Here is a 56,218-nt window from a genome sequence, read left to right as displayed (position 1 = left end):
CGTGTATGACGCGACCGACTTCGTGAACACCGCGATCAGGGAAGTGATCAAGACGCTCGTCGAAGCGCTCGTGATCGTCACGATCGTGATCTTCCTGTTTCTCGGCAGCTTCCGCGCGGTGATCGTGCCGTTGATCGCGATGCCGCTGTCGCTGATCGGCACGTTCTTCGTGATGCAGGCGCTCGGCTATTCGATCAATCTGCTGACGCTGCTCGCGCTGGTGCTCGCGATCGGGCTCGTCGTCGACGACGCGATCATCGTCGTCGAGAACGTCGACCGGCATATGAAGCACGAAGGCAAGACGCCGTTCGACGCCGCGCTGATCGCCGCGCGCGAACTCGGCGGCCCGATCGTCGCGATGACCGTCGTGCTGATCGCCGTATATGCGCCGATAGGCTTCCAGGGCGGGCTGACGGGGGCGCTCTTCACTGAGTTCGCGTTCACGCTCGCGGGTGCGGTGACGGTATCGGGCGTGATCGCCCTCACGTTGTCACCGATGATGTGTTCGCGCTTCTTTCGCGCGGAGCAGGAGTCCGGGCGTTTCGCGCGTTTCGTCGACCGTCAGTTCGAGCGCGTGCATCGCGGCTACGGCCGCCTGTTGCACGCGACGCTCGATACCTGGCCCGTGTTCGTGATCATGGGCGCGCTGCTGCTGTGCGGCACCGTGTATCTGTTCATGACCTCGAAGTCGGAACTCGCGCCGCAGGAAGATCAGGGCGTGGTTCTGTCGCAGATCATCGGGCCGCCGAACGCGACGATCCAGCAGATGCAGACCTACGCGGACCAGGTGTTCGACGCCTCGAAGTCGCTGCCCGAGTACTCGCAGATGTTCCAGCTGACGGGTTCGCCGACCATCAACCAGGGCATCGGCGGGGTGCTGTTCAAGACCTGGGATCAGCGCGGCAAGAATGCGACCGAGCTGCAACAGGAGTTGCAGCAGAAGTGGAATCAGATCGCGGGCGCACGCGTCGCGGCGTTCCAGTTTCCGCCGTTGCCGGGCTCGCAGGGCTTGCCGGTGCAGTTCGTGATCAGCACGACCGAGCCGTTCCAAAACCTCAACGAGGTGTCGCAAGCGGTGCTCGAAAAAGCGCGCGAGAGCGGGATGTTCTTCTTCGTCGATACCGATCTGAAAATCGACAAGCCGGAAGCGGTGCTCGTCGTCGATCGCGATAAGGTGGCCTCGCTCGGGCTGTCGCAAAGCGACGTCGGACAGGCGCTCGGTTCGGCGCTGGGTGGCGGCTACGTGAACTACTTCTCGATCGCGGGGCGTTCGTACAAGGTGATTCCGCAGGTGCTGCAGATCGATCGGCTCAATCCGTCGCAGGTGCTCGACTACTATCTGCGCACGCCGGACGGCAGCGTGATTCCGGCGTCGACGGTCGCGCATATCAAGCACAGCGTCGTGCCCGAATCGATCAATCACTTCCAGCAGCTGAACTCGGCGACGATCTCCGGCGTGACCGTGCCGGGCGTGTCGCAAGGCCAGGTGCTCGATTTTCTGCGCCAGGCGACCGCGCAGGTCGCGCCGGCCGGCTATTCGGCCGATTACTCGGGAGCATCGCGCCAGTTCGTGCAGGAGTCGGGCGGCTTCGTCATTACGCTGCTGCTTGCAACGATCATCGTGTTCCTCGCGCTCGCTGCGCAATTCGAGAGCTTCCGCGATCCGATCGTGATCCTGATCTCGGTACCGATGGCGCTGTTCGGCGCGCTGATCTTCATCAACATCGGCCTGACGACGCTGAACATCTACACGCAGGTCGGCCTCGTCACGCTGATGGGGCTCGTCAGCAAGCACGGCATTCTGATCGTGCAGTTCGCCAACGAATTGCAGCGCGCGGGCCGCGGCAAGCGCGAAGCGGTCGAGGAAGCCGCCGGCGTGCGGCTGCGTCCGATCCTGATGACGACCGCCGCGATGGTGCTCGGCGTGGTGCCGCTCGTGATCGCGTCGGGCGCGGGCGCGGCGGGCCGCAACGCGATGGGGCTCGTGATTTTCACGGGCATGTCGATCGGCACGCTGTTCACGCTGTTCGTGGTGCCGGCGATGTATATGTTTCTGGCCGCCGATCATCAGCGGCATGCTCAGGCGAAGGCCGGCGAGGCGGGTCAGGCGGGTCAAGGGGGTTAGCGACTGGTGGTTCGCGTACCCGGTGCGCGTTCATCACCTAGACTACGGTGCATTCGCTGCGCAACGCGGCGCAAGACCAACCAATCGGAGCCACGCACGATGAAAGCGATTCAGTTCAAATCTTTTGGCAGCCCCGAAGTGCTCGAATACGTCGATCTGCCGACGCCGCAAGCCGACGCGGAGCATGCGGTCGTGCGGGTGATGGCGGCCTCGGTCAATCCGAGCGACGTGAAGAACGTGGCCGGCCGTTTCGACCATACGGTGCTGCCGCGCATACCGGGGCGCGACTTCAGCGGCGTGGTCGTGGATGGCCCGGCCGCGTGGCGCGATGCCGAGGTGTGGGGCACCGGCGGCGACATCGGCTTCACGCGCGACGGCACGCACGCCGAGTACCTCAGCATTCCGGTCGCCGCGCTGTCGCGCAAGCCCGTCGCGTTGAGCCACGTCGAGGCGGCGGCGATCGGCGTGAACTTCGTGGTCGCATGGCTCGGCACCGTCGAATACGCAAGCTTGCAGGCCGGCGAGACCGTCGCGGTGCTTGGCCCGGGCGGCGGTGTCGGCGGCGCGGTCGCGCAGATCGCGAAGGCACGCGGCGCGCGCGTGATCGCCGTCGATCGCCGGCCGCTCGATCCGGCCACGCCTGCGGGTCGCCTGATCGACGCCTACGTGCCGTTCGACGAACACGCAGCCGAACGTGTGCGCGAGTTGACCGGCGGCGCGGGCGCGGAGGTCGTCTACGACACGGTCGGCGGTGTCGCGTTCGAGACCGCGCTGAGTCTCGCGAAACGGCGCGGCCGCGTGCTCGAAATCAGCGCGACTGGCAAGCGTCGGGTCGAGTTCGATCTGATCGATTTCTATCACAACGAGACGCAATTGCTCGGCGTCGACAGCGCCAAGCTCGGCGTCGCGCAATCGGCGCCGCTGATGACGGCGCTGGTCGAGGGCTTCGACAGCGGCAAGCTGAGCGGCCCGGCGATAGCACAGGAATTTCCGCTCGCCCGTGCGCGCGAAGCCTACGACGCGGTCGCCGCCGGTACGCGCGGTCGCGTCGTGATCCGCATGCAATAACTGGCCTCCGACACGGGTCTCCGCAACCGGCTGGCGGCGACGCTGCATTGAAGCCGCGGCCTCAGGCCGCCCGCAACACGCTAAGATTGAGGCCGCCGGGCGCCCGCGCCGCCCGGCGAGAACGATAAAAGCATTGCCTCGGAGAATCTGATGTCTGATGAATATGAAGTGCACGGTCCGCACGACCACGCCGTCGAACACGCCGGCCACGCCGGGCATCACGACGCCGATCCGTTCGCGAGCCGGATGGCCGTGATGACCGCGATCCTCGCGACGATCGGCGCGCTGTGCGCGTACCAGAGCGGCAACGCCGAAAACCTCGCGCTGTTCTTCAAGAACGAAGCCGCGATCAAGAAGACCGAAGCGTCGAACCAGTGGAGCTATTACCAGGCGAAGGGCGAGAAGGAAAACCTCGCCGAACTCGGCGCGGCGCTGTCGGCGCCCAATAGCGACGCGCACGCGAAATTCGTCGCCGACGTCGAGAAATACAAGAAGCAGAAGGAGCCGATCCGCGCGAACGCCGAAGCGATCGAAAAACAGGTCGTCGCCGCCGACACGCGCAGCGAAACGCTGCTGCATGGCCATCATCGCTGGGCTCAGGCGACGCTGCTGATTCAGGTCGCGATTGCGCTGTGCGCGATCACGCTGCTCACGCGCAAGAACTGGCTTCGTAATGTGTCGTACCTCGTCGCGGGAGCGGGCGTCCTGACCGCGGGCGCGGCGTTTTTCGGGCTGTGAGCGAGATGCATCGGTTGCCTTCTTCGAGCCAGTGCTTTTCAACAGGGAGTGTGTCGTGATCGATGGGGCCGCCGTGGTCGGCGTGTTTTCCGTGTATATCGCGGGCGTGGTGAGTCCGGGCCCGAACTTCGTCGCGGTCGCGCACAAGGCCGCTTCGGCGACGCGCATCGAAGCGCTCGCGATGGTCGCCGGCATCGTGCTCGTCAATCTGTTCTGGGCAAGCTGCGCGATTCTCGGCGTCGGCATCGTGTTCGCCGCGTTCCCGTGGCTCGCCCTCGTGGTCAGGATCTTGGGCGCCTGTTATCTGCTGTGGTTCGGCGGGCGGCTGATCTTCAACGCGTCGGCGGCAAGGCAGGCGGTGCTCGTCAAGGCACCGGCGGGCGGCTTCAGGCAGGCGTTCGCGCAGGGTTTCGCGACCAACATCGCGAATCCGAAGTCGATGGCGTTCTTTGCCGCGGTGTTTTCGTCGGCCGCGCCCGCGCATGTGAGCACCGGCACGTTTGCCGCGATGCTCGGCATGGTGTTCGTCGTCGCGAGCAGTTGGTATGGGTTCGTCGCGCTGGCGTTGTCGCACGCGCGGATCGCGTCGGCGTATCGGCGCGGCAAGAGATGGGTCGATCGCGTGTGCGGCGGGTTGATCGTTGCGTTGGGGGTACGGCAGCTGATTCGTTGAGGCGGCACTCAGAGGTGCCGAAACTCAATGCGCAAGCCCGCGCGCACGCTCCAGCAACAGCTCGCGCTCGCGCGTGTTGCGCGTCATCGCCGCGGCGCGCTCGAACTCCGCGCGCGCTTCGTCGATGCGTCCGAGCTTGACCAGCAGATCGCCGCGCACACTCGGCAACCAGTGATAATTCGCGAGCGCTGGACCAGCGGCGAGCGCATCGACGATTTCGAGTCCGGCCGCCGGCCCGAACGCCATCCCCACCGCGACCGCGCGATTCAACTCCACGACCGGCGACGGCGCGACCTGCGCCAACGCATCGTAGAGCGCGACGATCTGCGCCCAGTCGGTGTCCTCGGCGCGGCGCGCCCGCGCATGACAGGCGGCGAGCGCCGCCTGCAACGCATAGGGCCCGCTTGCGCCGCCAAGCGCGTGTGCGCTGTCCAACGCCGCGAGGCCGCGGCGAATCAGCAGCGGGTCCCAGCGGCTGCGATCCTGATCGAGCAGCAGCACCGGCCGCCCGTGCGCATCGGTGCGCGCATGGGTGCGCGACGCCTGGATCTCCATCAGCGCAACCAGACCGTAGACCTCGCTTTCGTCGGGCACGAGTCCGCTCAACACGCGCCCGAGCCGCAGCGCCTCCTCGCATAGCGCCGGGCGCATCCAGTCGTCGCCGGCGGTGGCCGAATACCCTTCGTTGAAAATGAGGTAGATCACCTGCAGCACCGACGCGAGCCGCGCCGCGCGCGCGTCCGCCTGAGGCACCTCGAACGGCACGCGCGCCGCCGACAGCGTGCGCTTCGCGCGCACGATCCGCTGCGCAATGGTCGGCTCCGGCACGAGATACGCGCGCGCGATTTCGTCGGTGGTGAGGCCGCCGAGCAGGCGCAGCGTCAGCGCGACGCGCGCATCGGTCGACAGCACCGGATGGCACGCGGTGAAGATGAGCCGCAGCAGATCGTCGCCGATGTCGTCGGCGCGCGCGGCATCGAGCGCATCGACGAAATCGGGCACCACGTGCGCTTCGATCGCGTCGAGATCGTGGCCGAGCTCCTCGCGCTTGCGCGCATGCAGCGCTTCCTGGCGCAGGCGATCGAGCGCGCGGTTTTTCGCGGCCGTCATCAGCCAGGCTCCGGGGTTGTCGGGCACGCCCGCGTCCGGCCAATGCTCGAGCGCGGCCACCAGCGCGTCCTGCGCGAGTTCCTCGGCGAGCCCCACGTCGCGCACGATCCGCGCGACGTGAGCGATGACCTTCGCGGATTCGATCCGCCAGACAGCGTCGATCGCACGATGGGTGGCCTGTATCGTCACGGCTTCAGCCTTCACCTCAGCGGTGATCTTCTTCGAGCTTGCGAAAGCGCTCGACTTCCGGCCCCGGCTCGAAGTCGTCGAGTTCGAAAAGCTGCCGCACTTCGATTTCGCCATCGGCGTGTTCACCGAACGGCGCGGGGAAACGCCGCGCCCATTCCATCGCCTCGTCGCGCGAGCGCACCTGGATCAACGTGTAGCCAGCAATCAGCTCCTTGGTCTCCGCGAACGGCCCATCTACGACGCTCCGTTTGCCGCCGCTATAGCGCACGCGCCAGCCTTTCGAGCTCGGCTGCAGGCCGGTTGCGTCGAGCAGCACGCCGGCCTTCGCGAGTTCTTCGTGGTAGGCGCCCATCGCGGCGATCAGCGACGGTTCGGGCATCTCGCCGGCTTCACTCGCGGCCGTGGCTTTTACGATGATCATGAATCGCATGTCGTTGCTCCTTGTTTTTTGTGGTTCGTCGTGAGTGGATTCGCGTGAATCGCTTGAAGGGGCCACGCTGGCTAGCCCCTTACTCACACGACGCGCAACGTACGGTCCGATCGACACCTGCGGCGGTCCCGGCATGCCAGGGAAAACACCAAAAGCGGACGACGTGAGAGCCACGCGTGGCTAGATGAAGCACGGCCCGAGCTTGCGCACTTCGACCGTGCACCACGCCGCCGCCGGACAGGTTTGCGCGATCGCCACGGCCTCTTCACGGCTGCCGCAGTTCAGCAGAAAGAAGCCGCCGATCATCTCCTTCGCCTCGGCGAACGGCCCGTCGACGAGCTTCGACTGGCCATTGCGGACCTGCACGCGCACGGCGTCCTTTTGCGAAGTCAGCGATTCGACCGCGAGCAGCTTGCCGCGCGCTTTCAGGTTCTGGGAGAACCGCACCATCTGGTCATAGAGGTCGCGACCGGCGGCTTCGCCGCGCTCCTCGCGTTGGTCCGTGGGTTCGACGATCAGCAGCATGTAGGACATGGTGTCTCCGACAGGGCTCGGTTGCATGCGCGGTTCGGCATCGCGACGACGTCAGCGACGCCTGGCCTCGGCGGCATAGCGGGTAGGCCGGCAGGTAGATAGGTGGCAATCAGGCGCAGCCAGTCTAGCAAGCGGGAATCTCAGCGGCAAACGCGCCCGACGGGACTTCTACGGACACTCGTAACGAGCCACGCGGCGCGCGGCAGCCGGCCGTGCGCGAAACGTCGATGCCGCTTTCAAGGATTCTGCGGAATCGATTTACGTCCGCGCTGAATGTGAAAAACGCCCCGATGTGGGGGCGTTGTGCTTGTTGCGGGCCGTTCAAACTGGCGCTTCCGCCAGCGCTCTCAGCCGCGCGGAGCGCATCAGACCTTCGATCATTTTCGCTTCCGCGCTCGCCAGCTCGGTCAGTGACGCGGCCGACAACTGTCCGTCGAAAATCGCGAGCGCCGCGCACAGACTTGCATAGTCGTCGTCTTCGAGCGACCAGCGGCCGGTCTCGCGCTCGCGCACATCGAGCCGCACCATCGCCGCATGCGCGCTTTCGATGTCCGCGCGCGCGTCGGCGCCCAGTCCGGCGCGCGTCAGTTCCTGCGACACCAGCAGATGCCGGCTCAGCGTTGTGTGCAGCGTGCGTGCGCCGTGGCCGCGGCGGAATGCATCGAGCGCGGCGTAGGACTGCAACAGCATGGTCTGCGTGACCGGCGCGTGTGCGGTGCGGCTCTGCGTCAGGGAACGCAACAACGGGGACATGGCCGTGCGGCCGGGCTTGCGAACTCGCGATTTGCTGGACATCGATTCAACCTCCTTCTTTCGGCAGCGCGCCCGGACTTCGGCACGCGACGGCGGCAAACGCCGCGCTCAAACGTCCGACGCATTTCGCGCCCGACAGTTCACGCTCTGCGACGCGCCGGTTCTTCGAACGTTTCGAAGAACGCACTGTCCCCATATCGGTTCGAAGCGGCCGGAAACAAGAAGCGATGTTGCGACGAAAAAAAGCCCTGTTCCGCGAAGAAACAGGGCCGACAGGATGGAACAGTCCAGCAGGCGCGTGGAGTGCCTGCAAACCTATAACCACCTAACCTGCAAAGCTATTGCCTACGTGTACTGCAACGGCAATTTCTACCGCTCGACAGCAAGTTTCAAACTGTCGATTCAATCCACTTCCAAATACCACTGCATGCGGGCCGGTCCTCGTTATTTCCTACCACTGGCCGCTACCCCTTCGCGCGCGTTCTCGATGCATTGCGCGCTTTGTATTGCGTCAACTGCGAACTGCGAACTGCGAACTGCGAACTGCAGACTACTTCATCAACGGTACGGTTCAAATCCGACACGAGGGGAAATCGCATCGATGGAGTTCGGTGATTTGTCGCTCCATGGAAAAGAGTGTAGGCGCGCACCCGCGAATGCAATTGCGCGAAGCGAGGGGCTTTGGCGGCTTAATTTGGCGAATCGATGTAACAGCGGAGTTTCCGGCCCGCCGCGCCATGCACGTCAACCGCGTGTAGAGAAATCGTCGATCGTCAGCAAGACCTTCTCACCGGGACGCGCGAGCATTTTTCGTTCAGCGATCGCGGTAATGCGTTGGCGCCCGTCCGCGAACGTCTTCAGAATGCGCGCCTCACCGGCGCCGCGTTGCAGCCAGAAGTGCTGTTCGAGCGCCTCGCATGTGACCGCGCATTCAAGGTCTCGTCCCCGTGACGAAAGCTGGAAAATCACCGCTCGTCCATCTGCCGAGACGCTGGGTACCGCCTCGATCATCGTCATAGCCCACCTCGCAACGTTGATTACGACGTTCGCCGTATGACGCGAACGTCCCCGGGAAAATCATCTGACGCTCACCGCATCGGGAGGCCCCGTTTTGTCTGTTCGTACGTTGGTGCAGATAGCGCGTCCGCGATGAAGGCAGACAGCAAAGCAAAGCGCATGCCATCCAACGCCGATAGCGACACAGGCCCTCGCGTCACCGGCAACGATGACCCGCATCGCAAAGTGGGAAGACCGCAACCTGGCCGTGGTAAAAAAGCGCAGCGGACGCGACAATCGACGACAATTCTTACTCGCGCCTCGCACGATCATCGCGTGCGCGATTGCGAGCCACTACCTTGCCGACATGTCCGCCCCACTGCCCGACCAACGATCCGGGTTGACCTTGCGCCCCGCGCAACCCGACGACGAACCCTTCCTGCTCGAACTGCGCAAGGCGACGATGACCGAACACCTGGCGCGCGCCGGCGAGCCGACCGACGAAGACGCCCATCGCGCGCGCCTGCGGCATCGCTACGACGCCGCGCAGGTGATCTGCATCGACGGCGCGCCCGCGGGCCTGTTGAAGGCGCATCGCAACGACGACGAATGGTTCGTCGCGCAGTTGCAGATCGCGCCGGCGCTACAAGGCCGCGGTATCGGCGAGCAGGTGCTGCGCACGATCCTGCGCGCCGCCGCGGCCGAAGCGCTGCCGGTCAGCTTGCAGGTGCTCAAGGGCAATCCCGCCAAACGGCTGTACGATCGTCTTGGCTTCGAGATCGTCGGCGAGGATCAGATACAGTTTCACATGCGCGTTGCAGCGCGCGCGCCGGCGGAAAACGAAGCAGAATGAATGTCGGATAAAGACTGATACGGAACGAGCCTGGCAATGAACTCTGATATGACCTTTCGCGATGCTTCAGCCATACAAAGCTGGCACGCGCACATCTATTTCGACGCGGCGAGCCGCGACGCCGCCTGGGCGTTTCGCGAGCAGATCGATGCGCATTGGGGCGACAAACTGCAGATCGGGCGCTTCCACGAACGGCCGGTCGGCCCGCATCCGATGTGGTCGTATCAGCTCGCGTTCGCGCACCAGCAGTTCGCCGACGTGGTCAGCTGGCTCACGCTCAATCACGGCTCGCTCGATGTCTTTCTGCATCCGAATACCGGCGACGCGTTGCGCGATCATCGCGACGCCGCCGTGTGGATCGGGCACTCGCACGAACTCGTGCTAAAGGCGCTGCTGTAGCAGCCGCGGACGATGCGCCGGCGTGCGTGCTCACATATTCGTGTACGCGCTGCACCAGCCGCGCGACGCGACCTGTTTGGCGCCGAACAGCGTGCAGCCGCCGTACTCATCCGACGCCTTGCCCTGGAACAGCGAGCAGTTCGCGCACGATTGCCCGGCCGCGAAGTTCGGGAACCTGGCCTTGTCGACCTTCGACGCATCTTCGGTATAGCCGACCTTCTGCGCCTGCGGATCGCTCTCGCTCAGCGCATTGGGAACGGTCGCGGCGAACGCGACGCGAGACAGCGCGAGCGACGAGCCGACGCCCGCGCTGACCAACAGGAAATGGCGGCGCGATGTTTTCATTTTCGTTTGCCTCTGGGTGGGGACTGAGGTCTGCGATCAATCGAGAAAACGCGTGAAGCGCTCGACCGGCTCGCGCTCGGGGCGCAGCGTATTGACTAGCGCATTGGGGTCGGCGAGTCCGAGCGACATGCCGCACACGAACTGCTCGTTCTCGGGCAGGCCGAGATGTTCGGCAATCAGCCGATGAAACCGCATGAACGCGGCCTGCGGACAGGTGTCGAGGCCGCGTCCGCGCGCGGCGGTCATGATCGCCTGCAGGAACATGCCGTAGTCGAGCCAGCTGCCGCGCTCGAGGCTGCGATCGATCGTGAACAGCAGGCCGACGGGTGCGTCGAAGAAACGGAAGTTGCGCGAGTGCTGTTCGTGCATGCGCGCCTTGTCGCCCTTCTCGATGCCGAGCAGGCCGTACATATCCCAGCCGATCTTGCGGCGCCGGTCGACGTACGGCGACTGCCATTGGCGCGGGTAGTACGCGTACTCCTCCTGGTACAGCTCGTCGCGCTGCGGATGGTCGTAGGCCGCGAGCAGATCGCGCGACAGACGCGCGAGCGATTCGCCCGTCAGCACGTACACCTTCCAGGGCTGCGTGTTGGTGCCCGACGGCGCGTAGCTGGCGGCTTCGAGAATGGCTTCGATGTCGGCGCGCTGCACCGGTGTCGGCAGAAAGGCGCGCACCGCGCGTCGCGTGGTCAGCGCGGTGTCGACGGGGTTCGCGGGAGAGGTCATCGGCGGACGGCGGCAAAGCCAGCGAAGTAGGTCTGCGACGATTCTAGCGCGTACCGCTCCGAGCCTGCCCGCCAGCGCGCGGGCTTCGTCCGGGACGTTGCGCTGCGCCTTACATCGTCCCCAACGCCACCGCCGCCGCAATCGAACCCGCCACGAGCACGAGCCCCACCGTCTTGCGCCTGTTCAACTCGGTCCACAACAGCACGCCCGTCAGCGACAGCAGGATCAGACTGCCCGCGAGCGTATCGATCAGCAGCACCCAGCCGACGCTCAAGCCCACGCCTTTGTGCATGTTCGTCAGCATCGCGAGAAAGGTATTCGCGCTGCGCTTGACCGTCACGGTGTTATTGCCGACCCAGTATTCGGCCGAGGTATTTTCTTTCGGCGACGCGAAATTCAGCTGCCAGTGCTCGGGCTGCACGACGCTGCGATCGCCCCACGCCACCGGATGCTCGGGTTCTTTCTGCACACGCCCCGGATTGCCGGCGATCTTCAGCTCCTGCTTGAGCCACTTCGCGAGTTCGCGCGGCGTTTCCGGTGCCGGTTGCGGCAGCGGCACCTGCATCACCGACACCTGCGGCTCGCCGGTCGACACGCGCAGCGGACCGCCGCGATGGTTCAGGAAAAAGCCCGTCGTGCCGAACAGCAGACCGAGCGCCGCGCCCCACAGTCCGACCCAGCCATGCACCTGGCGCAGCCACTTGATGAAAGTCGCGCGGCGCGAGCGCCGCTGGCGCGCTCTCAGTTCATCGCCGTCGAGCCGGCGCAGTTCGTGCGCGCCATGTTGGCCGGCCGCCGGCGGTTCAACGTCGAGGGTGTCGGATTCGCTCACGTTTCGCTCCAGGTACGCAGCAGATTGTGATAACAACCGACGAGGCTGCGTCGCGCAGCGTCGTCGGCATGGGTGGCGTTGAGCCGTTGAATCGCGGTGTCCATGTCGAACAGCAGCGCGCGATGCGTGTCGCTGCGCACGAGGCTTTGCACCCAGAAGAAGCTCGCCACGCGTGCGCCGCGCGTGACGGGCGTCACCTGATGCAGACTCGTCGCCGGATAAACGATCATGTCGCCGGCCGGCAGCTTTACCTGCTGCACGCCGTAGGTGTCTTCGATCACGAGTTCGCCGCCGTCGTATTCGTCGGGTGCGCTAAGAAACAGCGTCACCGACACGTCGGTGCGCAGCTTCACGCCGTTCGGCAGCACGCGCACCGCGCCGTCGACGTGGCTGCCGAACTGCATGCCGCCCTCGTAGCGGTTGAACAGAGGCGGATACACCTGGTTCGGCAGCACCGCGCTGATGAACAGCGGATTGCGCTCGATCGCCGCGACAATCACGTCGCCGAGTTCGCGCGCGATCGCTGAGTGCTCGGCGATCTGCTGATTGCGCTTGACCGGCGCGCCCTGATAGCCCGCGGTCGCGCGGCCATCCACCCACGCGTCGCCGGCTCGATCGAGCCGCTCGCGCACGAAGCGCAATTGTTCGGCGTCCAGTACCTTCGGAATGTGCAGCAGCATAGTGTGTCCTTCGAGTCGGCTTGCCGTTTGCAAAGCGGCAAGCCCAACGGATGAGCTCAGCGTGTCGCCAACGCTCCCTTCAGAAGCGGTAATCGAACGTCGCGAGCAGCGTGCGGCCGATGCCCGGCACGGAACGTCCGCCGTCCGACGGAATCAACGCGTCGTAGTAGTACTTGTTGGTCAGGTTCAGCAGGTTCAGGCGCACGTCGTACTTCTTCGCGTGATAGGCCGCGGTCGCGTCCCAACGCGTGTAGCCCGGCACCTTCACGAAGTTCGTATTCGATGCATAACGCGACGACATATAGATCGGGCCGCCGCCGATTTCCCAGTGCGGCGTGATCGCGTACGTGGTCCAGAACGTCAGCGTGTTGCGCGGCGTGTTGGCCGGCGTGTGACCCTGCGTGCCGTCGGCCGCTTTCAGGATCTTCGCGTCCATGTACGTGTAGCCGCCGAAAATCTGCCATTTGTCGGTGATGTGTCCGGTCACGCTGGCCTGGAAGCCATCGACGCGAATGTCGCCGGCCAACTCGTATTCGGTCGGCGAGACCTGGGTGCGCGCGTTGTCCTTCTCTTCGCGGAACAATGCCGAGGTCAGCGAGATGTTGCCGCCGAACAGATCCCACTTGCCGCCGACTTCATACGACTTCGTCGATTCAGGCGAGAGGTTCTGCGTGAGATTCGTGACCGTCAGGTTTTCGAGCGACGGGTTGAACGACGTCCCGTACGACACGTAGTACGACTGCCAGTCGGTCGGCTGATAGATGACGCCCGTGCGCACGCTCGTGAAGTAGTTGGTCTGGCTCGCGAAAGCTGGCGCGTTGACGGTGTTGTGAATCTCGGCCGAGAAGCGATCCCAGCGCACACCGCCGATCAGCTTCCAGTGCGGCGTCAGCGTGATCGTGTCGTTCAGGTAGGCGGCGATTTCGTTCGCGCTCGAATCGGCGTAGTTGCCGACCGTCGTCGTCACGTTCGACGGCGTGCCGATGATCGGCGGATTGAGCATCGGCACGATCGGCAGGTTGTTGCGCGTGTACGCCTGGTTCGTATAGCTGTCGTGGCCCACTTCGACACCGGCGATCACGTCGTGCTTGATCGGCCCGGTGTCGAATTTGTATTCGACCATCGTGTCGTTGTAGATCGCGTGATTCTGGATCACGCGGTCATGACTCTGCAGCTTGATGAACAGGGCCGACGGCGGCAGCGTCGTGAAGTTGCCGTTGTTCAGCGCAGTGCTCGACGACAGCGGCCCGGTCAGCACCGCTTGCGGCGCGGTTTCGCGCGCGTCGGTCATCGAATGCGATATCTGTGTCTGGTTCGTCAGCGTCAGGTCGTCGGAGAACTTGTGCTTGATGGCCCCGGTGAAGATCTGCACGTTCTGGATCGTGCGGTCGCTGGTCAAACCGTAGAACGTGTTTTTCGGCACCGGCGACGGGCGGCCGTTCAGCGCCTGGATGCCGTAGTCGGGCATGTCGTTGTTGCGCTGGATCAGCGCCGACAGCGTGATCTCGGTCGGTGTGCCGATACCGAAGCGCAGCTCCGGCGCGACGCCGAAGTCCTTGTTCTTCATCACGTCGCGCGTCGAGCCGAGGCTCTGGCCGAACGCGTTCAGGCGGATCGCCGAGGTGTCGGTGAGCTTGTGGTTCACGTCGACGGTGGAGCGGTAGCGGTCGTTGGTGCCGATCATGCCGGAGACTTCCGCCGAGTCCGTCAGGTTCGCCTTCTTGCTGACCTGGTTGATCACGCCGCCTGTCGAGCCGCGGCCGAACAGCATCGACGACGGACCATATAGCACTTCGAGCGCTTCGAGGTCGAACGTGTCGCGGTAGTACTGGTTGCGGTCGCGGAAGCCGTCCAGATAGATGTCGTTCTGCGCGGTGAAGCCGCGCAGGTTGATGTTGTTGCCGATCTGGCCGCCCTCGGCCGCGCCGATCGTCACGCCGGGTGCGTTGCGCAGCGCGTCCGTAAACGACGTCGCGCCCTGCGAAGCGAGCAGGCTGCGATTGATCACGGTGACGGTCTGCGGAATGTCGCGCAGCGCGGTCGGGGTCTTCGCGCCGACGGTCGCGCGCTCGGCCTGAAAGTCCTGCTGGACGGCCTGAGCCTGCACGCCGATGGTCGGCAACGTCGGCGCGTCCGTAGCGGGTGCGTTGTTCTGTGCGTTGCTTTGTACGTTCTGCGGCGCGCTGGAGGCGGCCGGTTGCGACGCGCTTTGCGGTGCGCTTTGCGCGAGCGCAGGCGTCGCATAAGGAACGGCAAAAGCGAGCGCTAGCGCTGTCGCCAGCGGCGTGTGATTGAGCATGGAAATCCCGTCAGAAATGCGCTTTGTCGAATTCGCATCCATGACGTCGAATTCATGACAAAAACGCAAATGGCTGGCTGCCGCTCTCCGTTGTGTGAGGGGAGATGACGGGGATCGCTGGCTAGGTTTAAATGAGAATCGCTATCATTTCATACACAGAGGAAGGCATCAAACGCGGCGTGCATTACTTCGCGGAAAGGATTTGTTTCTATTTTTTTCTATCGAAAGCTATCTGTAAAAACATGAAGGGTGGTCGACCGGCTTTATTACTACTTGTAATTTTTTGCTTGCAAAAGGCTTATCAGTGGCGCGCTCAAGAGTCCATTTATCATTACGCGATTTCTTTCATTTAAATAATGTCGCATCGCGGCGGTCGCGCGCATCGAATCGCGAGTCCGTTTATCCTTTTTACAACACCGCATATAACATTAAGGCCCCACCCTTCCGGCAAACGCTTTCGTCCCCTCTGGAGTCGACTTCATGCAATATCGCCAATTCGGCCGCACCGGCCTGACCGTTTCGCGCCTGTGTCTCGGCACCATGACTTTCGGTCTGCAAACCGAAGAAGCCGCATCGCACCGCATCCTCGATACGGCCGCGGATGCGGGCGTCAATTTCATCGATACCGCGAACGTCTACCCGCTCGGCGCGGGCGAAGACCTGGCCGGACGCACCGAAGAAATCGTCGGACGCTGGCTGAAGGGCAAGCGCGAGCGCTTCATCGTCGCGACCAAGGCGGTCGGCAAGATGGGGCCCGCCGCGTGGGATCAGGGCGCGTCGCGCAAACACCTGCTCGATGCGATCGATGCGTCCTTGCAGCGCCTCGGCACTGACTACGTCGACCTGTACCAGCTCCATTCCGACGACGCGAAAACCCCGCTCGACGAGACGCTCGAAGCACTCGATACGATCGTGCGCTCGGGCAAGGCGCGCTATATCGGCGTGTCGAATTTTCTTGCGTATCGGCTCGCGCGAGCTTTGGGACGCGCGGACGTGCTGCGCGTCGCGCGCTTCGTGTCGGTCCAGCCGCGCTACAACCTGCTGTTTCGTCAGATCGAGCGTGAGCTGCTGCCGCTGGCCGCCGAGGAGCAGCTAGCCGTGATGCCCTATAACCCGCTTGCGGGCGGACTGCTGACGGGCAAGCATCGGCTCGATGCGACGCCCGCCGAAGGGCGCTTCACCGAAAGCGTCGGCAAGGCTGGCGCGATGTATCAAGAGCGCTATTGGCACGAGCGCGAGTTCGACACGATCGAAAGACTGAAGGCGATCGCTGCGCCGACCGGCGAGTCGTTGGCGAAGATATCGCTTGCGTGGGTACTCGCGAATCCGCTGATTACGTCGGCGATCATTGGTGCGAGTCGCGCGGAGCAGTTGAGCGATACGCTCGCGGCGGCCGAGTTGACGCTCGACGACGCCATCAAGACTCAGCTCGATGAAGCGAGCGTGCAGTATCGCTGGGGAGATGCGGCGCGCTAAGCGCCCTTCGGCAGATCACGCGCGGTAGGTGTTTGCCCGCGCGACTTCATCGTCCATAGCGCAGCACGGTGCTCGTCGCGGCGAGCACGTGATCCTTGATCGCGGCGAGGAACGCGTCGCGCGTCAAGCCGGCCGGCAATGCGTCGGGCGGCAGATCGAGCGCATAGACCTGCGCGACGTAGTGGTGCGGCACATCGCCGACTGGCGGACACGGCCCGTAATAGCCGGGGCCGCCGGTGCGATTCGTGCCGGCGACGCTGCCCGCCGGCGCGGCTTCGCCCTCGGCGAGTCCGGTCGTACCCGGTGCGATGCCATACACGATCCAGTGCACGATGCCGAGGCCTTTCGCGCCGTCGGGATCGAAGATCGTCACCGCGAAGCTCTTTGCGCCGGCCGGCGCGTTATGCCATTGCAATGCGGGCGACACGTTGCCGCCGCCGCAGTTGTTCGCGCTCGCCGCGTGACTCACGTTGAGCGTGCCGCCGTCCGCCAGTCCTGGTGACGACACTGCGAAGGCCGGTGCCGCGTAGGCATGCGCGCTCGTGCAAGCGAGCAGCGCGCACGCGACAGCGGAGAGGAGGCGCCGCGCGATGTCCCGTTGAATGCGAGTCATGGAGAGTCTCTGGGTTTGGGAAGGTTACTGAGGGCCTTGGAAGGAGCGTGGCAGCGCTGAGAAGCCCATCAAGCAGCAACCGCCCACCCCCTCACTTCGGCTTGAACCGCCCCGTCTTCTCCGTGGCCTCCGGAAACTGCCGCGTCTCGCGCACCGACAGCGGATGCCACAACTTCGCACCGCCCTCTATCCCCGCGTCGTTCGATACGGTCGCCACGTTCGCCGGCAGCTTGAACTTGATGCGCGCTGCGTTACCGCCGCCGATCCACAGCTTGTCGTAATTGACCAGTGACTCGAGAATGCCGACCACCTTCTCGACACGCCGGTTCCAACGCTTGTTGCCGACCTGCTCGCGCGCGGCCTCGCCGATGTATTCGTCGTACGCGACACCCTTCTTGCTGACCGGATGATGCGCGAGCTCCAGATGCGGCATCAGCTCGCCATCGCGAAACATCGCGGTGCCGGCGCCGGTGCCGAGCGTCAGCACGAATTCGAGGCCGTGGCCTTCGATCGCCGCGAAGCCCTGCATCTCGGCGTCGTTGATCATCCGCACCGGCAGACCGCCCAGGCGCCGCGCGAGCGAATCCGCGAGCGCGATGTCGTGCCATCCTTCGATGCCGAAGTGCGGCGCGGTCAGAATGCGGTTATCGCGCACGACACCCGGAAAGCCGATCGAGATACAAACAGGCTGCACCTGCTCGATGAGCGGAGCCACGAGCTGCACGAGCGCGTCAACCAGTTGATCCGGCGTGCACGGATGCGGCGTCGCAACGCGCACACGCTCGGTTTTCATCTGCCCGTTGGCGTCGATGATCGCGGCCTTAAGGCCGGTGCCGCCGACGTCGATCGCGAGGATGTGCTCGCTGCCGCTCTTCGGCGCGTTTCGTTTCACTGCGTTCCTGTTGCGTGTCGCCACGATGTCTCCAGGTTGTGGTGAGGCGGTTGTGATGCGTTTCTGCGGGTTCGTTCAAAGCTGCCGCTACGACTTGCCACTAGGCGCTTTCTGCTGCAACGGCCGCCACGCGTGGCCATCGCGCGCGAGTAGCGCGTCGGCTTCGGCCGGCCCGTCGCTGCCTGCGGCGTAACCGTGCACCGGCAGAGCACCGCCGCTCTTCGGATGCAGCACGTCGTCGACCGCACACCAGGCCGTCTCGATGCCATCGGCGCGCTGGAACAACGTTGCGTCGCCGAGCATGCAGTCGTATAGCAGCGTCTCGTATCCGACGTTCGCGCGCTCATCGAAGAAGTCGCCATAGTTGAACGACGATTGCACCGCACCGATCTGCATCACCGGGCCCGGCGCCTTCACATTGAAATCGAAACTCGAGCCGTGCTCGGGATCGATGCGCAACGTCAGCACGTTCGGCGTCAATGCGTTGACCGGCGTGTCGCGGAACAGGCGGAACGGCACCGGCTTCAACTGCACCGAAATTTCGGTGCGGCGCACTGAGAGCCGCTTGCCGGTACGCAGATAGAACGGCACGCCGGCCCAACGCCAGTTCTCGACGAACACGCGCGCCGCCGCGTAGGTTTCGGTCGTGCTGCCGGGCGCGACGTCGGGCTCCTCGCGATAGCCCACACCGGCGGGCCCTGTTTCGTACTGGCCGAATACGACGCCGTCGGGCTTCAGCGGCTGGATCGCGTCGAACAGCTCGACCTTCTTGTCGCGCACGGCTTCGGCGTCGAACGAATTCGGCGGCTCCATCGCAACGATGCCGAGCAGTTGGAACAGATGGTTCGGCACCATGTCGCGAAACGCGCCGGTCTGCTCGTAGAACCGACCGCGCCCCTCGACGCCGATCGTTTCCGCCGCCGTGATCTGCACGCAGTCGATGTACTCGCGCCGCCAGACCGGCTCGAACATCGCATTCGCGAAGCGCACCGCGAGAATGCTCTGCACGGTGTCCTTGCCGAGAAAATGGTCGATGCGGTACACCTGCGATTCCTTCGCATACGACAGGATGTGCGCGTTCAGATCGCGCGCCGATGCGAGATCAGTGCCGAACGGCTTCTCGATCACGAGACGCCGAAAGCCGCCGTTCGCACCGTCGCCTTCCTTCAGCAGACCGGCCTTGCCGAGCCGCTCGGCGATCGGTTTGAAAAAACGCGCGCCGACCGCGAGGTAAAAAATCACGTTGCCGACTTTCGACTGATCGAGCTTCTGTTTCATCTTGGCGAACGTATCGTCGGATTCGAACTCGCCCGCCATGTATTCGAGGCGCTGCGCGACCCAGTTCCACGCGTTGTCGTCGAGCTTGCCGGCGTGGAAGGTGCTGGCCTTGTCGGCGGCGAATTTCTGCAGCGACGTATGCAGTTCGTCGCACCATTCGCGCGTTTCGCGCTCACCGTGATTGACGCCGATGATCTTCATGCTGTCGTCGAGCAGTCCATCGACCGAGAGGTTGTAGAGCGCCGGCATCAACAGACGTTTGGTCAGATCGCCGCCCGCGCCGAAGATCACGAGCGTGCACGGCGGTGCGGGCTTCTTGCCGGCGGGCGACGACAGCGTGTCGTATCGGTTCGAGCTGAGCTTGCAGCTCAAGGCGGGCGTTGCGTTGGTCTGATCGGAAGAGGCGGAAGAGTTCGGTGTAGTCGACATGGGATTCACCTGGAACCTGGTAGGCCGATGGAACGAGCGTGGCGATACATGAAAGACCACGGGCGCTGCCGCACAGTTCAATCGCCTTCGCGCGCGAGCGCGCGGCGTGCTTACTTCGACGTCGCGGCCGCGAGCGACGGCACCGGTTCTTTCACCGGAATCGGCGCGGGCGCCGGCGCCGGTTCCCCGGCAAGCGGCACGTTGCCCGACGCCGCCATCGCGCGCGGCTGCAACAGCAACGCGACGAGCCCGGTCCAGCCGGTCTGATGCGAAGCGCCGACGCCACGACCGTTGTCGCCATGAAAATACTCGTGGAACAGGATCAGATCCTGTGAACGCGGGTCCGCCTGCAACAGCGGATACGCGCCCATCACCGGCCGCTCGCCGTTCTTGTCCTTCAGGAACAGCGTGGTCGCGCGGCGCGCGAGTTCGTCGCCGATTTCGCTCAACGAGAACTTCTGGCCCGACCCGGTCGGATACTCGACGCGGAAATCATCGCCGTAATAGCGATGAAACTCGTACAGCGATTCGATCAGCAGATAGTTGACCGGCATCCACACCGGCCCGCGCCAGTTCGAATTGCCGCCGAACACACGGGTATCGGATTCGGCCGGCAGATACTTCACGCAGAAGCTGTTGCCGTTGTGCTGGAACACGAACGGATGCTCGCGATGGCAACGCGACAACGCCCGCACGCCGTGATCGGAAAGAAATTCGCTTTCGTCGAGCGCTCGCCGTAACAACGCCTTCATCCGATGCCCGCGCAACAACGACAACAGCAGCGCGTTGCCCTTGCCGGGTTCGTTCCAGCGCGACACCAGCTTCGCGAGATCGGGCCGATGCTCGAGAAACCATACGAGGCGCTCGCGCAAGCCCGGCAAGCCGCCATGCAAACGCTCTTCGAGCACATGCACGGCGAACAGAGGTATCAGTCCGACGATCGAGCGAACGCGCATCGGCATGTTGCTGCCGTCGGGCAAGCGCAGCTTGTCGTAGAAGAATTCGTCCGCGCTGTCCCACAGACCCGTGTCGCAGCCGTCGTCGCAACTGACCGCTTCCGCGATGTACAGGAAGTGCTCGAAGAACTTCACGCCGATGTCGACGAACACGTGATTCGCGTAAGCGAGTTCGAGCGCGATCCGCATCAGGTCGAGCGCATACGCGGCCATCCACGCGGTGCCGTCGGCCTGGTCGATGTGGCCGCCGGTCGGCAGCGGCGACGAGCGGTCGAAGATGCCGACGTTGTCGAGCCCGAGAAAGCCGCCCTGGAAAATATTGTGGCCGTCGGCGTCCTTGCGATTCACCCACCACGAGAAATTCAACAGCAGCTTGTGAAACACGAGCTCCAGAAAATCGCGGTCCGCCTTGCCGGTCAGCGCGCGATCGATCTCGTACACGCGCCATGCGGCCCAAGCATGCACGGGCGGGTTCGCGTCGCTGAGCGCCCATTCGTAAGCGGGCAACTGGCCGTTCGGGTGTTGATAGCGGTCCTTCACGAGCAGCAGCAATTGCTTCTTCGCGAACGCCGGATCGATCAGCGCGAACGCGGCGGCATGAAACGCGAGGTCCCACGACGCGTACCACGGGTATTCCCACTTGTCCGGCATCGACACGATGTCCGCGTTGCACAGATGTCGCCAGTCCCTGTTGCGGCCCTGCTTGCGCGCGGCGGGCGGGCTCGGCTGCAGTGGGTCGCCGTCGAGCCAGCGCTGCACGTCGTACTGGTAGTACTGCTTCGACCACAGCATGCCGGCGAGCGCCTGGCGTTGCACGAGGCGCGCATCGCGGTCGGTGATCTCGTGCTGCAACGCGCCATAGAATTCGTCCGCCTCGGCGAGGCGGCGCGCGATCAACGCGTCGGCATCGAATGGCGCTTCATCGGTCGCCGATTGCGGGTGCCAGCGCAGATACACCACCGCGCGTGCATGCGGCCCGAGTTCCAGCTGCGCATGCGCGGCGGCCTTGGTGCCTGCGTCACGACGGATCGCGTTCGCGTCGCCGTGCACGAGGTAGTCGTTGAAGCCGTCCTTGAACGGGCCCGCACCGTCCATGCCGAACAGCCGCTTGACGTTGGTGTCGTTCTCGCAGAACAGCCACGCGAGTTGCGGCGCGTCCTTCGACCACGCGGTCACCACGATCGGCTCATGCACATGGTGATGGCCAAGCAGACGCACCGCGCCGTCGTGGTCGGTGCCGGCGACGAGCTTCGGCTTGTCCTTGTTCTCCTTCCACGACCACGAGTTGCGCGCCCAGATCTGCGGCAGCACGTCGAGCGAGGCCGCCTCGTCCGCGCGATTTTCGATCGTCACGCGCATCACGATGTCATCGGGCGTGTGCTTCGCGTATTCGACCTGCACGTCGAAATAGCGCAGATCGTCGAACACGCCGGTATCGAGCACTTCGTACTCCGGCATGTCCCCGCCGCGGCGCGCGTTTTCGTCGATCAGATCCTGATACGGATAGGCCGCATGTGGGTACTTGTACAGCATGCGCATGTAAGAGTGCGTGGGCGTGCCGTCCAGATAGAAGTACAGCTCCTTCACGTCCTCGCCGTGATTGCCCTGCGCGTTGGTCAGGCCGAACAGGCGCTCCTTGATGATCGGGTCCTTGCGGTTCCACAGCGCGAGCGATACACACCAGCTGAGCCGGTCGTCGCCGAATCCGGCGATGCCGTCTTCGCCCCAGCGGTAGGCGCGGCTGCGCGCATGGTCGTGCGGAAACGAGTCCCAGGCGGTGCCGTCCGCGCTGTAGTCCTCGCGCACCGTGCCCCACTGGCGCTCGCTCAGATACGGCCCCCAGCGCTGCCAGTGGCCGCATTCGGGCGAATGCAGCCGGGAACCTTCGAGCGTGGCAAGCAGATTGGCAGCGCGCAGCGGTGGCATGAGAACGTCCTTGCAACAAGCTTGGCGGTAGGACCCAACATCGTAGCGCGGTTTACGCCCCGTCGCGCTCGAATCGGGCAAGCAGACTTTCGACGCGCAGCATTTCTCCGAGCGACCAGGCCTGGAACGGCGTGCCGGCGGGCGCGTGCGGCGCATCGCCGTCGGCGATCTCGGACAGGTGGTCGAGCCCTGCGTGATCGAGATGCTGGTACAGCGGCGCGAGAAAACGCGTCCTCGCCTGCGCGAGATTCGTGGCGCTTGTGCCATTCACTCGCAGCCACGCTTCGACGAACGGGCCGATCAGCCATACCCACACGGTGCCCTGATGATAGGCGCCGTCGCGTTCGAGCTGCGCGCCGCGGTAGTGGCCGCGATAGGCCGGATCGGACGGCGCAAGCGAGCGCAGGCCGAGCGGCGTCAGCAATTGCGCTTCGACCTGCGCCACGACCGCGCGCGCCGCCGCGCCTTCGAGCAGCGGAAACGGCAGGCCACCGATCGCGAAGATCTGGTTCGGCCGGACCGAGCGATCGACCGTACCCGGCACATGATCGACGTCGACGCTATCGAACAGCGTCTGCGTGGCCGGATCGACGAAGCGCCGGTGAAATGCGAGCGTCGCTTGCTCCGCAGCCTGCCGCCACTGCGGGTTCCATGCCGACGCGATTCGCAGCGCATTGATCCATAGCGCCTGCACTTCGACCGGCTTGCCGATGCGCGGCGTGACGACCCAATCGCCGACTTTCGCATCCATCCACGTCAGTTGCACGCCGGGGATGCCGGCGCGCAGCAGACCGTCGTCGGGACAGCAGGCGATGTTAAAGCGCGTGCCGTTCGTGTAGCCGGTCAGGATCGCTTCGGCGGCTTGCTGCAGATGCGCGCGCGTCTGCGCGCTTGCATGGGGCATAGCCAGATAGTCGTGAACCGCGACGATGAACCATAGCGACGCATCGACCGAGTTGTATTCGGGCGCGTCGCCATAGTCGGGGAAGCGGTTCGGCAGCATGCCGTCGGACAGCGTGCCCGACCATTCGAGCAGGATCGCTTCGGCCTCGTCGAGACGGTTCGATGCGATCAGCAGGCCGCGCATCGCGATGAAGGTGTCGCGGCCCCAGTCGGTGAACCACGGAAAGCCTGCGAGGATCGTGCGGCCTTCGTTGCGCGTGACGACGTAGGCGTCGGCCGACCGCTGCAGGCGCGAGCCGAGTGCGGTGCGGCGTTGTTGTTCGGTGTCGGCGAGCTCGGCGGCGTGGGCGGCGGCTTGCGGTTTGTCGTTGGAGCTTTGGGTGGCGGCCGTGCTCGCTGCACTCAGAATCATCACCGCTTCACCCTGTGCGAGATCGAAGCTGAACACGCCGGGCGCCGCGAGGTCTTCGCTGCAGTCGAGACCGCGCTCCTGCTCGCGCACGTAGCAGAAGTTGCGATACCACTCGGGCGCATGCGTATAGGTGCCGTTCGTCGCCGCCCGCACGACCGGCAGTCCGCCATACGGCTGCCAGCTCGCGCACGATTGATCGGCGCTGAGTAGCGCACCGAAGTCGAAGGCCGGATTCTCGTGATGCAACGCGTGATAATCGCGGCCCGACAACAGCGGTCTGACCTTCATCATCGGCGCATCGAGTCCGCCGCCTTCGAGCCGCCAGCGCAATACCGTTTCGCACGTCGCTTTGCTGACGAACACCTCGGCGATGATCGCAGTATGCGTATCGAGTCGAATGCGCCAGCTCGGCCACGGCGCGGTATCGAAACCGAGCAGCTTGCCGCGCAGATCCGGATAGATCACGTCAGGCCCATAGCGTTGCATGGTCACCGGGAAGCGCTCGCCGCCCGCCTCTACCCACGCCTCGATGCCGTTGACGAGCACCATGCGCCCGCCCGGCGCGCGCGTCGCGGCTAGCAGCAGCGCATGGTAGCGGCGCGTGCGCAACATACCGACCGTGCCCGACGCAAAGCCGCCGAAGCCGTCGGCTTCGAGCCATTCGTCTTCGAGTTGCGAGATGTCGATGGATGAATCGATGCGAGTCATTGAATCGTGCTCATACGCGAACCGGAATGCAGCAAACATAGCGCAGATGGCAGCGCCATGAACATCGATCTTCCCAATACTTTCCATTGTCTTTCGATCAACCGACGACTAGCTCGCAACTGATCGGCAAGAGCAACGTGTCACCGACAACGAAACACCCCAACTTCGCGTCCACCCGCGCTATTCTTCCTTTACGCAGAAGGTGATATTCGATGACATCAACTAGTCGTCGCCGTTTCCTGCAAACCGTGGCTTCATCCGCGGGCGCCGCCGCCGCGATGAGCGCATTGCCCGAGTCGATCCGCAACGCGCTGGCAGTGCCCGCGTTTTCGCGCACGGGCACGATTCGCGACGTCGAGCACATCGTGGTGTTCATGCAGGAGAACCGCTCGTTCGACCACTACTTCGGTCATTTGCGCGGCGTGCGCGGCTACAACGACCGCTTCCCGATTCCGCTGCCGAGCGGTCTGCCGGTGTGGAATCAGCCGTCGAAGGAAGACCCGGCCAGGCCCATGCTGCCGTTCCATCTGAACACCGCGACGACGAGCGCGCAATGCGTCGGCGAACTCGATCACACGTGGCACAAGACCCAATCCGCGATCGACCGCGGCCGCTGCGACCAATGGCCCGCCAACAAGACCGGCATGACGATGGGCTACCACCTGCGTAGCGACATCCCATTCCACTACGCGCTCGCCGACGCATTCACGATTTGCGATGCGTACTACTGCTCGCTGCCGGGACCGACGCACCCGAACCGCGCGTATCTGATGACCGGCACGATCGACCCGACCGGCACGCTGGGCGGCCCGCTGCTCGACAACAACGATTGGGCGGACGGCGATCGTCCGCCGAATTATCAGTTGCTGTCGTGGACCACGTATCCGGAGCGTCTGCAGGCCGCGGGCATTTCATGGCAGATCTATCAGCAGGGCACGACGGCCTTCGATCCGCTTAACGGCAACTACGGCACCAACATCCTTCAGAACTTCACGAATTTCATCAACGCTCAGCCGGGTTCGCCGCTCCACGAGCGCGCGCAAACCGTGCGCACGGTCGACGACCTGAAAGCCGACGTGCTCGCGAACCGGCTGCCGCAGGTGTCGTGGCTGTGCGCGCCGGCTGCGTATTCGGAGCATCCGAACTTCACGCCCGCGTACGGCGCCGAATACACGACGCAGATTCTCGACGCGCTGACGTCGAACCCCGAGGTGTGGAGCAAGACCGTGCTCTTCGTCATGTACGACGAGAACGACGGCTTCTTCGATCACCTCGTGCCGCCGCAACCGCCGACGACGTCCGCACAAGGCAAGTCGACAGTGACGACCGACGGCGAGATCCACGACGTCGTCAATCCGCTGCGCGGCGGCAAATACACGGCCGACGGCTATCCGTACGGCCTCGGCCCGCGCGTGCCGATGACGATCGTGTCGCCGTGGACCAAGGGCGGCTTCGTGTGCTCGCAGGTGTTCGATCACACGTCGGTGATCCGCTTCATCGAAACGCGCTTCGGCGTGCATGAGCCGAACATCACGGCATGGCGTCGCGCGGTGTGCGGCGATCTGAGCACCGCGTTCGACTTCCGCACGCCGGATTCAAGGATGCCGACGCTGCCGGATACCAAAAGCTACCTGGACATGGCCGACAACCAGTGCAAGACGCAACCGAAGCCGACCGTGCCGACGACGCCGGCTCCGGTCGAAGCGCAAGAAGCGGGCATCCGCTTTGCGCGCGCGTTGCCGTACGAACTGCACGTGAACGGCGCGGCGAATGCGGACAGGAACACGTTTGAAATCACGATCGGCAACACCGGCGAGCAGGGCGCGCACTTCTATGTGTACGCGACGAATCGCACCGATGGTCCGTGGCGCTACACGGTCGAAGCGGGCAAGTCGCTCAGCGATACGTTCAACCTGAGCACGACGAACGGCGTGTATGCGTTCGACGTGTTCGGTCCGAACGGCTTCGTGCGCAAGTTCGCGGGGAACACGCAGGCGAGCACGCAGAATGTGCATAACAACTACAAGACGGCTCAGCCTGAAGTGACCGCGCGATACGACGTCGCGAATGGCAACGTGTTCCTGAGGTTCAGCAACGGCAGTCGTGGCATCGCGCATCTGACTGTGATCGACAACGCGTACGGCGCGCGGCCGCGCACCATGGTCGTGCCGGCCAATGCCCATATCGAAGAAGGCTGGGTGCTTGCGTCGAGCCATCACTGGTACGACCTGACGGTGACGAGCAGCGACGACGCAAGCTTCTCGCGCCGCTTTGCCGGTCACGTCGAGAACGGCCGGCCGAGTATCAGCGATCCGGCTGCGGTCGCTCCGGTGCTGACGGCGAGTTGAGATCAGCGCTCGCGGTTGGGGTTCGGCATCCTGTTTCCCCTACCAGGCGGACAGGATGCCGATGTCTTTCAGGCGTTCCTAAAGACCAACGTCCGGCAGCGTCGGACGCGTAGCGAGCGCCTTCGCGACGATGTCTTTGACTTCGGCGAGCGTGTCGCCTTGCAGCGCGAGGCGCGGCGGACGCGTAACGGCGCTGCCTCGGCCGAGCAGGTCCTCGCACAGCTTGATGCATTGCACGAGGTCAGGGCGCGCGTCGAGGTGCAACAGCGGCATGAACCAGCTGTACAGCGCCAACGCTTCATCGAAACGCTTCTGCGTGGCGAGACGAAACAGCGTCTCGCCTTCCTTCGGGAACGCGTTCGACATCCCCGACACCCACCCTTCCGCACCCACCGCGATGCTTTCGACCACCACGTCGTCGAGGCCGGCGAACAGCACGAAGCGGTCGCCCACCGCGTTGCGCAGATCGATGAAGCGCCGCGTATCGCCCGAGGAATCCTTGAAGCAGACGATGTTCTCGCAGTCCTGCAGCGCGATCAGCACGTCCGGCGTCACGTCGTTCTTGTAGATCGGCGGGTTGTTGTAGATCATCACCGGCAGGTCGGTGCTGGTCGCGACCGAGCGGAAATGCGCGGCGGTTTCGTGCGGCTTCGCGGAATAGACGAGCGCCGGCATCACCATCACGCCGTCGACGCCGACACGCGCCGCTTCACGCACCGTCTGCCGCGCGAACTCGGTCGTGAACTCGGCGACGCCCGCGACGACCGGCACCTTACCGCCGCACGCGTCGCGCGCGGCCTCGATCACCTGCAACTTTTCCGACGTGCTCAGCGAAGTGTTTTCACCGACCGTGCCGCAGACCACCAGACCCGACACGCCATCCTTGACGAGATTGCTGACCACGCGGTGCGTCGCGTCGATGTCGAGCGAGAAATCCGGCTTGAACTGGGTGCTGACGGCGGGAAACACCCCGCTCCACTGGATAGCCTTGCTCACTTTGTCCGTCTCCTTCAAAAAGCCGGCCGCGCCGACACACGTTGAATATGACGACGAGTATCGGCCTTTGTCCGCAAGCGGGCTTGGGCTTTTTCGCGGCTGAAAGAGATTAAATCCGCACAATCGGCGAGACGCGGAATAGCCGCGTCGGGTCGCGCCATTCAACTTCACGGCAACGCTGCAGCGGCGCATGTGAGCGCCGTCGCGCGATGCGTCGACGCGGTCCCGGATGCCGAGGCCGGCATAGCGGCACGCGATGCGTCGTAGCTCTTGCCGCCCGCGCGTAGGCGGTGCGACGAGGCGCGCGCCTCCGTCAAACGATCAGGCGCCCAGCAACACACCCGTTCTGATCGGCCGCGTGCCGGTCACGCGACCGAGCGGCGCACCGGCCGTCACGAAACGGATCGCGCGCCGCATATACAGCACCCCTTCGGTATGGCTCGCGATCGTGGTCGTCTCGTCGGTCAGCGGATCGACGATATCGAACAGCGGCTGGCCGACGCGGATCGTGTCGCCGATCTTCGCGCGGTGCACGAGAATCCCGCTTACCGGCGCATAGAACTGCTCGCTGCCCGCGAGCGGCGTCGCCGGCGACAACAGCGGCGGCAACGGCTTGGCCTCACCGCGAATCGCACCGCGCCACACCAGATAGTCGACGAGCGCGTCGGCATCCTGCTGCGCGATTTCGTACGACACGTCGCGCTGGCCGCGGCATTCGACCGTCACCGCGATCGACCCGGTCGGCACCGGCTTACTCGCCGGCATCTGCTGCTGCAACGTCCACCACAGTAGGCTATGCGTTTCGTCGAACGCGCCGCCGCCCGAATCCGTCGCGAGCAACGAAGCCTCGGCGCCGAGGTAGCGCGACAGCGGCTCGAACTCGGCCCACGCTGCCTCGCTCGTGTACACATGCATCGCCGCTTCGAGCGAGCAATGCAGATCGATCACGACGTCCGCGTCGCACGACAGCTTCAGCAGCGCCAGTTGCAGCGAGTCGAATTCGGTCAGCGGCTTCTGTCGCGCAAGTTCGGCCGCGAGCAGTGCGCGCACGATGCGGCGGTTCTCGTTCGCGTCGGTACCCAGCACCTCCTTTGCATTCTCGACGAGCTTCGTGAACTGCACGAAATGCCGGTTGAAGTTCTTGCCGCTGCCGAGATCGAAGCGGCCGACGAACTGACCGAGCACGTATTGACTGAGCCCGACCGGATTCGACACCGGCACGAGCACGATTTCCGCATTCAGCGCGCCGGCCTGTTCGAGCTCCAGCAAACGCCGTTTCAGCAGCACCGTGGTCAGCATCGACGGTGTTTCGTCGGCATGCAGCGACGCCTGGATGTAGATCTTCTGCGCGCTATTGGCCGGGCCGAAATGAAACGACACCAGCTCGCGGTGCGTGCCGATAGCCGGCGACAGAAGCGGAATCGATTGCCTGTTCATGAATGGAAAGCTGTGAAGATGAGTTGGAAATCCGGATCAGTTGCCGTACGGATCGAAGTCGAAGTACTTCTTCGCAATCCGCGCATAGGTGCCGTCCTCGCGCATCGACGCGATCGCCGCGTTGATCGATGCCTGCACCCCGGTTTCGTCTTTGCGCAAGCCGATGCCGACGCCGCGATCGCCCATCGAAAGCGGCTCGCCGACAAACGCGAAGCCCTTGCCCGCGGGCGTGCGCAGGAAGCCGTAATCGGCCTCGACGGTGCCGAGCAACGCACCGTCGAGCCGCCCGTTGCGCAGATCGGCGAACACCTCGTCCTGGCTCTTGTAGGCGACCACGTTCGCGCCGAGCGGCGTCCAGTTCTTCAGCGCGTAGCCCTCGAACTGCGTGCCCGACTGCACGCCGATCTGCTTGCCGGCAAGTCCGCTCGCCGTAGGCGCGAGCGCTGAGCCTTGCCGCGCGATCAGCCGCGACTTGAACTGGAACAGCTTCGACGAAAACAAAATCTGCTGCTCGCGCTTCTCGGTGATCGCCATCGACGACAGCACCGCGTCGATCTTGCGTGCCTGCAGCGCCGGGATCATGCCCGAAAACTCGAGTTCGACCCACTGGCAATGCGCGTGGATGCGCCGGCAAATCTCGTTGCCGAGATCGACGTCGAAGCCCTTCAGGCTGCCGTCGGGTGCCTTCGAGTCCATCGGCGGATAGGTCGGGTCGATGCCGAGGCGCAATGTGTTGGCGTCAGCGGCGAACGCGCCGCTGCTGAAAGCCAGCGCGGCGCAAAGAGTCATCAGCAGAGTTTTCATGGAAGGCGACGGGGAGCGGATCAGGACAGCGCGATCGTAAGCTGCCGCCGCGCCTCAAAGAAGTCTCGTTCGGACTATCATGATCACTTTTACCGATCACCCGACCCTGACGCCATGGCATTGACGATTTCGCAGTTGCGCGCGTTCACGGCGGTCGCCGAGCATGGCAGCATCCGCGCGGCGTCGCGCGCGCTCGGCATCGCCCAAAGCGGCATCACGCAGCAGTTGCAGAATCTCGAATCGATGCTCGGCGCAACGCTGTTCACGCGCACCAATCGCGGCATTGCGCTGACCACGCTAGGCCAGCGGCTGCTGCAGCGGGCCGGCGCGATCCTCGGTGAATGCGAGCGGGCCGAGGAGGACGTGCGTCAGTTGCGCGGCGACTACGTGGGCGAGGTGACGTTCGGCATGACGACCGAGCCGCTCGTCGACGCGTTCGCGCCGGTGCTGATGGAATTTCGTGCGCGCTTCGAGCGCGTCGCCGTGCATCTGCGCACGGGCACGTCGCGCATGATGATTTCGTGGATCCGCGAAGGCACGTTGGATTTCGCGGTCGCGCTCGTTTCGAAGCAGACCGATACCGCCGATCTGTCGGTCACGCCGCTCTATCCGTCCGACCCGGTGATCGTGTGCCGGCGTGGTCATCCGAAGGCGGGCGCGAAGTCGCTCGCCGAGCTCGTCGATTGCACGTGGGTGACGACGCGCTCGCCGAATCTGACCGAGGAGCCGCACGTCAACCGCTTGAGCCATCTGTTCGACAGCCACGGTTTGCCACCGCCGAAGATCGTCGCGACCGTCGAGGGCTTATACGAGACGTTGCATCTGGTAGGCGCGACGGATTGCCTGTCGCTCGAATCGTCGGTCATCACGAAGCGCGGGCCGTTCGCGGACATGCTGACGACGATCCCGGTGCGCGAGCGCGCGTTGCAGCAGAACGTGTGTCTGCTGCAACGCGCGGCGATTCCGCTGACGCCAGCCGCGCAGGAGTTCGCGACGATGATCGCGTCGTACACGCGCACGGTGCGGGCGCGTTGAGCTTTGAAGTTCAACCCGCCGTTTCTTCGAGCGCGATCAATTCTTCGATGCGCTGCCTGCGCCGGATCAGCCGCGCATTGCCGCGCTCGATCAGCACCTCGGGAGCAAGCGGCCGGCTGTTGTAGTTCGATGACATCGACGCGCCGTACGCGCCCGCATCGTGAAACACGAGCAGGTCGCCTACTTGAGGCGCGGGCATCGAGCGGCTCGTCACGACTCCGCCTTCCGCCTGCGTAAACACGTCGCCGGCCTCGCACAACGGCCCCGCCACGCTCAACCAGTCGACCGGCGCATCGCTCGGCGTGCCGTCGCGCCTAAGCACGCTGATCTCGTGATGGCTGCCGTAGAACGATGGCCGTACGAGGTCGTTGAAGCCCGCGTCGAGCAGCGCGAATTGCCGCGACGGCCGCCGGTTCAGCGCGTGCACTTCGGCGACCAGCACCCCTGCCCGCGCGACCAGAAAGCGCCCAGGTTCGATTTCGAGCCGCACACGATGCCCGACGCGCGCTTCGATGCGCCGCCGCGCATCGTCCCACAGCCGGAAGTAATGCGCGGTATCGACGCTCGGCTCGCCGTCGCGATACGGCACCGACAAACCACCGCCCGCGGAAATCGCCTCGATATCCTCATCGAGTTCAGACACTGCATCGACCATCGCGTCGCAGACTTTCGCGAGATGCGCGTAGTCGACACCGGAGCCGATATGCATGTGCAGCCCGACGAGCTTCAGCCGATAGCGCCGCACCAGTTCGAGCGCGCGTGGCAGGTCGTCGCGCCAGATGCCGTGCTTGCTGTGCTCGCCGCCAGTGTTGGTCTTGCTGCTATGGCCGTGACCGAAGCCTGGGTTGATCCGCAGCCACACGCGATGGCCTTCGCTCGCATGCCGTCCGAGCCGGTCGAGCATGTCGAGCGAGCCGGCGTTGACCGTGATCCGCTCGTCGAGCACGGTGGCCAGCGTCGCATGGTCGAGCACGTCGGCGGTGAATACCACGCCTTCGGGTGCGTCGTGCGACGCAGGTTGAGCCGCAAACCCCGCCGCAAAACTGCGCGCCAGTTCGCCTACAGAGACTGCATCGACCATCACGCCTTCGTCGCGCATCAGCTTCAGGATGTGCACGTTCGAACAGGCCTTCTGCGCGTAGCGGATCGTGTCGAAGCTGCGCAACTGCGCGATGCGCTGGCGGATCGTGTCGGCGTCGTACACCCATAGCGGCGTGCCGTGCTGGCGCGCGAGCCCGGCGAGTTGATGGGGGTTGAATGGCGTCATGGTCGGTTGCATGTCGAAGCTTTGTGAAAGCGGTAGCCGAGATGATGAGCCGCGGCGATCATTCAGTAAAATACCAATCTATCGCTGATCTATTCACTTCTGATATATCCCAAACCCACATGGCGCTCACGCACCGGCACATCGAAATCTTCCGCGCGCTGATGACGGCCGGCAGCGTCACCAAGGCAGCCGAGATGCTGTTCACGTCGCAGCCCACCGTGAGCCGCGAACTCGCCCGCATGGAACAGAGCATCGGCTTCGCGTTGTTCGAACGCGTGCAGGGCCGGTTGCGCCCAACGCAATCCGCGCTGACGCTGTTCGACGAGATTCAGCGCGCGTATGTCGGGCTGGAGCGCGTCGCGTCGACGGCGGCCGCGCTGCGCGAATTCAAGGGCGGCCAGCTGTCCGTGATCGCGCTGCCGGTGTTTTCGCATTCGATTCTGCCGGGCGCCGTCAAACGCTTTCACGATGCCCAGCCGGGTGTCAGCGTTTCGATCGCGACGCAGGAGTCGCCGTTTCTCGAAGAATGGCTGACCGCGCAGCGCTACGACCTCGGCCTCACCGAGCACGACGCGCCGCCGCCCGGCACGCGGCTCACGCCGCTGATCGCCGTCGATGAAGTATGCGTGCTGCCCGACGCTCACCCGCTGCTCGCTAAACGCGTGATCGCGTTGAAAGACTGCGCGGATCAGGCGTTCATCAGCCTGTCCGCCAACGATCCCTACCGGCTGCAGATCGACGAAGCGTTCGCGCGGGCTGGCATCGCGCGCCGCCTGTTGTTCGAAACACCGACCGCGGTGTCCGTGTGCAGCTTCGTGCGGCAGGGGCTCGGCATCGCGATCGTCAATCCGCTGACCGCTCTCGATTTCGCGGGCCGCAATCTGCATATCCGGCCGCTCGCGTTATCGCTGCCGTTTCGCGTCAGCGTCATCCGTCCCGAGCACCGGCCCGCGCATCCGCTCGCGGACGCGTTCGTCGGCGCGCTGCAAAGCGAAGCCGCTGCGCTGCGACTACAATTGAAACGTCACACTAGCCCCACGCGGTCCTCGCAGTCATAGCAGTCACGGCGGCGCCCCGCCTCATCGCCCGGCGAATCCGCGCAGCAGCACGCGCGCTCGCGCGGGGCTACCGCCCGAATCATCCGCCGCGCGAACCGGGCACGCTGCAAGCTGACATCACCCGCATACCGATTACCGACGCGCCGCGCGTTCGCGCCGCATCGGCGCGCCGTTTTCGAGTCTTCACGTCATAGACCCTCAACAGGAGTGTTCCACATGATGAATCGAGACAATCCCGTCTGGCTGATCACAGGCTGTTCCACCGGTTTCGGCCGCGAGCTCGCGAAGCTCGTGCTCGAACGTGGCTGGCGCGCGGTCGTCACCGCGCGCGATGCAGCGAAAGTGAAGGACATCGCAGAGGGGCACGGCGAGCGCGCGCTGGTGCTGCCGCTCGATGTGACCAATCGCGCGCAGATCGAAACCGTGGTCGCGCAGGCGAAACGCCATTTCGGCCGCATCGACGCGCTCGTCAACAACGCGGGCTACGGTTATCTGGCCGCAATCGAGGAAGGCGACGACAGCGAAGTGCGCGCGATGTTCGAGACCAACGTGTTCGGTCTCATCGACATCACGAAGGCCGTGCTGCCGATCATGCGCGAGCAGCGCAGCGGTTTGATCGTCAACGTGTCGTCGATCGGCGGCATTACGAGTTTCGCGGCGACCGGCTTTTATCATGCGACCAAGTACGCGGTCGAAGGGCTGTCGGAGTCGCTGGCGCTGGAAGTGAAGCCGCTCGGCATCGGCGTGCTGATCGTCGAGCCGGGGCCGTTCCGCACCAACTGGGCGGGGCCGTCGATCAAGCAGTCGGCGACGCTGATCGACGACTACGCGTCGACCGCCGGCGAGCGCCGCAAGCAGACCGAAGCGCGCAGCGGCAAGCAGGCCGGCGACCCGGTACGCGCCGCGCAGGCGATCATCGATGCGGCGTTGTCGGACGCGCCGCCGCTGCGTTTGCTGCTCGGCAAGGCCGCGCTCGATCTCGCGTACAAGAAGCTCGATTTCATGCGCGGCGATTTCGACACCTGGCGAGCGACGACCGAGGGCGCGGATTATCCGGAAGGGAACCCTTAAAACTCCACCAGCGCAAAATCGTCCTTGCCCACATCGCACAGCGGGCAGCGCCAGTCGGCCGGCACATCGGCCCAGCGCGTGCCCGGCGCGATGCCCTCTTCCGGCACGCCGGCGGCTTCGTCGTAGACCCAGCCGCAGATCACGCAGACCCATTGCTTGAACTCGACGGCCGCGGCGGCGTTCGCGGCCGACGGCGCATCGGGCGTGTCGAGCGCGGCGGCATCCGCCGCGGTCGTGCGCGCCGTCGCATCGAGGCTCACGACGAGCGGCGCGACCGTGCCGCTACCGGTTCCCGCGAGCCGCGCCTGCAGACTGTCGAGCAGGCGCTGCGCTTCGTCGTGCGTCAGATCGATCCAGTACGGATCGCCGGCGCCGTCGTTGAGCCGCTCGGGGGAAAACTGGATTTCTACGGCTACGCCCTTCTTGTACATGGCAATCGGAATCTCGAGAAAGCCGGCGACGCGCGCCGGCGAAAGGCTGCCCGCGCGACGCGGGCGCTGCTTCAGTGCGCCTGTAACAGCAGGTTCAGCGCGTACGACGCGATCAGGCCCGCGGCGCCGATCAGGCCAAGCAGTTGCAGCAGAGTGAGGGATTTACGCGAGGCGGTGGGGGATTGTTGCGTGGTCACGAGCGAGTCTTGAAGTTCGAAAAAAGCGCAATGGTACACGGGTGCAGACGCGACGAATGTCGATTGGCGCAAACTCGCGAGCAATAACGGTACCGTGCGACATTATCGCCGCTTGCGCGCCGCGCATTGTCTACCGTGCGGAGATGGATTAATTCCCAGCGAGGGAGAAAGCCGTGGCGGGACCGCTTGCGCGGCGCCGGTGAACACACCCGCAGCGCGCCGCGCTGCGCTCAGGTCTTCGCGAGCGGATTGCCGTGACGCGAATCCCAGAAGCGGATCACCGAGGTATCGCCAGTGCCCGCGCCGACCACCTTGTCCGGCGCGCCGCACTCGCGCAACAGCGCGCGCAGGTCGTTGATGACCGGGAATACCTCGTGATTCCAGTCGGCTCCCTGCGAATCGTGGGCGCGCTGCTCCGCCTCGACGATCTCGCGATCCTCCTTGAAAATGCGCTCGGTGAACCACACCAGCAGCGGCCATGCAAGATTCATCACGCCCGGAATGCCGGGTTTGCGGATCGACAGCAGCCCGAAGGTCCGGTTGGTGCGCTGCTCGCGATCGAGCGGCACATAGACGATCCACAGGTCCATCACCAGCGTCTTGTCGTTGTTGCGGATCTGCAGGGTCTGGTACGGGTATTCGGTGCGGATCGTCATCACGTCTTTGTGGTTGAAGCCACCGGTCTTGCGCCGCTCGCCGAACACCATCGCCTCGCCAATCGGCTGCTGGCCCGCCATCCGCGCGAACGTATAGTCGATCTCGACCCAGCCCTCACCGCGCCGCCGCCCGAGCGAACGCGCGCGCATCTGCCCCATCTGGCGTCGATGCAGGAACTGGTGATTCATGTCCATCAAGTTCTCGTGCATGAACGAATAATGACACTTGACCGGACGGCCGAAGCGGCGCGTCTTGTACTTCGGGTCCGACACCGAACGAAAGTCCGGCAGCGGCCGTTCGTCGGCGAGCGCGGCATCGCCGGGAAACACGAAGATCAGTCCCTCCACTTCCTGACACGGATAAGAGCGCACGCCGTTCGGCAAACGCTCGCGGCCGAGGTACGGCACGTCGATGCAGGTGCCCGAGCAGTCGTAGGTCCAGCCGTGATAGCCGCAGCGAATCGATTCACCGTCGACCACGCCCTGATGCAGCGGCACTTGCCGATGCGCACAACGGTCTTCGAGCGCGAACACCTTGCCGCTCTCGGTGCGCGCGAGCACGATCGGATCGCCGGCGAAGGTCACGCCGAGCGTCTTGCCGCGCTTCACTTCATGCGACCACGCGAGCGGGTACCAGTAATCGGGATGAATGGCGACGCGGCGCAGATCACGCACCGGCGCGTCGTGAGTGGCTTGAGCAGGCGCGGCGGCAAGCGCGGCGCCGGCGATTTCCTGTTCCTGTTCTAGCGGGGGAACTGCATGCATAGGTCAAGCCTCCGTGCACGAGCGGATAGAAGGTTGCCGCGCTGCATGGCAGTGCGGCATCTTCACCAGTCTACTTGATGCGGCCGCCGCATGGCACTGTCGCGGGCATGCGCGATGCGTCGCAGCACACGTTGCGCATCAGCGGCATCGGCGTGAAGAATCTACCTTTACCACACCCTCCCTACAGAAACATTGACCTGGGTTATGAGCTGTCCATCGACTTGCTCAATCCTCGTCGCCTGCGACCAGTCCGGTGCGCCGTTGCACGCCCCATGCGCGGCCGCCGCGCAAAAACTGCAGCCAGCCGAGCGCGGCGCCCAGATGACGCGCGAGCTGAAACGTGAACGGCTCGGCGACGGCCGCGAGCATCGCCATGCCGAGGCTGTTGCCGCTGCGCTCGCCGGTCCAGCGCCGGTACAGATGGATGCTCCACAGATAAAACGCCAGGTCGATCGCCGTTTTCAGACCGATCACGCTAAAGATCGACACGACGATCGCGCCGTGTCCGCCGAATAGAAAACCGAGTAGCAATGCGAATGCCGTGAGGCCGTAGATCGGCTGCATCGTATCGATCGCCTTGATCGGCAGCATCAGCATGCCCAGCGTGCCGTAGCGCGGATTGCCGGTCATGTCGCGGTTCCAGTACTGAGTCTGCAGGAAGCCCGCGAACCAGCGGCGGCGCTGACGCAGAAAGCTTGCGAGGGTGTCGGGCGCATCGGTGCGCGCGTGCGCTTCGCCGACCACGCGCACGTCCCAGCCGAGCTCGTGATCGATCGAATAGCGGCGCAGCCGGTGAATCAGCTCGTAGTCCTCGACCAGGCACTGCGGATCGAAGCCGCCGACCGCGACAAGCGCATCGCGGCGGAACGACGCGAATGCGCCCGAGATCAGCAGCAGGCTGTCCGCACGCATCCACGCGAATCGCGCGATGAAGTTGCGCATGTACTCGTAGGTCTGGAACCACTGGAACACGCGGCCCGACAGCGACTTGCCGCAGACCGGCACGAGAATGCCCGCCGCCGCGACGAGCGATGGTTCGCTCGCGAACGCGGCGCGCATCGCATAGGTTGCGTCGTCGTCGAGCAGCGTGTCGGCGTCGACGGTCATCACGGTATCGGTCGTCATCACGGTGATCGCGGCGTTCAGCGCGCGCGCCTTGCCGCCGTGCGGCACGCGCAGCCAGAACAGATTCGGATGCAGCGAACTTGGCGCGCTCAGCACGCCTTCGGCGGCGGGCGTGAGGCCGAAGCGTTGCGTGAGCAGGTCGGCGGTGGCGTCGGTGGAGCCGTCGTCGGCGATCACGATCTGCGCTGGGCCGTGCGTTTGCCGCAGCAGAGCGGCGAGCGTGACCGGCAACACGGCCGCCTCGTTATGCGACGCGACGATCACACCCATGCCCGGCAGTTCGCGCCGTTCGTAGTCGGCTTCGAGCGGCGCCGTGCGGCGCGTGAGCGGCAACGATTTCCACGTGACGAACGCGAGCAGCAACGTGTCATAGATGACATATGCAATACCGGTCGACCACGCAAGCGCACCGCGCAGAAAGAACGCCCGCGCGAACAGCAGCGCCCACAGCACGACGACGCTGGAATGGATCAGCGTGCTCCATAGCGTCGCGCGACGCGGCAGGATGCGTGGCGACGCGGCTGCGAGTGCCTGTTCGAGGGTCTTCTTCAAAGCGAATATGTCAGGTTGGGGCTGTTGGCCGTTGGTTGTTGAAACCGTGTTCGTGCCGCGGCTTCACGGCTTCATGCGCTTCAACACCGATTTACGATCGAGCCATTCATGCTTGAGCGCGCCGCCGATATGCATCGCCAGCAACGCATAAAGCGTATAGCCGAGCCACGTATGCAGCGCGCCGAAGCGATCGTGCAATGTCTCTTTCAATGCCGGGTCGAGGTGCATCACGTAGCCGATGCGCGGCCATTGGAACAGGCCGAACCACTGCATCGGATGCGTGGCCGCGTCCTTCCACGCCGAATCGTGCAGCCAGCCGGACAGCGGCAACGCAATCATCAGCAAATACAGCGCGAAGTGCGCGAGATGGGCGGCCATCTTTTCCCACGACGGAAACTCGCGCGGCAACGGCGGCGGCTTGTGCGACACGCGCCACAGGATGCGCAGCACCGCGAGCCCGAGCACCGTGATGCCGATCGATTTGTGCGTGTCGATCACCGGACGCACCCAGTCGTCGGGCAGCGAATCAGCGGACAGAGCCAGCACGACGTTGACGATCATCAGCAACGCGATCAGCCAGTGCAATGTCATCGCGGTACGCGTGTAACGCGGCGGGCAAGTCGCATCGGTCGAACCGGCCAGGGAGTTCGCTCGGGTGTTCATAGGGAGTTCCGTTCACGAAGGCGATGAATGCCGCGAAAGAGGTTTGAAATCGACGCTACCGGTATCAGGCAAACGCCCAAGTTTGCCGTCTTATTCCCTAAAGCGCTTAACGTGCATGTTTCAGTTTGTTTCGGGCTTCTGATTTCGGGCATCGGCTCGCTTCACGGGAGGTCGCGGGTCCTTGTCCCGCTCATCGCTCAACTGCCGCTCGCCCCAAGCGCGCACGGCGTCGGCGAACAAACGCAGCGCGGCCGGCGGATGACGGTTGGCCGGGTAGTACAGGCACAAGCCCGCGAAGGTCGGGCTCCACTCCGCCAGCAACTGCACGAGCCGCCCGCTCGCGACATGTTCCGCCACATGGTCGAGCGGCACCCAGGCGATGCCGATGCCGGCCAGCGCCGCTTCGACCATCAGGTTCACATTGCCGAGCGTCATCGGCCCGTCCACGTCGATGCTCGCGCTCTTGCCGCGATGCGTGAGGTCCCAGCGATACAGCGTGCCGCTTTCAAAGCGAAAGCGAATGCAACGGTGGCGCATCAGATCGTGCGGCGCCTTGGGCGCGGGATGACGCGCGAGATACTCGGGCGACGCGACCGCCACCAGACGCATGTCGCGCCCGAAGCGAACCGCGATCATGTCGCGCGGCACGTCCTCGAGCACGCGGATGCCCGCATCGAATCCTTCGGCGACGATATCGACGAGCCTCGAATCGACCACGAACTCGACGTGAATCTCCGGATAGCGCGCAAAGAAATCCGGCAGCACGTGTTGCACGAGCTGTTTCGCGGACGCCTCCGAAGCGCTGATGCGGATCGTGCCCGACGGCCGGTTGCGCGCGGCCGTGACTTCCCCGACCGCGTCGTCGAGATCCGCTAGCGCCGGACGCACGCGCCGTAGCAATTGCTCGCCAGCTTCCGTCAACGCGACCGAACGCGTGGTGCGATTGAAGAGCCGCACGTCGAGGCGCGACTCCATGTTGCGCATCGCGTGACTCAACGCCGACGGCGAAAGTCCGAGCACGCGCGCGGCCGCGCTGAAGCTGCGCTGCTCGGCGATCGTGATGAAGGCGGTCAGTTCGGCAAGGCCCGCGCGCGGTAGTCGGGAATTCGTCATTTGTGAATTCGATTTAATACCTCATGCAAGTATAGAGAGATTGTTGAGCCGCACACAGCAACCTAAACTCGCTTCCAATGCCACGGCTCGCGTGGCTCGTGTCGTATTCAAAGCGTCGTGACCCCGGCAGCAGCCGGGGCCGGGCGCATCAACTGGAGCGTCGTATGCAAACACGTCAACTCGGTAAAAGCGGCCTCGAAGTATCCGCGCTCGGCCTCGGCTGCATGGGCCTGAGCTTCGGCTACGGCCCGGCCACCGAAAAAGCGGCGGGCATCGAACTGATCCGCGCGGCCTTCGAGCAAGGCGTCACGTTCTTCGATACCGCCGAGGTCTATGGTCCGTTTGTGAACGAAGAGCTGGTCGGCGAAGCGGTCGCGCCGTTTCGCGATCAGGTGGTGATCGCGACCAAATTCGGCTTTCAGGACGGCGACACGAAAAAGCCGCTCAACAGCCGGCCCGAAACCATTCGCGCTGTCGCCGAGGCTGCGTTGAAGCGTCTGAAAACCGACCGCATCGATCTGTTCTATCAGCATCGCGTCGATCCGAACGTGCCGATCGAGGACGTCGCCGGTGCGGTGAAAGATCTGATCGCCGCGGGCAAGGTCGGGCACTTCGGCCTGTCCGAAGCGGGCGTGGAGTCGATCCGCCGCGCGCACGCGGTGCAGCCGGTCGCGGCGTTGCAAAGCGAGTATTCGCTGTGGTGGCGCGAGCCCGAAGCCAGCGTGCTGCCGACGCTAGAAGAACTCGGTATCGGCTTCGTGCCGTTCAGCCCGCTCGGCAAGGGCTTTCTGACCGGTGCGATCGACGAACGCACGACCTTCGACAAGAGCGATTTCCGCAATATCGCGCCGCGCTTCTCGGAAGAGAACCGCAAGGCGAATGCAGCGCTCGTCGACGTGCTCGGCCGGATCGCGGACGGCAAAGGCACGACGCGCGCGCAAATCGCGCTAGCGTGGCTGCTCGCGCAAAAGCCATGGATCGTGCCGATTCCGGGCACGACGAAGCTGCCGCGCCTCGCGGAGAACCTCGGCGCCGCCAGTGTCGTGCTGACGCCGGCGGATCTCGCCGACATCGAAGCGGCGCTCGAGCAGATCAAGGTGGCGGGCGAGCGCTATCCGGCGCAGTTTCAGCGGTTCATCAACCGCTAGGCGGTGCGCGGTCGCGGCGCTTCAGTTTTTAGGCCTGTGCCGCGGTTTGCCCGGCGGTTTGCCTGGCTTTATGCCCGGCATTTTGCTCGATGGTTTGCCTGGCTTCTTGCCCGGCGCCCCGCAGATCAGCGCGACGCCAGCCTGCGCCGTCGCGCGCAGCGATTCGCGCGAGTCGCCCGCGCGCGAGCGCAGCGCGAGAGTATGCAGAATCGCCGATGCGACTTTGGCGAGCAGCGCGGGACTCGCGGCCGCATCGAGTTCGCCTTGCGCATGCGCGCGTTCGAACCGTCGCTCGAACTCGGCATCGAACGTGGCGAGACCGTGCGCGAGCTTGTCACGTACTTGCGCATCCGCTCTCGACTCCACCGCCGCCGTGCCGATCAGAAAGCATCCGCGCGCCACCTCGCCTTGCGGAAAGTAGAGCGCGAGCGCGCCTTCGTACACGGCCAGCAACGCCTCGGAGAGCGGCAGGTCACCATGCAGCGCGGCTTGCATCGCATCGCGGCCAAACGCGATGTAGCGATCGAGCGTGTCGAGATACAGCGCGTGCTTGTCGCCGAAAGCGCCGTACAGGCTCGGCCGGTTCATGCCGGTCGCCTCGCTCAACGCGTCGAGCGACGTGCCCGAGTAGCCGCCATACCAGAACGCGTCGCGCGCATCGTTCAGGGCCTGTTGCGAATCGTAGCTACGCGGTCGTCCGCGCGAGCGTTTCTCAGTTTTTGTACCGGTATGCATAAAATTCTCTGGCGTGATCTATTTTTGTTCACTATAGTACAAAAAACATCTTCACCGACAACCGGAGACATCAGCATGGAGCTTTATTTTTCGCCGCTCGCGTGTTCGCTCGCCACGCGCATTTCGCTTTACGAGGCGGGCGCCGCTGCGCGCTTTATCGAAGTCGACACGAAATCCAAGCGGCTGCGCGACGGCTCCGATTTCTATCCGATCAATCCGTTAGGCCAGGTCCCCGTGCTTCGCACCAGCGACGGTTGGCTGCTGCGCGAAAACAGCGCGATCCTGCCTTATGTGGCCGACGCCTTTCCGGCAGCCGCGCTCGCGCCGCTGCCCGGCACGGCGGAACGCGCGAAATTGCAGGAGTGGCTTGGCTTCATCAGCACGGAACTGCATAAGGGAGTATTCGTGCCGCTGCTCGATCCGGACGCGGCCGCCGACGTTCTTAGCTATACCCACAAGAAAGTGGCGTTGCGATTGAACGTGCTGGAGCAGCATCTGCATGGACGCGAGTTTTTGCTGGAGCGGTTTTCCGTCGCGGATGCTTATCTGGTCACCGTGTTGAACTGGGCGCGCTATGGTGGCGTCGAGCTCGCGCAATGGCCATCCGTGCAGCAGTACTATGAACGCACCGCGCGTAGGCCAACCGTTGCCAAAGCGATGGCGGAAGAGTACGCGCTTTATCGCGAGGAACAGGACAGACGCAAGGCCGCGGCCGCGTAGTCTTGTTCGCTAGCTCAAGCGCAAACTCCGCAATACGTCGAGCACATACTGAGTCGGACGCTCCACCGTACCTGCGCGGAAGGCCAGGCCCAACTGCCGCCATAACGCCGGGCGTAGCGGACGGGTGACGATGCGTGCGTCGGCCGTTGAGCGACCAGCTTCCTGCGGCAGCAGCGCGGCGCCGTATCCCGCTGCCACGAGGCTCTTGATCGCATCCGAGTAGTTGAGCTGAATGCGCGGCGTGGGATGCTGCCCCGCCGCGCTGAACCATTCCGTCGTCAAACGGGAAAGCCGCGTGGTGGCGTCGTTCAGGATCAGCGGCTTCGCGGCGATCCATTGCGGCGTGATGCGAGCCGGGCACGTCCACCCGGCCGGCATGAATGCGACCACCGGATCGCGGCGCCATTTTTCGATCGATAGCCCGCGTATCGGCGCTTGCGGCAGCGCCACGATGCCGACGTCGAGCGACTCGTCCGCGAGTCGCGTCAGCGTTTCCTGCGAAGTCAATACGGCAATTTGCACGTCGATGCCGGGATGTTCGTCGGCCAGCCGTTCCAACGCCTGCGGCAGCAGATTCGCGATGGCCGCGGTGGAAGCGCCGAGCCGAACCCGTCCGCCGAGCCCTTCCACCTGTCGCCGCACGTCTTCCAACGCCTGCTCGGCATCAGCCAGCAATTGACGCGCATACGCCACCAGCGTCTCCCCGATCGCCGATGCCCGCACCTGGCCGCGTTTGCGCGACAGCAGCGGCGCGCCGACGCGGCTTTCGAGATCCGCGATATGCAGACTGACCGTGGGTGGCGCGAGATGCAGAACGCGGGCGGCCTCGGCAAAAGAGCCGAGGTCGGCGACGACAACGAGGGTGCGCAGGCGGTCGAGACTGATTTCTCTCATCGGAGTCGGAATGGCATGGTCAGAAAAGCTGAATCGCGCGATCAGTAAACTCAACTTTTCCAATCTTACGTGCAGATGGAAGATGGTGGCGCTGGTTTTTCAACGCTGACTATCGGGCCATCGGCATGAACTCATCTTCAACTAGAAGTTGCGAGCCCCAAGACGCTTCCCTTCGACTGGGCGCAATGTCGGACGACGCCAGGTCGGTGCTGCTCGGGTTCGTCTTTGCAGGCGTCGTGCTGGCCTTCGCCGTGATGGCGATGATCTGGACGGCGCCTCGCCCTCCGCTCAAAGGCAAGGACTGCTCCGGCCGCATCGCAAACGACGAACACGCGAGCTTCGTCGCATTCTTCCAGGACCCGACGGACCAGGGAGCGTTGCTGCGGTCGATCGAAGATTGCGCGAGATGAGCGTCGTTGCGGCGGGATAGCGCGCCGGTCGGCCGCGCCATCCCACACCCCCGCCAGGGAATATCCCACTTCCTGCGATACCACGGGCACAATACCCGGCGATAATGCCGGACACCGCGTCTTTTCCGTTCGATATCCGAACGCGCCGATGCCCGCGCCGCCAGTGTTCCCTTTCGATGCACCCATGAGCCACGCTACTGCCGACCAACCCGCCTCCGCCGACTCCGCCCCGAACTCGCCGCGCTTCCTGTTGTTCCTGATCTGCCTGTTCGCATCCGCCGGACAGCTCGCCATCGACATCTACGTGCCCGCGCTGCCCGCGATGGCGCACTACTTCGGCACCTCCCCGCAAGCGATCCAGACCAGCGTCACCGGCTACATGGCCGCCTACGCGTTCGGCCAGCTGATCTTCGGTCCGATCGCCGACGCGTATGGCCGCAAGCGCGTGCTCGCGTTCGGCCTGACGGTCTACACGGTCGGCTGCCTGCTGTCGCTCGCGGCGCCGAATCTCGAGACGTTCATCCTCGCCCGTGCGTTGCAGGGCTTCGGCATCGCGAGCACGAACCTGCTCGCGAAGGCGATCATCACCGATTCGTTCGCGGGTCAGGCGTTGCTGCATGCGTTCACCTACATGTCGATCGCGTGGGGGCTCGCGCCGATCGTCGCGCCGGTGATTGGCGCGCATCTGCAGACGGCGTTCGGCTGGCGCGCGTGCCTCGTGTTCCTGCTGATCTATTCGCTGGTGATGTGGGCGCTGTTGTGGCGCTATCGCGAGACTTTGCCCAAGCCCGTGCATCTCGAACCGCGCACGCTGACCGCAAACGCGCGCAAGGTGCTCGCGAGCCCCGTGTTCCAAAGCTGTTTCCTCGCGCAGGGCCTGTGCTACAGCATCCTGCTCGTGTTCAACATCGTCGGGCCGTTCATGGTGCAGACCACGCTGCACAAACCGCCGACCTTCTTCGGCTATCTCGCGCTCGGCATCGGCATGATGTACTTCCTTGGCGGTCTGTCGAATCGGCTGCACGGTCCGCGTCTGCCGAGCGCCGAGCAGCGATTGCGCATCGGCGCGCGGCTGATGGCGGCCGCTTCGGTTGTGATGCTGCTGCTCGCGCTGACGGTCGGTCTGCGCGTGTGGACGCTCGCGACACCCGTGCTCGTGATGGGCTTCTGCGCCGGCGCGATGTATCCGACGCTGATGGCGAAGGGCAACTCGCTGTTTCCGCACATCGCTGGGCTGACGAGCGCGATTCTCGGCTGCGCGCTGTTGCTGGTGTCCTCGGCGATGATGGGGCTGGCCGGCTTCGTGTCGGTGCAGGTGCTCACGCCGCTCGCGCTGTTCTTCGTGGTCCTCGCGTTCGTCGTCGTGGTAATGGTGACGAAGCTGCTGCGCCATCTCGAGCAGGTACAGCCCGCGGCCGCGGCGACCGCGAGCGGTAACGCAGCGTGAGCCGGCACATGAGCCTGAGCGAACGCCAGACCTTTATCTGTACACGCGAGCACCGATGAGCGGCATGCGCGAGCGCGTCTGCGCGTCCGCTTCCGAGCGGATCGATCCGACCGTGTGGAAGGTCGCGGCGGTCGTGTCGATCGGTTCGTTCATGTCGCAGATGGACTCGACGCTCGTCAACGTGTCGCTGTCGACGATCGGCCATACGCTCGATGCGTCGATCGCCACCGCGCAGTGGATCGTCAGCGGCTACCTGCTCGCGATGGCGTTGATGTTGCCGCTCAACGGCTGGCTGGTCGACCGCATCGGCGCGAGGCGGCTGTACCTGTTCTGCTTTTCGACGTTCACGATAGCGTCGATGCTGTGCGGCGCGGCGCAGACGATCGGCGAGCTGATCGGCGCGCGCATCTTCCAGGGCCTCGTCGCCGGTGTGCTCGTACCGATGGCGCAGATGATGATCGGACGAGTGGCCGGCAGGAACCTCGAGCGCGTGATGGGCTTCACCGCGCTGCCCATTCTGCTCGGTCCGATTCTCGGCCCGGTGCTGGCCGGGCTCGTCCTCGCGCACGCGAGTTGGCCGTGGCTGTTCTTCATCAATGCGCCGGTGGGCGCTGTCGGCATTGCGATTGCGGTGTTGCTGCTGCCGCACGATGCCCCTGCGTCGCAGAAGCGGCCGTTCGATTTCACCGGCTTCGCGCTGATCTCCCCCGGGCTGGTCGCACTCGTCTATGGACTTCAGAACGCGTTGCGCGCGGTGGGCCTCGCGTGGCTGCTTGCGGGCGCCGTGTTTCTCGCCGGCTTCGTGCTGTACGCGTTGCGCAAAGGCGATGCCGCGCTGATCGACGCGCGCATGTTTGCAAGGCGTACGTTCTCGGTCGCGGCACTCGCGCAGTTCTCCGCGAACGGGATCATGTATGGACGACAGCTTGCAGTGCCGCTTTTTCTGATCGCGGGCTGCGGTCTGTCGGCCGCGCACGCGGGCGGCCTGCTCGCGGCGACCGGCGTCGGCATGATGTGCTCGTTCCCGCCGATCGGCTGGTTGACCGAGCGGCTCGGTTGCCGCGCGCTCGCGGCGGGCGGCGCATTGCTGGCGTTTCTGAGCACGCTCGTGTTTCTGTGGATGAGCATCGCTTCGTTCTCCACCGGATGGGCCGCTGTCAGTCTGTTCCTTGCGGGCGTCGGTCAGGGAACGATCAGCGTGCCGTCGATCTCGGCCGCGTATTCGTCGATCGCGAGAGAACGGCTCGCGGTCGCGAATACGGCGTTGAACATCGCGCAGAGAGTGGGCGGCCCGTTCGCCACGACGCTGCTTTCGATGGCGATCGCGTTGACGCTGCATGGTGCTTCGGATGTACAGCCCAGCCGATTTCTGCCGATGTTCGTGCTGCTAGCCGCGCTGCATTTGCTGTGCTTTGCGGCGACGATGTGTCTGCCGGTTCGGGTTCGCAGGGCGTAGGACGCCCGAGCGCACATTCCCGCGCCCGTGCGTCAGAGTAGTCGCAAGCCCCCGTCACACTCGATCACCGCCCCCGTCATAAACGTGTTCTCCAGCAGAAACTGCAGCGCGTGAGCGACATCGTCGGCCTGGCCGACGCGCCGCACCGGTAGCGTTTCGCTTTGCTGCCGGAATACCTCGCTTTTCACGTTCGCGGGGAATCTGTCCCACCACGGCGTATCGATCACCCCCGGCGACACCGCGTTCACGCGCAGCGGCGCCAGCTCGCGCGCGAGCGTGCCGATCATGCTTTCGAGCGCGCCGTTGATCGCGCCCAGACCGGCCGTGCCCGGATTCGCGATGCGCGCCGAAATCGCGGTCAGAAACGTGATGCTGCCGTCGCGACGCAGGGTGGGCAGCGCGCGCTGCGCCGCTTCGAGCTGCGGCCAGAACTTGGCCTCGAAGCCGCGCCGCAGCGCGGCCAGATCCAGCTCGGCAAAAGGCCCCGCGCCTTCGCCGCCCGACAGCGTCATCACCAGATGATCGATCCGGCCGAGCCCGCCGAAGAAGCGTTCGAGCGCCGCGCGATCGGTGCAATCGAGCGCGTCGCCCGTCACCTGTCCATCGATGCCGCTCAGCGCATCGTCCAGCTTGGCGCGGTCGCGCCCCACCGCGACGACGCTCGCGCCAGCCGCCGCGAGCCGCTTCACCGTCGCGAGCCCAACACCCGACGAACCGCCCAGCACCACGACCTTCTGATTTTGCCAGTTCATTTCATTGCTCCTGAGAGTGAACGGAAGACCCCGTGGCAGTAGAATGCGCGGTGCGGGCCCATCATTCAAATCGTTTAACGTCATGGCCAACATCATTGAAAATGATTTTCGGCGCTTCGACCTGAACCTGCTGCTGACCTTCCGCGCGTTGCTGGAAGAGCGCAGCGTCACGCGTGCCGCGCAGCGGCTGTTTCTTGGGCAACCGGCGGTCAGCGGCGCGCTGAAACGCTTGCGCGAGACCTTCGGCGACGAGCTGTTCGTGCGCACACCCCAAGGCATGACGCCGACGCCGCGCGCGCTCGAACTCGCGCGGCAGATCGAGCCATTCCTGCAATCGCTGCATCAGGCGCTCACGCAGCCGTCCGTGTTCGATCCGGCCCGCGCGCAGCGGGTGTTCCGCATCGGCCTCAGCGATTCACTCGAACTGCTGCTGATGCCGGAGATCATGGCGCGCCTCGCCGTGGCGGCGCCCGGCGTGAAGCTCATCGCGCGCTCCACCGATTCGACGCGCGCCGCCGCGATGCTCGACGACGGCGCGATCGAACTCGCAGTCGGCGTGTTTCGCGAGTGCGTGCCGTGGCAGCGACTCATGCCGCTGTTTTCATGGCGCTTCGTGAGCGTGTACAACCCGAAGCTCGTCAGGACGCGTCGCAAGCATTTGTCGATGGACGAATTTCTGCGCCACCGCCATGTGCTGACTTCGTTCAGCGCCGAGCTTCGCGGCTTCATCGACGAACGACTGGAGTTGCAGGGACTGAAGCGCGAGGTCGTATTTTCGAGTTCGAACTTCGCGACCAGTCCGTTCATCGTGCAACGCACGGCGGCGATCGCGACCGTTCCGGAGTTCATCGGCCGCGTGTGGCGCGATACGCTCGGTCTCGCGCTCAGTCCGTTGCCATTCGAGGTGCCGGGCTACGAAGTTTCGTTGATGTGGGCCGCGGCGCACGATCACGACCCGGCGCTCGCATGGTTGAAGCGGGAGTTCGCTGACGCGTTCGGCACGGCTGACAGCGCTGCGCGTGCGGCTAACTGACAGCGACGTGTGCTACGTTTCATAAGCGTCACATTGCGTTGCGTTTCGTTCCGCCGCTTCGCCATCGCCCGTTCAAGTCAGGAGGAAATCCCGATGACTCAGCACATCGCAAAAGGCACTTTCATCGTCTCCCTTCAACCGATGCCGTTCGAAAACGCGGAGACCGAATCGAAACTAGGCCGCATGTCGATCGACAAGCAGATCTCCGGCGATCTCGCCGCGACCACCCAAGGGCAAATGCTGAGCGCGATGACGAACGTCAAAGGCTCGGCCGGCTATGTCGCGCTCGAACAGGTCACGGGCACGCTGGCGGGCAAGCAGGGCACGTTCGTGCTGCAGCATATCGGCGTGATGAATCGCGGTGTTGCGTCGCTCGCGGTGACGGTCGTGCCCGATTCGGGCACGGGCGAGCTGAGCGGCATTGAAGGCGAGTTCAAGATCGACATCGTCGATGGCGCGCATTCGTACGAGTTCGCTTATCGGCTGCCCGGCGACTGAGATGCCGAACATGATTCGCGAGCAGACATGACCCGACTGTTCGGCGTCGTGGGCGCGATCGTTTCGCTGGTCGCGTTTCTGCCTTATGGACTTGCGATCTGGCGCGGCAGCGTACGTCCTCATCTGTTCACGTGGCTGGTCTGGTCGGTCGTCACGGCAATTGCGGCTGTCGGGCAATTCGTCGCCGGTGCAGGCCCTTCGGCGTGGTCCACGGCGGCGATCGCGGCCACCTGCTTCTTCGTTCTCGTGGCGAGCGTCTTTCGGGGCGAGCGGCAGCGGACCGCTTTTGATTGGCTTTGCCTCGTCGCGGCGTTGTCGGCTATTCCGCTCTGGATACTCACCAATGATCCGACGTTGTCGATCTGTCTTGTCACGCTGATCGAACTCGTCGGCCTCGGGCCGACGGTGCGCAAGACCATTCTTGATCCGTGGAGTGAGAGTCTTTTGTACTTTGCGCTATGTGTTCTTAAATACGGGCTCGCGATTCTTGCGGTGCCGAAATGGAGTGTGGCCGTGGCGTTTTATCCGGCCGTGAATATCGTGGCGTCCATCGGGATCTGTTCGTTGATGGTGGTGCGCAGGCGGCAGGTAGGGGCCTATTCCGCGCGGTCGCAGTGAATCACCCCGATTCGCCTGTGCGCGTCGCCGCGAACATCGTCATGCGCTGCAAGATCCACGCGAGCAGTTCGTGCGCGGCCGCGACGAGCGGCCGCCCGGATTTCACCAGCACGCGCGCCTTCGTGCCTAGAAATAGCGCGTGGTCGATCGGCACGGTCACCAGTTCGCCAGCCTGAATCTCGCGCGAGGCCGCGAATTCTCCGATCAGCGTCGCGAAGTTTTCATCGGCGACAAACCGCTTGAGTGCCGTCAGGGAATTGGTGGTGAGCGTCGCGCGGATCTCAACGTGTTCGACGAACGCGAGCATCGTTGCGAGGTGCCCGATGCCGAACGTGCTCGGCATCAACGCCAGCGGCCACGCGAGCAGATCGTCGATCGTGGCGGGCTTGCCGCGCCGCGCGAGCGGATGGTCGCGGCGCACCAGCAACACCACGGGCTGCGCGGAACTCGCGCGATATTCGACGCGCGGATGCGGCGGCGGATTGAACGCGAGTCCGATATGCGCGCGGCTTTCCGCAACTGCATCGAGCACGTCGTCGACCGGCAGCACGGTCAGGCCGATATCGACCTTCGGGTATTGCACACAGAACGGCGTGATGACCTCGGCAATCAGCGCATCCACGTAACCCTCGCTGACGGCCAGATCGACGCGGCCTTGCTGCAAGCCGCGCAACGCGTGCAGCTGATCCTCGAACTTCTCCTGCTGCGCGCGATAGCCGCGCCAAAACTCCAGCAGATGCGCCGCCGCCTCGGTGGGCCGGACGCCGCGCGCCTGCCGCTCGAACAGCTGCACGCCCAGTTCGTCTTCGAGCAGCTTGATCTGCCGCGTGATCACCGAGGGCGACGTGTTGAGGCTGTCTGCGGCGCCGCGAATCGTGCCGTGCCCGAGCACCTCGTGGAAATAGCGCAGCCGCTGCTGATTGATTTCGCGCATCGCACCCCCGTTTGCCTATAGCTTCGTTGCCCTCGGAGGAACGATATGTGAACTTTGTTGCTATTGCTAGCAAGGATTGCCCTGGTCAGGATGGTGTTGCGCACGATGCGCATCACATCTATTGCATGCGACCAGAGCAGGCGCCAAAACGCTGCCCCCGGTCGACACACATTCGGAGACAGACATGGCGGCCATTCTTCCCACCGCGCGAAGCGGCGACGCTTCGGCGCTCTACAGCAAGATCAACGCGCGTTTGCTGCCGTTTCTTCTGATCTGCTATCTGTTTGCTTACCTCGATCGCGTGAACGTCGGCTTCGCGAAGCTGCAGATGCAGACCGATCTCGGCTTCTCCGATGCCGCTTACGGTGTGGGCGCTGGCATCTTCTTCGTCGGCTATGTGCTGTTCGAGCTGCCGAGCAATCTGCTGCTGCCGCGCATTGGCGCGCGCAAGACCTTCGGCCGCATTCTCGTTCTTTGGGGCATCACATCGGCCTGCATGCTGTTCGTGCGCAGCGTGCCGGCGTTCTACGCGATGCGCTTCCTGCTCGGCGTGTTCGAGGCCGGCTTCGCGCCGGGCATGATCTTCTATCTGTCACGCTGGTACGGGCCGTCGCGCATGGCGCGCGCGATTGCGATGGTGTTTCTGGCCGGGCCGATCGGCGGGATTGTCGGCGGCCCGGTTTCGGCGGCGATCATGAGCACGCTCGCAGGTAAGGCCGGGCTCGCCGGCTGGCAATGGATGTTTCTCGTCGAAGGCTTGCCGTGCATCGTGCTCGGCATCGCGACCTTCCTCTATCTGCCTGACCGCCCGGCCGACGCCTCGTGGCTCAGCGACGCCGACAAGCGTCAGCTGGAAGCCGAAGTCGGCGTGGCGCAGGCTCATGGCACTTCATTTCGACACGTGCTGCGCGATCGCAAGGTCTATGTGCTGGCGTTCGCCTACTTCTGCATCATTGCCTCGATCTATGCGATCAGCTTCTGGCTGCCCGCCATCCTGAAGGCTCAGGGCGTGAGCGACCTGATCACGCTCGGCTGGTACACGTCGATTCCGTACGTTGCCGCGGCGGTGGGCATGCTCTATATGGGCTCGCGTTCGGACCGGCTCGGCGAGCGGCGCCTGCATTGCGCGGCGCCTGCGGCCGCCGCCGCGTTGCTGCTGGCCGCCTGCGCGGCCGCGGGCAATCATCTCGCGCTCACGCTGACGCTGCTCACGCTCGTGACGATGGCGCTGTGGATGGCCTACACGGTCTTCTGGGCGATTCCGCCCGAGTACGTCAAGGGGCCTGCCGCCGCGGGCGGCATCGCACTCATCAACACCATCGGACTTTCTGGCGGCTTCTGGGGGCCCGCGGCCATCGGCTGGATCAAGACGGCGGCCGGCAGCCTGCAACCTGCGCTGCTGGCAATGGCTGGCGTGTCGCTGCTTGCCGCGCTGCTGATCCTCCCGCTCCGGCTCGCTGCCACGAAGCCCTGACCTTGTGCCGCGCTTTCAAGGCGCGCCACGGAACCATTCGATTAGCCATCCTTTATCAACGAGGTAACGGGAAATGAAGATTCTCATCGCAGGCTTCCAGCACGAAACCAACACGTTCGCCCCGACCAAGGCAAGCTGGCAGAGCTTCGTTCAGGGCGAGGGCTTTCCGCCGCTCGCGCGCGGCTCCGGCGTGCTCGCGCTGCGTGACGTGAACGTCCCCGCTGGCGGCTTCATTCAGGCGGTGGAAGCGGCGGGCCATACGCTCGTGCCGGTGATCTGGGCAGGCGCGAGCGCCTCCGCGCACGTGACAGAAGACGCCTATGAGCGCATCGCACGTGAAATCCTCGAGGCCGTGCAGCGCGGCGGCTTCGACGCCATCTATCTCGACCTGCACGGCGCGATGGTCACCGAGCATCTCGACGACGGCGAAGGCGAACTGCTTGCGCGCGTGCGGGCGATCGTCGGCCGCGAAATCCCGCTGGTGGTCTCGCTCGATCTGCACGCCAACGTGACCGAGCAGATGTTCACGCACGCGGATGCGATGGTCGCGTATCGCACCTATCCCCATGTCGACATGGCCGAGACCGGCGCTCGCGCCGCGCAAATCCTGATGCGCCTCGCAACGGAGCCGGAGCGTGGCCTCAAGCGCGCGGTGCGCCGCATTCCGTTCCTGATCCCAGTCAACGGTATGTGCACGCTCGCCGAACCGGCACGCGGCACGTACGATCGTCTCGCGGCACTGGAACGCGACGGCGTCGTCTCGCTGTCGTTCGCGCCAGGATTTCCGGCGTCCGATTTCCCCGAATGTGGCGCGGCGGTCTGGGGCTACGGCTTCGACGAGGCCGCCGTGACCGCCGCCGTCGATGCGCTGGCCTCGACCATCGTCGCGCAGGAGCGCGACTGGGAAGTGCGCTTCCTCGACCCGGACGCCGCCGTGCGCGAAGCGATGCGGCTTGCCGAACATGCGACTGGACCGGTCGTGATCGCCGATACGCAGGACAACCCGGGCGTGGGCGGCGATTCGAACACGATGGGTCTCGTGCGCGCGCTGCTGCGTCACGGTGCGAGCGATGCCGCCGTCGGCCTGATCTGGGATCCGCGAGCGGCGGCGAAGGCGCACGAAGCGGGGCTCGGCGCGACGATCAAGCTAGAACTCGGGGGCGGCTCCGGCGTGCCTGGGGACGCGCCGCTCGCCGGGCGCTTCGTGGTCGAGCACCTCTCCCACGGGCGGGTGCGCTTCGATGGGCCGATGATGAACGGCATGTGGACCGATATCGGGCCGGTGGCGTGCCTGCGCATCGACGGCGTCAGGATTGCGGTCAGCTCGGTCAAGATGCAGATCTTCGACCGCAATCTCTATCGCGCGGCCGGCATCGAACCCGAACGGATGAAGATTCTCGTCAACAAGAGTTCGGTTCACTATCGCGCCGACTTCGACGCGATTGCCGCCGCCCATCTGGTGGCGAAAGCGCCCGGCCCGATGGCCGCCGACCCCGCCGATCTGCCGTGGCAGCGGCTTGATCCGCGCCTGCGGCTGCGGCCGAACGGCGCGTCGTTGGGGGAGCTGCGCGGTAGTGCCGAGCGCGCGGCCAGTAATGGTGCACGGTGATTTCGACGAGTTTCGTATCGTTGTGTATCCACCGGGCAACCCGACATACACGGTTGCAAAAGTCGGGGTTCGCGGAAACAGGCGGGATACATGAGGGGGTTCAAATACGTCCATGCCAGTCGGCGGTGCCGCAAAGCAAAGCGGACGTCGACGTGACTGGACGCTCGTGCCACGCAACCGTGGTCTGAACCAACTCAATTGCTCTCAGGTGGATACCATGAAACTCATCAAGTCGCTGGTCGTTGCCGCTGTTGTCGCTGTCCCCGTCGTTTCGTTCGCGCAGTCCAACGCGCCGCTTACGCGTGCCCAGGTTCGCGCGGAACTGGTCCAACTCGAAAAGGCAGGTTACAACCCGGCCGCGGATTACAACACCTATCCGCAGGATATCCAGGCCGCCGAGGCGCGCGTGAGCGCGCTGAACGGCGCGGCGGCGTCGGCATATGGCGGGGCGGCGAACGGGTCGTCGGCGGCCGGAGCCGGCGCGGTCAAGGTCCCGGCTCTGTCACAGCAACAGGACGTTGCCGGCCTCGCCACGGTCTACGCGCATCATTGAGGTGGGGCGAGCGCTGCCCATGTGGGCGGCGGCAATGGAAGACGGCCCGCTTCGAGCGGGCCGTCGCGCATGCACCATCGAATCGCTTCGAGGATATTCACCCCGCCGCAAACCTTTCTACCCTTTTCACCTGCCTCGGCAAAACGATATACATCCCCCACGCCACGACAAGAATCGCGCGCAGCGCATCCGCGGCATGACTGGGCAATGAAATTCCGACATCGGCAATCGCGACGCTTCCAGGCACCGACCAGAGATACGTGGTGAGCCCGAGCGACACCGCGCGCCAGAAGCCGAAACGCTCCGAGCCGGCGAAAGCATGCGCGGCCAGGCCGCTGCGCACCATGTATCCGGCGATCGGCAGACTCACCAGCAGGTAGATCGCAAGCGCGACGATCGCCGGCATCGCCGCAATCACCGTCGACCATGCCGGTGAACTCTTCGCGACTTCAGACGGAATCACGTGCTCGGAAAATTGCATCAGCGGCACCGCCGTGCGCGGCACCAGAAAGTGAAACGCCACCACCGCGACGATGAAAAGCAGCGTACTCGCGAGCCCCTGACGCCAGGCGCACGACCACCACACATACAGACGACGCCCGAAACCGATCGCGCGCCCGACGCTGAACATTGCGCCTCTATCCCTCAGCGCCGCAACGCACACCAGCACGACGAACAGCACCGCAGCGAAAACCAGCGCATGAGGGCTCAAAATGAAAGCACCCACACCGTGTTCCATCGAGGCCGCACCCGAAGCCGACGACGTCGTCGAAAAGTTCTGCAGATGGTGAGCGATATAGTCCGCGGGATCGAGCGCCTGCGACGAATCGTGCGTTGCCATCTCACCTCCGCATATCGTGAATCACGGTGCAAGTCATCACGTTCTTCAGCATAGACGGCACGTGGCGTCACCGCGTTTCGCAGCGAGCGATCTGATTGTGCCTTCCTTTTGTCCGATATTCATCAGGTCGCCGCAAATAGCGTGGATTACACTGGTTTTCGCTATGCGACTTTAGAGCGTGGCCGACCCACGAAGTCACCATTGCGCGGACTTTCGTGCATCCCTTCCGCACGTATCCGCCGACGCCGAGCGAATCACGACTGCTTGGTGAAAGCCGTTCGCAGCTCACTACTTTGGCCCACACCTGGTCCTTCAAACGACAGCGACCACGCATTGCTGCGGCCATTTGTTAATCGACTATTTTCGTTTTGTTCAATCAGGCGCCTGTGATCCAGGCCGCTCGTAGGCCCTTGCACGCCAGGATTTCGCGCGTCCGATTCGTCGTTGACAAGGAGATGACGATGAACACCCGGCATTTGAGCATTTGGTCAGCTATGGCCGTTGTACTTCTCTCGCTGAGCGGCACCGCGCAGGCCGGTGGTGACAATCGTGGCGGTGGTGGGCTTTGCTCGAACGCAACGCTAAGAGGACCCTATGGGTTCATCGGTCACGGAGTCATCCTCGGCTTGCTGGATTCGAACAACGTACTGCATCCGTTCGCGACCCAGTCGATCCTCGATGACGTCGCGCTCGTGACATTCGACGGCAACGGCAAATTCACCCGCACCGATTTCGGCAGCATCAACGGCGTGCCGAAAGGCGGGCAGACCACCTTCAATCCGTTTCAGAAAGGCACTTATAAGGTGAATGCCGATTGCACCGGCACGATGTCGATCGTCTATATCGCGGGAGGAGCCGTGCCTGCCGGCGTCGAGACCGATCTGAATATCGTGGTCACTTCGGACGGGACCCAGGTCGAATCCGTCGTCTATCGGGCGAGCATCCCGTCAGCCGCGTCGGCCCCAGACGGCTTCAGCTGTTCGATGGATTGCGTGCAAGGGGTGCAGGAGGCGTTTGAAGGGAAGAAGGTTCTGGTCTACGGCTTCCGGTAACCGGGTACCGATGGACCGGATGGATTCAAGCGTGCCGCCGGCTTTTCAACCGGCGGCACGCGCGCTTCGTCGATGCTTCGCTCAGTGCCCTTGCCGCTCGCCCACCGCGACCGGCGCATGCCTGGTCTGGCGGCTCAGCATCAGCGTCACGACCGCCGACACCGCCAACGTCGCGCCGACCAC

54 protein-coding genes (2 of these 54 only partly in view) are annotated in these 56,218 nt (G+C 64.4%); 23 read left to right on the top strand and 31 right to left on the bottom strand.

The features are described 5' to 3' along the window. From VSR82_RS06900 to VSR82_RS06885, 4 genes are all read left to right on the top strand, one after another. On the top strand, positions 1–2,125 hold the 3' portion of the coding sequence (locus tag VSR82_RS06900) for an efflux RND transporter permease subunit (RefSeq protein ID WP_429456182.1). Its footprint begins 950 nt before the window's first position; the window shows 2,125 of its 3,075 coding nt (coding positions 951–3,075); its start codon lies beyond the left edge, outside the window; it ends in the stop codon at positions 2,123–2,125. A gap of 99 nt (positions 2,126–2,224) precedes the next feature. Next, the gene (locus tag VSR82_RS06895; RefSeq protein ID WP_498857538.1) at positions 2,225–3,193 is read left to right on the top strand and encodes a quinone oxidoreductase family protein; all 969 of its coding nucleotides are present in this window, start codon (positions 2,225–2,227) and stop codon (positions 3,191–3,193) included. 150 nt (positions 3,194–3,343) lie between these two features. Continuing rightward, positions 3,344–3,931, top strand: coding sequence for a DUF4337 domain-containing protein (locus VSR82_RS06890; RefSeq protein WP_410850103.1), 588 nt, complete (start codon positions 3,344–3,346; stop codon positions 3,929–3,931). 55 nt (positions 3,932–3,986) lie between these two features. Next, complete coding sequence (locus VSR82_RS06885) at positions 3,987–4,604, top strand: LysE family translocator (RefSeq protein ID WP_429456187.1); 618 nt, start codon at positions 3,987–3,989, stop codon at positions 4,602–4,604. Between the two features lie 24 nt (positions 4,605–4,628). Here VSR82_RS06885 and VSR82_RS06880 read toward each other — a convergent pair whose 3' ends face one another. From VSR82_RS06880 to VSR82_RS06860, 5 genes are all read right to left on the bottom strand, one after another. Beyond that, positions 4,629–5,903: an RNA polymerase sigma factor gene (locus tag VSR82_RS06880; RefSeq protein ID WP_368583513.1), complete on the bottom strand. Its 1,275-nt coding sequence runs from the start codon at positions 5,901–5,903 to the stop codon at positions 4,629–4,631. 16 nt (positions 5,904–5,919) lie between these two features. After that, on the bottom strand, positions 5,920–6,333 hold the full coding sequence (locus VSR82_RS06875; RefSeq protein WP_018438308.1) for a YciI family protein: 414 nt from the start codon (positions 6,331–6,333) through the stop codon (positions 5,920–5,922). A 180-nt stretch (positions 6,334–6,513) separates the two neighbouring features. Next, a complete protein-coding gene (locus VSR82_RS06870) occupies positions 6,514–6,867 on the bottom strand; it encodes a YciI family protein (protein WP_410850099.1) in 354 nt (117 codons plus the stop codon). A gap of 321 nt (positions 6,868–7,188) precedes the next feature. Further along, positions 7,189–7,662, bottom strand: coding sequence for a hypothetical protein (locus VSR82_RS06865; protein ID WP_429456189.1), 474 nt, complete (start codon positions 7,660–7,662; stop codon positions 7,189–7,191). 702 nt (positions 7,663–8,364) lie between these two features. Further along, positions 8,365–8,637, bottom strand: a complete 273-nt coding sequence (locus VSR82_RS06860) for a DUF1488 family protein (protein ID WP_368583374.1) — start codon at positions 8,635–8,637, stop codon at positions 8,365–8,367. A gap of 346 nt (positions 8,638–8,983) precedes the next feature. Between VSR82_RS06860 and VSR82_RS06855 the strand changes: the two genes are divergently transcribed. Continuing rightward, positions 8,984–9,469 carry a GNAT family N-acetyltransferase gene (locus tag VSR82_RS06855; RefSeq protein WP_429457740.1) on the top strand — a complete coding sequence of 162 codons (486 nt, stop codon included), beginning with the start codon at positions 8,984–8,986 and terminating at the stop codon, positions 9,467–9,469. Between the two features lie 48 nt (positions 9,470–9,517). Then, positions 9,518–9,868, top strand: coding sequence for a DOPA 4,5-dioxygenase family protein (locus VSR82_RS06850; RefSeq protein WP_368583515.1), 351 nt, complete (start codon positions 9,518–9,520; stop codon positions 9,866–9,868). Between the two features lie 30 nt (positions 9,869–9,898). On the opposite strand, the gene VSR82_RS06845 is transcribed toward VSR82_RS06850, so the two are convergent. The 5 genes from VSR82_RS06845 to VSR82_RS06825 all read right to left on the bottom strand — a co-directional run bounded on the left by VSR82_RS06845 (position 9,899) and on the right by VSR82_RS06825 (position 14,750). Further along, a complete protein-coding gene (locus tag VSR82_RS06845) occupies positions 9,899–10,213 on the bottom strand; it encodes a high-potential iron-sulfur protein (RefSeq protein WP_410848669.1) in 315 nt (104 codons plus the stop codon). Positions 10,214–10,249: 36 nt separating this feature from the next. Then, a complete protein-coding gene (locus VSR82_RS06840) occupies positions 10,250–10,939 on the bottom strand; it encodes a nitroreductase (protein WP_429456194.1) in 690 nt (229 codons plus the stop codon). Between the two features lie 109 nt (positions 10,940–11,048). Then, on the bottom strand, positions 11,049–11,771 hold the full coding sequence (locus VSR82_RS06835) for a PepSY-associated TM helix domain-containing protein (protein ID WP_429456196.1): 723 nt from the start codon (positions 11,769–11,771) through the stop codon (positions 11,049–11,051). Further along, positions 11,768–12,451 (bottom strand): Fe2+-dependent dioxygenase, encoded by a 684-nt coding sequence (locus tag VSR82_RS06830; protein WP_410848672.1) that lies wholly within the window; start codon positions 12,449–12,451, stop codon positions 11,768–11,770. Before VSR82_RS06830 ends, VSR82_RS06835 begins: the two co-directional genes overlap by 4 nt. A gap of 79 nt (positions 12,452–12,530) precedes the next feature. Beyond that, a complete protein-coding gene (locus VSR82_RS06825) occupies positions 12,531–14,750 on the bottom strand; it encodes a TonB-dependent receptor (RefSeq protein WP_498857537.1) in 2,220 nt (739 codons plus the stop codon). Positions 14,751–15,230: 480 nt separating this feature from the next. Here VSR82_RS06825 and VSR82_RS06820 point away from each other — a divergent pair, with 480 nt between their 5' ends. Beyond that, complete coding sequence (locus VSR82_RS06820) at positions 15,231–16,226, top strand: aldo/keto reductase (protein ID WP_429456200.1); 996 nt, start codon at positions 15,231–15,233, stop codon at positions 16,224–16,226. Positions 16,227–16,272: 46 nt separating this feature from the next. Here VSR82_RS06820 and VSR82_RS06815 read toward each other — a convergent pair whose 3' ends face one another. The 5 genes from VSR82_RS06815 to VSR82_RS06795 all read right to left on the bottom strand — a co-directional run bounded on the left by VSR82_RS06815 (position 16,273) and on the right by VSR82_RS06795 (position 24,343). After that, positions 16,273–16,839 (bottom strand): YbhB/YbcL family Raf kinase inhibitor-like protein, encoded by a 567-nt coding sequence (locus VSR82_RS06815; RefSeq protein WP_429456202.1) that lies wholly within the window; start codon positions 16,837–16,839, stop codon positions 16,273–16,275. Positions 16,840–16,930: 91 nt separating this feature from the next. Then, the gene (locus VSR82_RS06810; RefSeq protein ID WP_429456204.1) at positions 16,931–17,755 is read right to left on the bottom strand and encodes an ROK family protein; all 825 of its coding nucleotides are present in this window, start codon (positions 17,753–17,755) and stop codon (positions 16,931–16,933) included. 63 nt (positions 17,756–17,818) lie between these two features. After that, positions 17,819–19,438: a glucose-6-phosphate dehydrogenase gene (zwf, locus tag VSR82_RS06805; protein ID WP_429456206.1), complete on the bottom strand. Its 1,620-nt coding sequence runs from the start codon at positions 19,436–19,438 to the stop codon at positions 17,819–17,821. A gap of 110 nt (positions 19,439–19,548) precedes the next feature. After that, complete coding sequence (locus VSR82_RS06800) at positions 19,549–22,320, bottom strand: MGH1-like glycoside hydrolase domain-containing protein (RefSeq protein WP_429456208.1); 2,772 nt, start codon at positions 22,318–22,320, stop codon at positions 19,549–19,551. Between the two features lie 52 nt (positions 22,321–22,372). Beyond that, complete coding sequence (locus VSR82_RS06795; RefSeq protein WP_498857536.1) at positions 22,373–24,343, bottom strand: amylo-alpha-1,6-glucosidase; 1,971 nt, start codon at positions 24,341–24,343, stop codon at positions 22,373–22,375. A gap of 212 nt (positions 24,344–24,555) precedes the next feature. On the opposite strand from VSR82_RS06795, the gene VSR82_RS06790 reads away from it, so the two are divergent. Beyond that, complete coding sequence (locus VSR82_RS06790; protein ID WP_429456212.1) at positions 24,556–26,691, top strand: phosphocholine-specific phospholipase C; 2,136 nt, start codon at positions 24,556–24,558, stop codon at positions 26,689–26,691. Between the two features lie 78 nt (positions 26,692–26,769). Here the strand turns inward: VSR82_RS06790 and VSR82_RS06785 are convergent, their stop codons facing one another. The 3 genes from VSR82_RS06785 to VSR82_RS06775 all read right to left on the bottom strand — a co-directional run bounded on the left by VSR82_RS06785 (position 26,770) and on the right by VSR82_RS06775 (position 29,928). Continuing rightward, the gene (locus VSR82_RS06785) at positions 26,770–27,687 is read right to left on the bottom strand and encodes a dihydrodipicolinate synthase family protein (RefSeq protein ID WP_498857535.1); all 918 of its coding nucleotides are present in this window, start codon (positions 27,685–27,687) and stop codon (positions 26,770–26,772) included. A 321-nt stretch (positions 27,688–28,008) separates the two neighbouring features. Next, positions 28,009–29,124: a succinylglutamate desuccinylase/aspartoacylase family protein gene (locus tag VSR82_RS06780; protein ID WP_368583388.1), complete on the bottom strand. Its 1,116-nt coding sequence runs from the start codon at positions 29,122–29,124 to the stop codon at positions 28,009–28,011. Between the two features lie 36 nt (positions 29,125–29,160). Then, on the bottom strand, positions 29,161–29,928 hold the full coding sequence (locus VSR82_RS06775) for a transporter substrate-binding domain-containing protein (protein WP_429456217.1): 768 nt from the start codon (positions 29,926–29,928) through the stop codon (positions 29,161–29,163). A gap of 114 nt (positions 29,929–30,042) precedes the next feature. Here VSR82_RS06775 and VSR82_RS06770 point away from each other — a divergent pair, with 114 nt between their 5' ends. Continuing rightward, positions 30,043–30,963 carry a LysR substrate-binding domain-containing protein gene (locus tag VSR82_RS06770; RefSeq protein ID WP_498857534.1) on the top strand — a complete coding sequence of 307 codons (921 nt, stop codon included), beginning with the start codon at positions 30,043–30,045 and terminating at the stop codon, positions 30,961–30,963. A gap of 10 nt (positions 30,964–30,973) precedes the next feature. Here the strand turns inward: VSR82_RS06770 and lysA are convergent, their stop codons facing one another. Further along, positions 30,974–32,230 carry a diaminopimelate decarboxylase gene (gene lysA / locus VSR82_RS06765; protein WP_498857533.1) on the bottom strand — a complete coding sequence of 419 codons (1,257 nt, stop codon included), beginning with the start codon at positions 32,228–32,230 and terminating at the stop codon, positions 30,974–30,976. A 119-nt stretch (positions 32,231–32,349) separates the two neighbouring features. Here lysA and VSR82_RS06760 point away from each other — a divergent pair, with 119 nt between their 5' ends. Both VSR82_RS06760 and VSR82_RS06755 read left to right on the top strand, forming a co-directional pair. Further along, entirely contained in the window at positions 32,350–33,288 is a 939-nt protein-coding gene (locus tag VSR82_RS06760) for a LysR family transcriptional regulator (protein ID WP_429456223.1), read from the top strand. Positions 33,289–33,504: 216 nt separating this feature from the next. After that, a complete protein-coding gene (locus tag VSR82_RS06755; protein WP_410848686.1) occupies positions 33,505–34,359 on the top strand; it encodes an oxidoreductase in 855 nt (284 codons plus the stop codon). Here the strand turns inward: VSR82_RS06755 and VSR82_RS06750 are convergent. From VSR82_RS06750 to VSR82_RS06725, 6 genes are all read right to left on the bottom strand, one after another. Continuing rightward, on the bottom strand, positions 34,356–34,790 hold the full coding sequence (locus VSR82_RS06750; RefSeq protein ID WP_429456226.1) for a rubredoxin: 435 nt from the start codon (positions 34,788–34,790) through the stop codon (positions 34,356–34,358). The two genes, VSR82_RS06755 and VSR82_RS06750, sit on opposite strands and share 4 nt — an antisense overlap. 71 nt (positions 34,791–34,861) lie before the next feature. After that, positions 34,862–34,987 (bottom strand): hypothetical protein, encoded by a 126-nt coding sequence (locus tag VSR82_RS06745; RefSeq protein ID WP_368583395.1) that lies wholly within the window; start codon positions 34,985–34,987, stop codon positions 34,862–34,864. Positions 34,988–35,217: 230 nt separating this feature from the next. After that, entirely contained in the window at positions 35,218–36,408 is a 1,191-nt protein-coding gene (locus VSR82_RS06740) for a Rieske 2Fe-2S domain-containing protein (RefSeq protein ID WP_368583396.1), read from the bottom strand. 225 nt (positions 36,409–36,633) lie between these two features. Next, positions 36,634–38,085 carry a glycosyltransferase family 2 protein gene (locus tag VSR82_RS06735; RefSeq protein ID WP_429456229.1) on the bottom strand — a complete coding sequence of 484 codons (1,452 nt, stop codon included), beginning with the start codon at positions 38,083–38,085 and terminating at the stop codon, positions 36,634–36,636. A gap of 63 nt (positions 38,086–38,148) precedes the next feature. Continuing rightward, entirely contained in the window at positions 38,149–38,748 is a 600-nt protein-coding gene (locus VSR82_RS06730; protein WP_429456231.1) for a cytochrome b, read from the bottom strand. A 120-nt stretch (positions 38,749–38,868) separates the two neighbouring features. Then, positions 38,869–39,861 (bottom strand): LysR family transcriptional regulator, encoded by a 993-nt coding sequence (locus VSR82_RS06725; protein ID WP_429456233.1) that lies wholly within the window; start codon positions 39,859–39,861, stop codon positions 38,869–38,871. 164 nt (positions 39,862–40,025) lie between these two features. On the opposite strand from VSR82_RS06725, the gene VSR82_RS06720 reads away from it, so the two are divergent. Next, positions 40,026–41,009, top strand: coding sequence for an aldo/keto reductase (locus VSR82_RS06720; protein WP_498857532.1), 984 nt, complete (start codon positions 40,026–40,028; stop codon positions 41,007–41,009). A 21-nt stretch (positions 41,010–41,030) separates the two neighbouring features. Here the strand turns inward: VSR82_RS06720 and VSR82_RS06715 are convergent, their stop codons facing one another. Beyond that, on the bottom strand, positions 41,031–41,744 hold the full coding sequence (locus VSR82_RS06715) for a TetR/AcrR family transcriptional regulator (RefSeq protein WP_429456237.1): 714 nt from the start codon (positions 41,742–41,744) through the stop codon (positions 41,031–41,033). Positions 41,745–41,819: 75 nt separating this feature from the next. On the opposite strand from VSR82_RS06715, the gene VSR82_RS06710 reads away from it, so the two are divergent. Continuing rightward, a complete protein-coding gene (locus tag VSR82_RS06710) occupies positions 41,820–42,464 on the top strand; it encodes a glutathione binding-like protein (protein WP_429456239.1) in 645 nt (214 codons plus the stop codon). A gap of 9 nt (positions 42,465–42,473) precedes the next feature. On the opposite strand, the gene VSR82_RS06705 is transcribed toward VSR82_RS06710, so the two are convergent. After that, on the bottom strand, positions 42,474–43,358 hold the full coding sequence (locus VSR82_RS06705; RefSeq protein ID WP_429456241.1) for a LysR family transcriptional regulator: 885 nt from the start codon (positions 43,356–43,358) through the stop codon (positions 42,474–42,476). Positions 43,359–43,543: 185 nt separating this feature from the next. On the opposite strand from VSR82_RS06705, the gene VSR82_RS06700 reads away from it, so the two are divergent. The 3 genes from VSR82_RS06700 (at position 43,544) to VSR82_RS06690 (ending at position 46,671) form a co-directional block, all read left to right on the top strand. Next, complete coding sequence (locus VSR82_RS06700; protein ID WP_429456243.1) at positions 43,544–43,768, top strand: hypothetical protein; 225 nt, start codon at positions 43,544–43,546, stop codon at positions 43,766–43,768. Positions 43,769–43,952: 184 nt separating this feature from the next. Next, positions 43,953–45,215 (top strand): multidrug effflux MFS transporter, encoded by a 1,263-nt coding sequence (locus VSR82_RS06695; protein ID WP_410848695.1) that lies wholly within the window; start codon positions 43,953–43,955, stop codon positions 45,213–45,215. A gap of 55 nt (positions 45,216–45,270) precedes the next feature. After that, positions 45,271–46,671 (top strand): DHA2 family efflux MFS transporter permease subunit, encoded by a 1,401-nt coding sequence (locus VSR82_RS06690; RefSeq protein WP_429456246.1) that lies wholly within the window; start codon positions 45,271–45,273, stop codon positions 46,669–46,671. A gap of 32 nt (positions 46,672–46,703) precedes the next feature. Here VSR82_RS06690 and VSR82_RS06685 read toward each other — a convergent pair whose 3' ends face one another. Next, on the bottom strand, positions 46,704–47,423 hold the full coding sequence (locus VSR82_RS06685; RefSeq protein WP_429456248.1) for an SDR family oxidoreductase: 720 nt from the start codon (positions 47,421–47,423) through the stop codon (positions 46,704–46,706). Positions 47,424–47,505: 82 nt separating this feature from the next. Here VSR82_RS06685 and VSR82_RS06680 point away from each other — a divergent pair, with 82 nt between their 5' ends. The 3 genes from VSR82_RS06680 to VSR82_RS06670 all read left to right on the top strand — a co-directional run bounded on the left by VSR82_RS06680 (position 47,506) and on the right by VSR82_RS06670 (position 49,572). Further along, complete coding sequence (locus VSR82_RS06680; protein ID WP_410848698.1) at positions 47,506–48,456, top strand: LysR family transcriptional regulator; 951 nt, start codon at positions 47,506–47,508, stop codon at positions 48,454–48,456. Positions 48,457–48,549: 93 nt separating this feature from the next. Then, positions 48,550–48,954 carry a DUF3224 domain-containing protein gene (locus tag VSR82_RS06675; protein WP_429456250.1) on the top strand — a complete coding sequence of 135 codons (405 nt, stop codon included), beginning with the start codon at positions 48,550–48,552 and terminating at the stop codon, positions 48,952–48,954. A 27-nt stretch (positions 48,955–48,981) separates the two neighbouring features. Next, complete coding sequence (locus VSR82_RS06670; protein ID WP_429456252.1) at positions 48,982–49,572, top strand: hypothetical protein; 591 nt, start codon at positions 48,982–48,984, stop codon at positions 49,570–49,572. 1 nt (position 49,573) lies between these two features. Here VSR82_RS06670 and VSR82_RS06665 read toward each other — a convergent pair whose 3' ends face one another. Further along, complete coding sequence (locus tag VSR82_RS06665) at positions 49,574–50,506, bottom strand: LysR family transcriptional regulator (RefSeq protein ID WP_429456254.1); 933 nt, start codon at positions 50,504–50,506, stop codon at positions 49,574–49,576. Positions 50,507–50,690: 184 nt separating this feature from the next. Here VSR82_RS06665 and VSR82_RS06660 point away from each other — a divergent pair, with 184 nt between their 5' ends. From VSR82_RS06660 to VSR82_RS06650, 3 genes are all read left to right on the top strand, one after another. Further along, entirely contained in the window at positions 50,691–51,980 is a 1,290-nt protein-coding gene (locus tag VSR82_RS06660; protein WP_498857531.1) for an MFS transporter, read from the top strand. 73 nt (positions 51,981–52,053) lie between these two features. Further along, positions 52,054–53,589: a M81 family metallopeptidase gene (locus VSR82_RS06655; protein ID WP_429456258.1), complete on the top strand. Its 1,536-nt coding sequence runs from the start codon at positions 52,054–52,056 to the stop codon at positions 53,587–53,589. A 217-nt stretch (positions 53,590–53,806) separates the two neighbouring features. After that, positions 53,807–54,142: a DUF4148 domain-containing protein gene (locus VSR82_RS06650; RefSeq protein ID WP_368583414.1), complete on the top strand. Its 336-nt coding sequence runs from the start codon at positions 53,807–53,809 to the stop codon at positions 54,140–54,142. A 97-nt stretch (positions 54,143–54,239) separates the two neighbouring features. On the opposite strand, the gene VSR82_RS06645 is transcribed toward VSR82_RS06650, so the two are convergent. Further along, the gene (locus VSR82_RS06645) at positions 54,240–54,983 is read right to left on the bottom strand and encodes a hypothetical protein (RefSeq protein WP_429456260.1); all 744 of its coding nucleotides are present in this window, start codon (positions 54,981–54,983) and stop codon (positions 54,240–54,242) included. 461 nt (positions 54,984–55,444) lie between these two features. Between VSR82_RS06645 and VSR82_RS06640 the strand changes: the two genes are divergently transcribed. Beyond that, a complete protein-coding gene (locus VSR82_RS06640; protein WP_368583516.1) occupies positions 55,445–56,035 on the top strand; it encodes a hypothetical protein in 591 nt (196 codons plus the stop codon). A gap of 81 nt (positions 56,036–56,116) precedes the next feature. On the opposite strand, the gene VSR82_RS06635 is transcribed toward VSR82_RS06640, so the two are convergent. Beyond that, positions 56,117–56,218, bottom strand: partial view of an MFS transporter gene (locus VSR82_RS06635; protein ID WP_429456262.1) — the 3' portion only. 1,209 nt of this gene lie beyond the right edge of the window; the window shows 102 of its 1,311 coding nt (coding positions 1,210–1,311); its start codon lies off the right edge, out of view — the gene reads right to left on this strand; it ends in the stop codon at positions 56,117–56,119.

The organism is Burkholderia sp. JPY481 (genome assembly GCF_038900515.1).
In the GTDB taxonomy this organism is placed as follows: Bacteria; Pseudomonadota; Gammaproteobacteria; order Burkholderiales; family Burkholderiaceae; genus Paraburkholderia; species Paraburkholderia youngii.
The sequence above is the reverse complement of the archived record's forward strand: the minus strand, read 5'-3'. Positions and strand labels throughout refer to the sequence as shown.

Coding starts and splice junctions, on each gene's coding strand:
- VSR82_RS06895 (WP_498857538.1), top strand. CDS start 2,225: ATGAAAGCGATTCAGTTCAAATCTTTTGGCAGCCCCGAAGTGCTCGAA.
- VSR82_RS06890 (WP_410850103.1), top strand. CDS start 3,344: ATGTCTGATGAATATGAAGTGCACGGTCCGCACGACCACGCCGTCGAA.
- VSR82_RS06875 (WP_018438308.1), bottom strand. CDS start 6,333: ATGCGATTCATGATCATCGTAAAAGCCACGGCCGCGAGTGAAGCCGGC.
- VSR82_RS06870 (WP_410850099.1), bottom strand. CDS start 6,867: ATGTCCTACATGCTGCTGATCGTCGAACCCACGGACCAACGCGAGGAG.
- VSR82_RS06865 (WP_429456189.1), bottom strand. CDS start 7,662: ATGTCCAGCAAATCGCGAGTTCGCAAGCCCGGCCGCACGGCCATGTCC.
- VSR82_RS06860 (WP_368583374.1), bottom strand. CDS start 8,637: ATGACGATGATCGAGGCGGTACCCAGCGTCTCGGCAGATGGACGAGCG.
- VSR82_RS06855 (WP_429457740.1), top strand. CDS start 8,984: ATGTCCGCCCCACTGCCCGACCAACGATCCGGGTTGACCTTGCGCCCC.
- VSR82_RS06850 (WP_368583515.1), top strand. CDS start 9,518: ATGACCTTTCGCGATGCTTCAGCCATACAAAGCTGGCACGCGCACATC.
- VSR82_RS06845 (WP_410848669.1), bottom strand. CDS start 10,213: ATGAAAACATCGCGCCGCCATTTCCTGTTGGTCAGCGCGGGCGTCGGC.
- VSR82_RS06840 (WP_429456194.1), bottom strand. CDS start 10,939: ATGACCTCTCCCGCGAACCCCGTCGACACCGCGCTGACCACGCGACGC.
- VSR82_RS06830 (WP_410848672.1), bottom strand. CDS start 12,451: ATGCTGCTGCACATTCCGAAGGTACTGGACGCCGAACAATTGCGCTTC.
- VSR82_RS06825 (WP_498857537.1), bottom strand. CDS start 14,750: ATGCTCAATCACACGCCGCTGGCGACAGCGCTAGCGCTCGCTTTTGCC.
- VSR82_RS06820 (WP_429456200.1), top strand. CDS start 15,231: ATGCAATATCGCCAATTCGGCCGCACCGGCCTGACCGTTTCGCGCCTG.
- VSR82_RS06815 (WP_429456202.1), bottom strand. CDS start 16,839: ATGACTCGCATTCAACGGGACATCGCGCGGCGCCTCCTCTCCGCTGTC.
- zwf (WP_429456206.1), bottom strand. CDS start 19,438: ATGTCGACTACACCGAACTCTTCCGCCTCTTCCGATCAGACCAACGCA.
- VSR82_RS06800 (WP_429456208.1), bottom strand. CDS start 22,320: ATGCCACCGCTGCGCGCTGCCAATCTGCTTGCCACGCTCGAAGGTTCC.
- VSR82_RS06795 (WP_498857536.1), bottom strand. CDS start 24,343: ATGACTCGCATCGATTCATCCATCGACATCTCGCAACTCGAAGACGAA.
- VSR82_RS06790 (WP_429456212.1), top strand. CDS start 24,556: ATGACATCAACTAGTCGTCGCCGTTTCCTGCAAACCGTGGCTTCATCC.
- VSR82_RS06780 (WP_368583388.1), bottom strand. CDS start 29,124: ATGAACAGGCAATCGATTCCGCTTCTGTCGCCGGCTATCGGCACGCAC.
- VSR82_RS06775 (WP_429456217.1), bottom strand. CDS start 29,928: ATGAAAACTCTGCTGATGACTCTTTGCGCCGCGCTGGCTTTCAGCAGC.
- VSR82_RS06770 (WP_498857534.1), top strand. CDS start 30,043: ATGGCATTGACGATTTCGCAGTTGCGCGCGTTCACGGCGGTCGCCGAG.
- lysA (WP_498857533.1), bottom strand. CDS start 32,230: ATGACGCCATTCAACCCCCATCAACTCGCCGGGCTCGCGCGCCAGCAC.
- VSR82_RS06760 (WP_429456223.1), top strand. CDS start 32,350: ATGGCGCTCACGCACCGGCACATCGAAATCTTCCGCGCGCTGATGACG.
- VSR82_RS06755 (WP_410848686.1), top strand. CDS start 33,505: ATGATGAATCGAGACAATCCCGTCTGGCTGATCACAGGCTGTTCCACC.
- VSR82_RS06750 (WP_429456226.1), bottom strand. CDS start 34,790: ATGTACAAGAAGGGCGTAGCCGTAGAAATCCAGTTTTCCCCCGAGCGG.
- VSR82_RS06740 (WP_368583396.1), bottom strand. CDS start 36,408: ATGCATGCAGTTCCCCCGCTAGAACAGGAACAGGAAATCGCCGGCGCC.
- VSR82_RS06730 (WP_429456231.1), bottom strand. CDS start 38,748: ATGAACACCCGAGCGAACTCCCTGGCCGGTTCGACCGATGCGACTTGC.
- VSR82_RS06725 (WP_429456233.1), bottom strand. CDS start 39,861: ATGACGAATTCCCGACTACCGCGCGCGGGCCTTGCCGAACTGACCGCC.
- VSR82_RS06720 (WP_498857532.1), top strand. CDS start 40,026: ATGCAAACACGTCAACTCGGTAAAAGCGGCCTCGAAGTATCCGCGCTC.
- VSR82_RS06715 (WP_429456237.1), bottom strand. CDS start 41,744: ATGCATACCGGTACAAAAACTGAGAAACGCTCGCGCGGACGACCGCGT.
- VSR82_RS06710 (WP_429456239.1), top strand. CDS start 41,820: ATGGAGCTTTATTTTTCGCCGCTCGCGTGTTCGCTCGCCACGCGCATT.
- VSR82_RS06705 (WP_429456241.1), bottom strand. CDS start 43,358: ATGAGAGAAATCAGTCTCGACCGCCTGCGCACCCTCGTTGTCGTCGCC.
- VSR82_RS06700 (WP_429456243.1), top strand. CDS start 43,544: ATGTCGGACGACGCCAGGTCGGTGCTGCTCGGGTTCGTCTTTGCAGGC.
- VSR82_RS06695 (WP_410848695.1), top strand. CDS start 43,953: ATGAGCCACGCTACTGCCGACCAACCCGCCTCCGCCGACTCCGCCCCG.
- VSR82_RS06690 (WP_429456246.1), top strand. CDS start 45,271: ATGAGCGGCATGCGCGAGCGCGTCTGCGCGTCCGCTTCCGAGCGGATC.
- VSR82_RS06685 (WP_429456248.1), bottom strand. CDS start 47,423: ATGAACTGGCAAAATCAGAAGGTCGTGGTGCTGGGCGGTTCGTCGGGT.
- VSR82_RS06680 (WP_410848698.1), top strand. CDS start 47,506: ATGGCCAACATCATTGAAAATGATTTTCGGCGCTTCGACCTGAACCTG.
- VSR82_RS06675 (WP_429456250.1), top strand. CDS start 48,550: ATGACTCAGCACATCGCAAAAGGCACTTTCATCGTCTCCCTTCAACCG.
- VSR82_RS06670 (WP_429456252.1), top strand. CDS start 48,982: ATGACCCGACTGTTCGGCGTCGTGGGCGCGATCGTTTCGCTGGTCGCG.
- VSR82_RS06665 (WP_429456254.1), bottom strand. CDS start 50,506: ATGCGCGAAATCAATCAGCAGCGGCTGCGCTATTTCCACGAGGTGCTC.
- VSR82_RS06660 (WP_498857531.1), top strand. CDS start 50,691: ATGGCGGCCATTCTTCCCACCGCGCGAAGCGGCGACGCTTCGGCGCTC.
- VSR82_RS06655 (WP_429456258.1), top strand. CDS start 52,054: ATGAAGATTCTCATCGCAGGCTTCCAGCACGAAACCAACACGTTCGCC.
- VSR82_RS06650 (WP_368583414.1), top strand. CDS start 53,807: ATGAAACTCATCAAGTCGCTGGTCGTTGCCGCTGTTGTCGCTGTCCCC.
- VSR82_RS06645 (WP_429456260.1), bottom strand. CDS start 54,983: ATGGCAACGCACGATTCGTCGCAGGCGCTCGATCCCGCGGACTATATC.
- VSR82_RS06640 (WP_368583516.1), top strand. CDS start 55,445: ATGAACACCCGGCATTTGAGCATTTGGTCAGCTATGGCCGTTGTACTT.